The 40,752-nt window shown below is 44.6% G+C and carries 29 protein-coding genes, 1 tRNA gene and 2 pseudogenes; 20 read left to right on the forward strand and 12 right to left on the reverse strand.

Annotation, left to right across the window (positions count from 1 at the left end):
* The coding region (locus PN462_RS21885; protein WP_272126642.1) for a transposase at positions 1–93 on the forward strand (93 nt) is incomplete at its 5' end.
* Between the two features lie 110 nt (positions 94–203).
* Here the strand turns inward: PN462_RS21885 and PN462_RS21890 are convergent.
* Positions 204–1,484 carry a hypothetical protein gene (locus tag PN462_RS21890; protein WP_272130979.1) on the reverse strand — a complete coding sequence of 427 codons (1,281 nt, stop codon included), beginning with the start codon at positions 1,482–1,484 and terminating at the stop codon, positions 204–206.
* A 162-nt stretch (positions 1,485–1,646) separates the two neighbouring features.
* Here PN462_RS21890 and PN462_RS21895 point away from each other — a divergent pair, with 162 nt between their 5' ends.
* Complete coding sequence (locus tag PN462_RS21895) at positions 1,647–2,390, forward strand: 4'-phosphopantetheinyl transferase family protein (protein ID WP_272130980.1); 744 nt, start codon at positions 1,647–1,649, stop codon at positions 2,388–2,390.
* 224 nt (positions 2,391–2,614) lie between these two features.
* On the forward strand, positions 2,615–4,285 hold the full coding sequence (gene ribBA, locus PN462_RS21900; protein WP_272130981.1) for a bifunctional 3,4-dihydroxy-2-butanone-4-phosphate synthase/GTP cyclohydrolase II: 1,671 nt from the start codon (positions 2,615–2,617) through the stop codon (positions 4,283–4,285).
* A gap of 25 nt (positions 4,286–4,310) precedes the next feature.
* Here ribBA and PN462_RS21905 read toward each other — a convergent pair whose 3' ends face one another.
* Positions 4,311–4,808: an REP-associated tyrosine transposase gene (locus tag PN462_RS21905; protein WP_272130982.1), complete on the reverse strand. Its 498-nt coding sequence runs from the start codon at positions 4,806–4,808 to the stop codon at positions 4,311–4,313.
* Positions 4,809–4,931: 123 nt separating this feature from the next.
* Between PN462_RS21905 and PN462_RS21910 the strand changes: the two genes are divergently transcribed.
* Complete coding sequence (locus PN462_RS21910; RefSeq protein WP_272130983.1) at positions 4,932–7,364, forward strand: CHAT domain-containing tetratricopeptide repeat protein; 2,433 nt, start codon at positions 4,932–4,934, stop codon at positions 7,362–7,364.
* Between the two features lies 1 nt (position 7,365).
* Here the strand turns inward: PN462_RS21910 and PN462_RS21915 are convergent, their stop codons facing one another.
* Both PN462_RS21915 and PN462_RS21920 read right to left on the reverse strand, forming a co-directional pair.
* Positions 7,366–7,626, reverse strand: a complete 261-nt coding sequence (locus PN462_RS21915; RefSeq protein WP_272130984.1) for a J domain-containing protein — start codon at positions 7,624–7,626, stop codon at positions 7,366–7,368.
* Between the two features lies 1 nt (position 7,627).
* On the reverse strand, positions 7,628–8,134 hold the full coding sequence (locus tag PN462_RS21920) for a hypothetical protein (protein ID WP_272130985.1): 507 nt from the start codon (positions 8,132–8,134) through the stop codon (positions 7,628–7,630).
* A gap of 173 nt (positions 8,135–8,307) precedes the next feature.
* Here PN462_RS21920 and PN462_RS21925 point away from each other — a divergent pair, with 173 nt between their 5' ends.
* Together PN462_RS21925 and PN462_RS21930 are read left to right on the forward strand one after the other, a co-directional pair.
* Positions 8,308–10,140, forward strand: coding sequence for an ABC transporter ATP-binding protein (locus PN462_RS21925; protein ID WP_272130986.1), 1,833 nt, complete (start codon positions 8,308–8,310; stop codon positions 10,138–10,140).
* A gap of 215 nt (positions 10,141–10,355) precedes the next feature.
* Positions 10,356–10,913 (forward strand): Uma2 family endonuclease, encoded by a 558-nt coding sequence (locus PN462_RS21930; RefSeq protein WP_272130987.1) that lies wholly within the window; start codon positions 10,356–10,358, stop codon positions 10,911–10,913.
* A 316-nt stretch (positions 10,914–11,229) separates the two neighbouring features.
* Here the strand turns inward: PN462_RS21930 and PN462_RS21935 are convergent, their stop codons facing one another.
* From PN462_RS21935 to PN462_RS21945, 3 genes are all read right to left on the reverse strand, one after another.
* Positions 11,230–13,902 (reverse strand): hybrid sensor histidine kinase/response regulator, encoded by a 2,673-nt coding sequence (locus PN462_RS21935; RefSeq protein WP_272130988.1) that lies wholly within the window; start codon positions 13,900–13,902, stop codon positions 11,230–11,232.
* 199 nt (positions 13,903–14,101) lie between these two features.
* Positions 14,102–17,158, reverse strand: coding sequence for a non-ribosomal peptide synthetase family protein (locus tag PN462_RS21940; protein WP_272130989.1), 3,057 nt, complete (start codon positions 17,156–17,158; stop codon positions 14,102–14,104).
* Between the two features lie 124 nt (positions 17,159–17,282).
* Positions 17,283–18,614, reverse strand: a complete 1,332-nt coding sequence (locus PN462_RS21945; protein ID WP_272130990.1) for a sensor histidine kinase — start codon at positions 18,612–18,614, stop codon at positions 17,283–17,285.
* Between the two features lie 1,022 nt (positions 18,615–19,636).
* On the opposite strand from PN462_RS21945, the gene arsS reads away from it, so the two are divergent.
* The 4 genes from arsS to PN462_RS21965 all read left to right on the forward strand — a co-directional run bounded on the left by arsS (position 19,637) and on the right by PN462_RS21965 (position 24,072).
* Entirely contained in the window at positions 19,637–20,629 is a 993-nt protein-coding gene (gene arsS, locus PN462_RS21950; RefSeq protein WP_272130992.1) for an arsenosugar biosynthesis radical SAM (seleno)protein ArsS, read from the forward strand.
* Between the two features lie 57 nt (positions 20,630–20,686).
* Positions 20,687–21,466 carry a TVP38/TMEM64 family protein gene (locus PN462_RS21955; RefSeq protein WP_272130993.1) on the forward strand — a complete coding sequence of 260 codons (780 nt, stop codon included), beginning with the start codon at positions 20,687–20,689 and terminating at the stop codon, positions 21,464–21,466.
* Between the two features lie 57 nt (positions 21,467–21,523).
* On the forward strand, positions 21,524–22,210 hold the full coding sequence (locus PN462_RS21960; protein ID WP_272130994.1) for a TVP38/TMEM64 family protein: 687 nt from the start codon (positions 21,524–21,526) through the stop codon (positions 22,208–22,210).
* A 230-nt stretch (positions 22,211–22,440) separates the two neighbouring features.
* A complete protein-coding gene (locus PN462_RS21965; protein ID WP_272130995.1) occupies positions 22,441–24,072 on the forward strand; it encodes a hypothetical protein in 1,632 nt (543 codons plus the stop codon).
* Positions 24,073–24,221: 149 nt separating this feature from the next.
* Here the strand turns inward: PN462_RS21965 and PN462_RS21970 are convergent, their stop codons facing one another.
* The gene (locus PN462_RS21970; RefSeq protein WP_272130996.1) at positions 24,222–25,160 is read right to left on the reverse strand and encodes a metallophosphoesterase family protein; all 939 of its coding nucleotides are present in this window, start codon (positions 25,158–25,160) and stop codon (positions 24,222–24,224) included.
* Positions 25,161–25,277: 117 nt separating this feature from the next.
* Between PN462_RS21970 and sds the strand changes: the two genes are divergently transcribed.
* From sds to PN462_RS21985, 3 genes are all read left to right on the forward strand, one after another.
* A complete protein-coding gene (gene sds / locus PN462_RS21975; protein ID WP_272130997.1) occupies positions 25,278–26,249 on the forward strand; it encodes a solanesyl diphosphate synthase in 972 nt (323 codons plus the stop codon).
* Between the two features lie 284 nt (positions 26,250–26,533).
* On the forward strand, positions 26,534–27,643 hold the full coding sequence (locus tag PN462_RS21980) for an AAA family ATPase (RefSeq protein ID WP_272130998.1): 1,110 nt from the start codon (positions 26,534–26,536) through the stop codon (positions 27,641–27,643).
* Positions 27,644–27,649: 6 nt separating this feature from the next.
* Positions 27,650–28,432 carry a DUF3226 domain-containing protein gene (locus PN462_RS21985; RefSeq protein WP_272130999.1) on the forward strand — a complete coding sequence of 261 codons (783 nt, stop codon included), beginning with the start codon at positions 27,650–27,652 and terminating at the stop codon, positions 28,430–28,432.
* Between the two features lie 345 nt (positions 28,433–28,777).
* Here the strand turns inward: PN462_RS21985 and PN462_RS21990 are convergent, their stop codons facing one another.
* On the reverse strand, positions 28,778–29,041 hold the full coding sequence (locus PN462_RS21990; protein ID WP_272131000.1) for a hypothetical protein: 264 nt from the start codon (positions 29,039–29,041) through the stop codon (positions 28,778–28,780).
* 136 nt (positions 29,042–29,177) lie between these two features.
* Here PN462_RS21990 and acnB point away from each other — a divergent pair, with 136 nt between their 5' ends.
* Both acnB and PN462_RS22000 read left to right on the forward strand, forming a co-directional pair.
* Positions 29,178–31,784, forward strand: coding sequence for a bifunctional aconitate hydratase 2/2-methylisocitrate dehydratase (gene acnB / locus PN462_RS21995; protein ID WP_272131001.1), 2,607 nt, complete (start codon positions 29,178–29,180; stop codon positions 31,782–31,784).
* A gap of 417 nt (positions 31,785–32,201) precedes the next feature.
* A pseudogene (locus tag PN462_RS22000) lies at positions 32,202–32,300 on the forward strand (element excision factor XisI family protein); the annotation flags it as partial.
* Positions 32,301–32,340: 40 nt separating this feature from the next.
* Here the strand turns inward: PN462_RS22000 and PN462_RS22005 are convergent.
* Positions 32,341–32,547: a type II toxin-antitoxin system HicA family toxin gene (locus tag PN462_RS22005; protein WP_272131002.1), complete on the reverse strand. Its 207-nt coding sequence runs from the start codon at positions 32,545–32,547 to the stop codon at positions 32,341–32,343.
* A complete protein-coding gene (locus PN462_RS22010; RefSeq protein WP_272131003.1) occupies positions 32,544–32,744 on the reverse strand; it encodes a type II toxin-antitoxin system HicB family antitoxin in 201 nt (66 codons plus the stop codon). The genes PN462_RS22005 and PN462_RS22010 overlap by 4 nt, the downstream gene beginning before the upstream one ends.
* A 228-nt stretch (positions 32,745–32,972) precedes the next feature.
* Here PN462_RS22010 and PN462_RS22015 point away from each other — a divergent pair, with 228 nt between their 5' ends.
* The 5 genes from PN462_RS22015 (at position 32,973) to PN462_RS22035 (ending at position 38,895) form a co-directional block, all read left to right on the forward strand.
* Positions 32,973–33,275: a hypothetical protein gene (locus PN462_RS22015; RefSeq protein ID WP_272131004.1), complete on the forward strand. Its 303-nt coding sequence runs from the start codon at positions 32,973–32,975 to the stop codon at positions 33,273–33,275.
* Between the two features lie 446 nt (positions 33,276–33,721).
* Positions 33,722–36,610 carry a calcium-translocating P-type ATPase, PMCA-type gene (locus PN462_RS22020; protein ID WP_443029256.1) on the forward strand — a complete coding sequence of 963 codons (2,889 nt, stop codon included), beginning with the start codon at positions 33,722–33,724 and terminating at the stop codon, positions 36,608–36,610.
* A gap of 59 nt (positions 36,611–36,669) precedes the next feature.
* Positions 36,670–38,034, forward strand: a complete 1,365-nt coding sequence (locus PN462_RS22025; RefSeq protein WP_272131006.1) for an AAA family ATPase — start codon at positions 36,670–36,672, stop codon at positions 38,032–38,034.
* Positions 38,035–38,043: 9 nt separating this feature from the next.
* Entirely contained in the window at positions 38,044–38,568 is a 525-nt protein-coding gene (locus tag PN462_RS22030; RefSeq protein ID WP_272131007.1) for an RloB domain-containing protein, read from the forward strand.
* 242 nt (positions 38,569–38,810) lie between these two features.
* Positions 38,811–38,895 (forward strand) — tRNA-Leu (locus tag PN462_RS22035).
* A gap of 23 nt (positions 38,896–38,918) precedes the next feature.
* On the opposite strand, the pseudogene hsdR reads toward PN462_RS22035, so the two are convergent.
* Positions 38,919–40,676, reverse strand: a pseudogene (gene hsdR, locus PN462_RS22040) (EcoAI/FtnUII family type I restriction enzme subunit R); the annotation flags it as partial.
* Between the last annotated feature and the right edge of the window lie 76 nt (positions 40,677–40,752).

The raw sequence follows: 40,752 nt of genomic DNA on the forward strand, positions 1-40,752 counted from the left end.
GTTTTTTGGACAGGCTCGTACTTTGTGGCTAGTTGCGGAGGGGTGACAATTGAGACATTAAAACAGTATGTCGAGAATCAAACTGCCCCCTGATTCATCCCATCGCCGGAGGCGAGGGTCTTCTCAGGGTTAAAGATAAAACCTGCACTGTCCTACCAATAAGGTGGGACAGTGCTTTCTTTTTGCTCAATGGTGCAACCAGTCTAGGCGCGATACCGGGGAAAGGTCGGTAAGTCTAACCCGGCCAGGGATTGACGCTTTTTGAGGGTTTTTTTCGGGGGTGGGGTGGTTTTCTCTACGGGGGGGTTAGCCGTCGGTTTTACCGCCGGAGGGGAGGGGTTTAATTGTTTGCGGGGATGGGAAAAGGAGGGTAAGGAGACGTTTTTGTATTTCCCTGGGGGGGCGGATTGACCCATGACGGGTTCAGGAGAGGGGGATGGCTCATCCTGTGGGGGGTCTGGGGTGTAGTCTGGAGCAGTATCGGGACTGTCTTGGGGATACTGCTCTGGCGGGGTCTCCAGACTGGAGGGTTGAGCATAGTCTGGGATGTTGTTTTGGGGGTTTTCCAGACTGGAGGGTTGAGAATAGTCTGGGGTGTCGTCGGGGGTGGGTTGGGGAGACGGTGGGGGGGTTGTGGGCTGTTGTTCCATTAAGCGAGAGACCCAACTGGGGGGTTCTCCTAGTCCTGACTGTTGATTCCGAAATTGTAAGGACCAGGGTTGAATGGGTTGTCGTTTGTCCCCTGGGTTGGGTTGTACGGGTTTGGCTTTGGGGGGTTCAGCTTTGGGAGGGGTTTGGGGTTGCGGTTGTGGGGTGGGGGTTGCGTGAAGGCTGGAGGGGTCGCTTTTTAAGACTTCATCGGCGGGGGTTAAATAGCGATCCAGTACGGCTTTAAACTGTTGGGTGTGGTGTTGTTGTCGGGTTAAGCGATCGCGCAATTCCTGAGAATTATCCGCCGCTTGAGACAACAGTTGCACCTGGTCTTGATACCGTTGATGGGCGAGGGCGCATTCTCGTTCCAGTTGCACAATCTGGGTTTGGGCGGTTTCTAACTGTTTGGTGAGGGTTTCGATCAACTGATGTTGACGTTGCGCCACCTGGTGAGAGGCTTCTAATTCTTGAAACAGTAAACCAATCTGGGCCTGTGCGTCTTGGAGTTCTTGGGACTCTCCGGACGCGACTCCCCCTTGGGTTTGAGTCCGTCTGCGTTGGGCGGCTTCTTCTTGTAACTTATTGAGAGCTTGTTCTAGGGTTGCCACTTTACGCAACAATTCCCGATTCCGTTGGCGGAGAGTCCGCGCCAACCCAAACCAGTCCGCCTCTTGAATAGAGGAAGTCCCAAAGAGTTCCTCCATCTGTTCCGGGGTTTCGGGGATGGGTTTCGCCCCTTCGGGATTGGGCGATGAAGAATAGTCCTCACTCGCAGAGGAAAACCAAGGATGTTCGGGCGGTTGGGGTTGGTTGGGGTTGTCTGCTTCGCTCATAGGTTAGGTTTACGCTTGGCGATAATGGATAAGGACACACGGGTGGGGTTCAAGGTTAGGCGAGGAAGTTGGAAGACTTTGACCGCCAACTATTGGGGTTTATTTTAACGTTAGATTAGATTGGAGGAAACTCGATGAAGACGGGACATTATTTTAGCAGGTATGGAATGGTTGCGGGTCAGTGAGTTAGAGGATTGGCGGTTGCCTCCGGATACGTTACATTTATGGCTGGTGGATCGTCGGGAATGGGAGACCGAGGAGGCTCGGTTTTGGGGGATTTTATCGGATTTGGAGAGGAGACGGGCGAATCGGTTTTTACAAAAGCGCGATCGCAGGGCCTTTATCCTCGGACGGGGATTACTCCGCCTTTTCCTCAGCCATTACCTCCACCACCCCCCCCAAACCCTCACCTTTACCTACAGTGACCAAGGGAAACCCGCCCTAGTCTCCTCTCCCCTCCAGTTTAACCTGTCCCACTCCGGAGAGTTTGCCCTCTACGGATTCACCCGCCAAACCCCCCTAGGCGTTGATCTCGAAAAAATCCGCCCCCTCCCCCATCTCAAACTCGCCCAACGGTTTTTTCAACCCCAAGAATATCAAGCCTTATCCCGCTTACCCCCCAGAGACCAAGAATTGGCATTTTTCCGCATCTGGACCCGCAAAGAAGCCTATCTCAAAGCCACGGGAGAAGGCATAGCCGCCTTAAACACCGTCCAAGTCTCCGTCACTCCGGAACATCCCCCCTCCCTCCTGCGCCTGGATGCCCAATCAACAGATACCTCGGCTTGGGTGTTGGGGGATTTACCCCCCCTATCCGGTTATGTCGGGGCTTTCGCGCTCATGGAGTCTCTGGCTTACTGGACCTTTACTCTTTCTCCAACAAAAAAAATTTGGGGTGGGGGGTGACACCCCTCCCCCAATTTGTTATATTAAATCTAGTAGATGCACCCTGATGATTGGGGGGGTCACTTTTTAATAAAGGTGGCTCTCTTTTTTTTTGTCTATTTTTGAGATATAGCGTTTTTCAGTTTAGGGTGCAGGACGGCTTGCACCATCCCCTTCCCCGAACAACCGCCCAAACAAGTTACAATCAATAAAGAATTGTAATGTAAGAAAACGTAACAAAATCCGTGTTGGACTCGCCCCATTATCCCTGTCACTTTGATTCCATTGATGCCGCCCTAGCCGACTATAAAGCAGGCCGGCCCATCGTTGTCGTGGACGACGAACACCGGGAAAACGAAGGCGACTTAATTTGTGCTGCCCAGTTTGCCACCCCGGATATGATTAATTTTATGGCAGTGGAAGCAAGGGGGTTAATCTGTCTGGCCATGACAGGGGAACGTTTGGATCAACTGGATCTGCCCCTGATGGTGACAAAAAACACCGATCCCAACCAAACGGCCTTCACCGTCAGCATTGATGCGGCCCCTCGTTGGGGAGTCACCACAGGCATTTCCGCCGATGATCGGGCCAAAACCATTCAAGTGGCCATCAACCCCACCGCGACACCGGAAGATTTACGACGACCTGGGCATATTTTCCCCCTGCGGGCAAAAACAGGGGGAGTCCTCAAACGGGCAGGCCATACGGAAGCGGCCGTGGATTTATCCCGCTTATCGGGATTGTATCCTGCTGGGGTCATTTGCGAAATTCAAAACCCCGATGGGTCGATGGCCCGCTTGCCAGAATTGGATAAGTATGCCCAGAAACACGATCTGAAACTGATTACCATTGCCGATTTAATCAGTTATCGCCTCGAACACGATCGCTTTGTCTATCGAGAAGCCGTGAGTCGCTTCCCCAGCCAGTTTGGGGAGTTTACCCTCTATGCCTATCGCAATGTCTTGGATAATTCCGAACATATTGCCATTGTCAAGGGGGATTTAAAGGAATTTCCAGATAATCCCGTCATGGTGCGGATGCACTCGGAATGTTTAACTGGGGATGCGTTGGGATCATTACGCTGTGACTGTCGGATGCAGTTACAGACAGCCTTAAAAATGATTGATAATCATGGGTTAGGGGTTGTGGTGTATTTGCGTCAGGAAGGCCGGGGAATTGGTTTAGTCAATAAATTAAAAGCCTATTCCCTACAAGATATGGGGTTAGATACCGTAGAAGCCAATGAACGGTTAGGGTTTCCGGCCGATTTACGGGAATATGGCATGGGGGCGCAAATGTTGAATGATTTAGGGGTGAATAAAATTCGCCTGATCACCAATAATCCCCGCAAAATTGCAGGATTGAAGGGGTATGGGTTAGAAATTGCCGACCGTGTTCCCCTGTTAATTGAAGCTACCGATTATAATTCGGAATATTTAGCCACCAAAGCGGAAAAATTGGGTCATCTCCTGTTGCAAACTTATTTAATTACCGTTGGGGTGCAATGGGATGAGACGGTGCAAACGGTGAAACAACGGTATGAGTTATTAGAACAGTTGCGGGAGTTGTCAGAGTCGGAGAATTTAGTGTTACAGGAAGAAGCGAGGCCAGTTGCGATCGCGCTTTTCAGCAAACCCAGTTTAGTCATTCATTTAGGTTTTGATCAAGCCAATTTAGCCAGTCCTGACTGGTACAAAGATCAAAATCATCCGTATAGTGAGGCCATTACGCGCATTCTGGACACCCTCACCACTTGGCCTCAAGTAAACCGTTTAGAGTTTCTCCTGTCCCAAGGTCATGATCCCATGACGACATTACGAGTGCATTTATCTCGAACCCATTATCCCTTAGATAAAAAACCATCTTCCGTTGCCTCTCATTGGGAAACCCAAACCATTTATAGTTTTGTCCGATAACAACCCCAATCCCCCGTAGGGTGCGTTAACGAAGTGTAACGCACCAATCAATAAGATAAATCCTAGAATATGGCCAATCTTGAGGATGTTTACATAATCCATGGCGAACTGGATTATCATGAATATAATCACAATGCAAGGCATAATCTCGCTCATTCCGGATTAAATGTTCCCAAAAACGACGTTGCCAGAGATTCTTTTCGTTTCGCTTTTTTCGGGATTGAGATATTTCTCGATTAATGCCTAATTCTTGTCCATAATGTTTGGTGACATAGGTTTTAATTAATCGCAATCTCACGGAGAAGTCAAAATCATTTGGGGGTAAAGTCCACAAACAATGGAAATGATCGGGTAATAAAATAAACGCATCTATCGAAAATGGATATTTTTCTCTGACTTTTTCAATTGCCTCTCGGAGTGCTTTTCTGCCCATGGGCCAACAAAGCCAAGAGATTCTTTGATACGTGACTTGGGTGATAAAGTAGGTTGCTCCCGCAAGATAAGGTCTTCTATAATTCGGCATTGAGCTTTTATGCGGTTGGAAATGCTGTAATATAGCATTGTTTGGGTGGGTTGGGGTGCGTTACGCTGTCGCGCTTCACGGCCTACGACCTACGACCAATCATTCCTACTGTATGCCAAAACTATGAAAACTAACGCCTTTTCTCTTTTGTTGTCTTTGGTGGTTTTGGGAAGTTCGGCTTTGCCGGGAGTTACCCAAGGTGCAGAGATTCGCCGCAGTTATGAGCAGGTGCTTGAGGGTTTTCCTACAATGCTTGAACAAGCGGAGGAAAGTGGGAATCGTAAGGCGGTGTCTCAAGCTCTTTATTCGGCAGCGATCGCATATCAGTATTTTGGAGAATTTGAAAAGGCTCTCCCTCTCTATGAGGAGGCGTTGCAGATAGCGAGGGAGGTGAATGATCTGGCTTGGGAACGCAGTATTTTACATAGTTTCAGCAGTTTAAAATCGAAGTTAGGCGATCTGCATGGGATTAATTTTCTGGAGGAACAATTAGCCCAAGCTCGTACTCCAGAACGGCGTAAAATGTTGCTTCATGTGCTGGGGTATTCTTACACGACGGACTTAAATTCTGTGCGAGCGTTGGAGGTTTGGCAAGAGTATTTAACGCTGGTTGATCCCCGTGAAGCTCCCCAAGACTATCTGGCGGCGGTTTATTCTCTGGCTTCGGTGTATCAAATTAATCGACAGTTTGGCAAGGGGATTGCGGTGATAGAGGAGGCGATTCCGGTTATTCAAAATAGTGAGATTCGTGAGCAAGTTTCTGGTCTCCATCTGATGTTAGGGATTATCCGCTATCAACGCCGCCAACCGGAGGCGGCTTTGGTTGATCTGCAAAATGCGGTTGCTCTGGCTTCGGATAATTACCAAAAAGTGGCTTATTTGGAGGCGGTGGCGGAATTCTATAATGCTGAACAGGAGTATGAAAAAGCTCTTGCGGTGCAGCAGCAACGGTGGGAATTGGTTCAGGAGTTTGAGGCGTTGAATCAAGGGATGGTTTTGGATGACTTGAGTGCGTCCTATTTTGGGTTGGGGGATTTGGCGCAAGCCTTGGAGTGGCAAAAACAAGCCTTGGCGAAGTATAAGGCGGAGAATCATTCTCTTGCGGTGGCTTCGGAGAGGGTGGGGTATCTGTTGTGGCGTATGGGCCGGGCAAAGCAGGCTGAACCTTATCTGAGAGAAGCGATTGAGGCGTATGAGCAAGACCGACAAGCGAGTTTACAGAATACTAATATTTTACCGATGAGCCGCGATCGCCTCAATCAAATTCAATTTGAAAGTTCGGTTGATGCCTATCGACTCTTGCAACGAGTTTTGATTGAGCAAAATCGGTTTCAGGATGCGCTAGAAGTCTCTGAACAAGGACGAACGAAGGCTTTAACGGAGTTGATGGTGTCTCGCTTTGCGTTAAACCCAGAGGAGGTTCAAGCAACGGCGTTAAGTTGGTCGGAAATGCAGCAAATTGCTCAACGGGAGAAAACGACGTTGGTGCAATATACGATTGTGTATGAGTATGGTCGTCTCTACCGTTATAACTTTTTTCCTAAGCCGCCTCCGCCTTCCCAAGAGCTTTTAATTTGGGTGGTTCACCCGGATGGGACGATGGATTTTCGCCAAGTGACGGTGGAGCAACCGATTGAGGAGTTGGTGAAAGAGGCCCGTCAGGGGATTTATTTGGCGAGTCGTCGTCCTAATGCAGAGGTTGCTCCGCTTCAAGCGTTACACGGGGTTCTCATTGAACCGATCGCAGATTTATTACCTACTGATCCCAATGCAACGGTGACTTTTATTCCCCAAGATATGCTGTTTCTTGTTCCTTTTCCGGCTTTACTGGATGCTCAGGGAACGGCTTTTATTGAACAGCATACGCCGATTACTGTTCCGTCGATACAAGTTCTCGGTTTAGCACGACAGGTGCGCGAGATGCTGACTCCCCAGGAGGAGATGTTGATTGTGGGGAATCCAACGATGCCGACGGTTTCGTTGATTCCTGGACAACCTCCGGAGCAGTTGGAAACGCTATCGGGGGCGGAAAAAGAGGCAAATGCGATCGCGCAACTCCTCAACACCCAACCCCTTTTAGGTTCAGATGCGACGAAACCCCAAGTGAAGCAACGGATGGAGGAGGCCAAGTATATTCATTTTGCCACCCACGGGTTACTGGATGAGTTTTCGGGGTATTTAAGTGCTTTGGCTTTTGCTCCGACTGCAAATGATAATGGTTTGTTGTCCACTAGAGAGGTGTTTCAGTTGGACTTAAATGCTGAGTTAGCGGTATTGAGTGCCTGTGATACGGGACGGGGATCAAAGACGTTATTTGGGGATGGGGTTGTGGGGTTTTCTCGCTCTTTTATTGGGGCCGGTGTTCCTAGTTTGGTGGTTTCGTTATGGGCGATTCCCGATCAACCAACGGCAACGTTAATGGTGGAATTTTATCAGAATTTAGAGCAAGGCCAGAATAAGGCGCAGGCTTTACGAGAAGCGATGTTAACCACGCGCCAACAATATCCTAGTCCGAGGGATTGGGCTGCATTTACATTAATGGGAGTGGCGGAGTAAGTCATTTCGTTGAATTTTTTAAAGCAATTTCATAGGCTTGTTTCAAAATAGAAAAACTTCTAGAATTTCCTCCTGTATCTGGATAAAACTGTTTGGCTTCTTTGCGATAAGCCTGTTTTACTGTATCAAGGTAAAATTCAACAAAATAAACTTTCTGCCACGCTGTTATGCGTTGTACACATCTTCGCTGACTTTGAGTATAAGCATTTTGGAAGTCAAGATAAATGAGAGCAGAAGCACTGTCGAATTGTGCTTTAGTCACTCTAAATAACTTTATAAACGATCGCACCGTCCGAATCACGATTATAAGACCGAATTAAATCTTCTCGTTCCATTTCTAATAATAGGGGTTTAACTCGTTCTGGAGATAATTCCGTCATCACTACAATATCCGAAACTGTAAACTCTGACTGTTGTTTCCCAGCTTTCAAAATTTGTACTTTAGCATTGGGTAAAGAGGCTTGGGGAGTAGAGTCCAATTGTAACCCTTTTTCTTGTGCCTTATCTCTTGCTTTTTTGACCGCTAGAGAATTTTCGATCGCTACTCCAAAGATGAAAAAACCATACAAGGTATCCGACGGATCTTCCCCGATGACATCTTCAGCAGAAATGAGTAGCATCATGGCTATAAAAGCCAGCAGAGATGCGGTATAACGTAAGGTGTAGAGATATCCCCCAAACGGGACAAAGAACGTGAGAATCGCGGTTATCCAGATTTTTTTCTTGGCCTGCTTCTGGATTTTTTGTAAGGTTTGTTCAGTGTCAGACATGATCAGTTCAATCCAAGTATGCGGAACAGTAGGGTTATTTCCTAGGATACTCGGAAAAATTAAGGACGGTGTTCAATTTAGTCTTTTTTCACACTTTCTCCCCTAGATCGGTTTGCTATCCTGATGGAGTTGGTACAATCATGTTTAACTGATAAGACCTGACGGATAGACGCATGAGTGATACGGTTCTCGATGTTCGCAATTTACAAGTTCAGTTTTCCTTGGAAGACCAAACGCAACCTTTAGTTGCAGTGGATGAGATTAGTTTTCAGTTACAACGAGGGGAAACCCTGGGAATCGTGGGAGAATCCGGTTCGGGGAAGTCAGTGACTGCGTTAGCATTGATGGGGTTGGTCCCGCAACCGGGGAAGGTTGCAGGGGGGGAGATTTGGTTTACTCCGGAGAGGGGGGAAGATGCGGTGGACTTGCGATCGCTCCATGAAGAAAAACGACGCAAGTTCCGAGGGGGACGGGTGGCAATGATTTTCCAAGAACCTATGTCCTCTCTCAACCCAGTGTATAATATCGGGTTTCAGCTAACTGAGGCGATTCGCTTACATCAAAATGTCTCTCCTCCCGAAGCAAGACGAAAAGCGATTTTATCCTTACAAGAAGTCCGTCTTTTATCCAGTGATGAGGAGTTACGAGAAAAGGCAGTCCAGGAATTAGAGGGAAACCCCACAGAACGGGAAATTATTCGCCACATTAACGAACAAAAACGGGCCATGTTGAAACGCTATCCCCACGAGTTATCTGGGGGACAGTTGCAACGGGTGATGATTGCCATGGCGATTTCTTGTAATCCGACGCTGTTAATTGCTGATGAACCGACTACAGCGTTAGATGTGACGGTACAGGCCACCATTTTACAGTTACTCAATGACCTCTGTAAGGCGCGAGAAATGTCCTTAATTTTCATTACCCATGATTTAGGGGTCATTGCGGAAATTGCTGATCAAGTGGCGGTGATGTACAAGGGAGAAATTGTTGAGACAGGGAGTTTAGAGAAACTTTTTGCTCATCCTGAACATCCCTACACAAAAGGTTTATTAGCTTGTCGGCCTCGCTTAGACCAAAAATTAGCTATTCTCCCCACGATTGAAGACTTTATGGAATTTAAAACCACGGAAAGCGGGGAGGAAGTGGTGCAAGAAAAAGTAGCTGTTCAAACTACAGCGAAGGAGTCTTTAGATCGCAATGTAGAAAAGAATAAAGTATTACTTTCGGTGGAAAAATTAAGTGTGGGGTTTCCCATTAAGGGAGTTTTAGGTTTTACCCAACGGTATTTTATGGCCGTGAATGACATTTCTTTCGAGGTTTACGAAGGGGAAACGTTGGGATTGGTGGGTGAGTCGGGGTGTGGAAAGTCCACGTTAGCAAGGACGTTGTTACGCTTAACTCCAGAGTTACATGGCAAAATTAAGTTTGATGGGAAACAAATTACTCAACTGTCGAAGACTCGTTTGCAACGCTTGAGACGGGAGATGCAAATTGTCTTTCAAAACCCTTATAATTCTCTCAATCCTCGTTTGAGTGTCGGCAAAACCATTACTGAACCGTTACGGGTGCATAATATGGGAATAAGTGAGAAAAAGCGGAAGGAACGCGCTGCTTATTTGTTAGAAAAAGTTGGCTTAAATGCCGATGCGATGAAACGCTATCCCCACGAGTTTTCCGGAGGTCAACGACAACGGGTTTGTATTGCTCGCGCTTTAGCGTTAAATCCTCGCTTTATTATTTGTGATGAATCGGTATCGGCATTAGATGTTTCGGTACAAGCGCAGGTGTTAAATTTATTGAAGGAATTGCAAGGGGAATTTGGCCTCACTTATATTTTTATTTCCCATGATTTAAGTGTGGTTCAATTTATGAGCGATCGCATCATGGTTATGAACCAAGGAAAAATCGAAGAAATCGACAGTGCCGCCGAAATTTATCACAACCCCAAAACCGATTATACTCGTCAACTCATTGAATCGATCCCCACGGGAGAATTAGTGCAGTAAATCGTCAAGATGTTACAATAGTTAAAGACGGAGGTTTCAACCAATTGTAAATTGTCAGAAGAATTGATTTAGGAAAGAAGAAAAGAGACTGTTAGTGAGTGAAGTAGTGATGGATGCTTCTGATTGGGTGAAGCAAAGCATAACCCAACAAAACGTTAAATCGACCCAAAAATAAATTGACCCAAAAATAAATTGACCCAAAAACCACCGATAAAATGACTCAAACCATAAATCCCTCTCTCACCTTAGACGACTTCCTGAAGCGGCCAGAAACCAAACCGGCCTCAGAATATCTTAACGGAAAAATTATTCAAAAACCCATGCCACAAGGAGAACATAGTTTACTACAAGGGGAATTATGCGAAACAATTAATAAAGTGACTAGAACGCAAAAAATTGCGAGAGCATTCCCCGAATTACGCTGTACCTTTGGAGGACGTTCCCTTGTCCCCGATATTACTGTATTTTACTGGGACAGAATCCCCGTCACTCCTCAAGGCAAAATTGCCAATCGCTTTGAAATTTATCCCGATTGGTCAATTGAAATTTTATCTCCCGATCAAGGGATGATGCAAGTGTTAGATAAATTATTACATTGTTCTCAACAAGGAACAAAACTAGGTTGGTTAATTAATCCTGAAGAAGAAAGTATTGCGGTAATTGGTGAAAACCAACGGATTGATTTATTTCGAGGAGAAAATACACTCCCTGTATTAGAGGGAATTGAGTTAGAGTTAAGCGTTGCAGAAATTGTCAGTTGGTTAAACCTTTGATTGTGGATTTTATTGTATATTTTGTCAGTATTCAGGTTGACTAGACGATCCCCCTCTTATCCGTCTTAAAAAAGGGGGAAGCCAAATGATTATTGCATTAACCCGTTTTTAACGGGTTTCAGCTATTAGCCTTGGGTTTTAACCCAAGGATTACTAATGATTATTATATTATCTGAAATCCGCTTGATTTCTATTAAATCAATTTATTGTAAGCCCTTTAGGGCTTACTACGAACTGATAAGGATTAACCGGATGTCATATCAACCCGTTTTTAACGGGTTTCAGCTATTAGCCTTGGGTTTTAACCCAAAAATTACTAATGTTCATTCAAGAATTGACGGATTTTTTGGATATTAAACGTTTGCAATAACTGCTCTAATTCATCCACAAAGGTTTTATACTGATCATCTAAAATGGCAAGACGTTTTAATTCAGATTTCAGACCACTCATTTGTCCCTTTTCTGCATATTCTCTCAAGGTTTCTAACTCGGAGGGAGGAGGGATAGTTAGGGTATCGTTTGCAACAACTAAAGTATCCTTTACTACCAAGTTTTCATTTTCATAAATCCAATCAAAATTGAGATATTTTTGTAGCATTTGATAGAGATTATCAGCTTCTACGGGTTTCGCTAAGAAATCATCTCCTCCTGCATCGAGACTTTTTTGTTGATCTGCTTCAAATACACTGGCCGAAGACACAATAATTAAAGTATTTTTTAAATCGGGATGTTGTCGGATTAATTCTAAAAATCTCCAACCATCCATAACAGGCATTTTTAAATCTGTAATAATTAAATCGGGGTAATATTGGCTGGCTTTTTCTAGTCCTTCTTGACCATTTTCAGCCTCTATAAGGTCAAACCCAACGGGTTTTAATAAGTTCACTAAAACCGAACGATTTTCCCAGCGATCATCGACAATTAAAATAAGACGACTTTCTCCACTATATCCTTGAATAACTCCTTTTTTGGTGAGACTATTTTTAATAATCCAATCATTGGATAAGGGACATTCAATAGAGAAAGAAAAAACACTCCCGACTCCTAATTGACTCTCTACCTGAATTGTTCCCCCCATCATTTCAATGATTTTTTGACTAATGGATAATCCTAGTCCTGTTCCTTCTGCTTTTTTATCACTGTCTCCTACCTGTTCAAAGGGGTTAAAAATCTTTTGTTGTTGTTCGGAAGTCATCCCAACCCCTGTATCTTCTACAGTGAAAGATAAACGGACTTGTTGGGGGGTTAAATTCTCAATTTGCACATCAAAGATAATGTGACCTGTATCGGTAAATTTAGTAGCATTACTAATTAAATTAATTAAAACTTGTCTGAGGCGTTTTTCATCGGTTTTGATGCCTTCCGGTAGCTGTTCGGGGGGATGATAAATAAAGTTAACTCCTTTCTTTTCTGCGCGAATTTGGCACATTTCCACGACACTCTGGAGGAAAGAGGGTAAATGAAAATCTTGGGGATTTAACTCCAGTTTGCGGGCTTCAATTTTAGAAATATCGAGGACATCATTAATGAGGGTCAGCAGGTGAGACCCACATTGTTGAATGACGGTTAAGCCATGTTTTTCCTGTTCATTGAAATTGGCAGAACGCTGTAAGACTTGGGTATAACCTAAAACCCCATTGAGAGGGGTTCTTAATTCATGACTCATGTTGGCCAAAAACTCACTTTTGGCCCGGTTGGCATTATCGGCGATTTTTTTGGCTTTTTCTAATTCTGCGGTGCGTTCTTTTACCCGGTCTTCGAGGTCATCAAAGGAGGTTTTTAACTGTTCTGTCATGCGGGTAAAGGCATTTTTGAGAATGTCTAATTCATCTCCTTGTTCGAGGTTGAAGGGAGAGAGAGAAGTCCCATTGTTTGAGGCATTTTTGGCGTTATTTAAACGACGAGACCGTTCTACGTCAGCTTGGGCTATTTTAAAACATTCTTCTAAAATGGGCTTTAAGCGTTGATTGAGTCGCCGCACAAACAACGCCACTACCCCTGCTAAAATGATACCAGCCCCGATCGCACCTCCTGCGGCAATCAGAATCACAGGTTGCAACACCACTCCCTGGGGAACAGATGCAAGCATCACCCAGTTAGTCCCCTCAATACGTTGATAGGCCCAAAAACGGCCATTTCGTTCCAACCATCCCACTGTCTCTTGAGACTCCCGATTAATTTGTTGCCACAGAAACTGCAAGTCGGGAATATCTGCATAGGTTTCTAAGTTCACCGCTTTTTGGGGGTTCGGTGGATAAGCCAGTAAATTGCCCTCCTGACTTAAAATAGCAAAATACCCATCTTGCCAATTCTCAGGAACTTGAACCTGTTTATTCAGTTCCGTGACATTAATATCTAAGCCAGAAATGCCTATAATTTCCCCATTTTCATCAAAAATTGGCCTCGTTACCGTGGTCATTGTCACCCCTGTCCAGCGATAGGGTTCTAACCAAAGGGTTTCTCCTGCATTATACGGTCGTAAATAATATTCCTGTTCCAAACAATCCTGATCAACGGAACAAGCATCAACATAGCGAATATGTTCATAAGGTGGGGCTAATGTTTCCCCTTCTTGACCTGGAACATCTTGATCTAAAAAATAAAATAACCAATAGGCTTCTCGGTCTGGAAAAATTTTTTGAGGAAATTGCCCAAACCCCAACGCCATAGTTAAAGAAGACCGTTCTTGAAACAGATCAAAGACGGTTTGTTGATAAGTTTCTAAATCTTCGATCCCATAACGGTGCATGGATTTGACTACGGCGGTCAGATTTTCCATAGTGTTTCTCGCTACCGCTAATTCCCCTTCAATGATCTCTACTTGGGTACTGAGTTGCCCTTGAATATCTTCCTTAGCCCGATGCTCTAACACTTCATAAAACAAATAAGCGATACTACTAAAGCCAACTAACGCGCCGCCTAAAACATAGATAAATAATCTCGCTCCAATCGACTGACGCAGGGATTTTTTTTTCTGCTTTACAAGCATGAGTTTTCCGGAAGGTGAAGGACAATATTAGCGATTTCCTGTAACTCTGTATGATAAATTAATCTGCCATCAAAAACAGCAATTGCAATAAAAATTTAAACTATTTGAAGCTGATGGCTGAATGCTGACGATTAATGACAAAAATTTTCAAGATTTCTGCTCTCAGTCTTGGGTTTCCACCCAAGACTGAACAAGGGAGTTAAGACGGAGAATTAGACATTAAACGACGAGTCAGAAAACCTGGGTCGATAAAGGCTTGTAAATACCGCTTGAGTAATGCCTCATTACAGGGAGGACAAACTAAACCTTGACGAGCGAGATATTGAAAAAGAGGATCACAAGCAAAGTCAAATTGACCGAGTAAATACTGAACTGTTCCATAATTTTTCAGATGGGCCACCAAGGAGATCAATGGGTTATCGGGGGTGGGGAGGGTGTCGTCGAGATGAGAGCGAGCAATGTCGAGTAATTGACTGTACCAACGGTCATAGGACACCATTGGCAGGGGATACCCTAAATTATGGAGAGATTGTACAAAATCCTGCCACGGTAAAGACTGAGGATTGACAATATAATAGGCAGCCCCGCAGGGTTGTTGGCTGTGGGATAACTGGACAATGGTTTGGGCTGCATAATCCACGGGAATGAGGTTTAACAGGGCGTTCATATCTGGGGCCATGCCCATTTGAATGCACCCTTTGATCAGAGTGGCCATAAAACTTCCGGTATCCGATCGCCCGCTTTGACTAGCCCCCATAATATTACTAGGGCGATAAATCGACACGGGAATGCCGCGAGCATAGGCGATTTGTAGGAATTGTTCGGCCACGTATTTGGTTTGTCCGTACCCACTCTCTAGAGCGTCTAGGGGTCCAATAGACTGGGTTTCGGTGATAGTTTGCAGAGTCTGATCAGCAGAGGGGGCTAAGACATCAATGGTAGAAATAAAATGAACCGGTTTAATTTTAGTTTGACTCGCTAACCGGAGGATTTCTTGAGTCCCGTAAACATTAACCGCTTCCAGGGCAGAATAGGGATAGACCACATTCACCCAGGCCCCACAATGGTAGATGAGGTCAATTTTTTCTGCGAGACGGTGGAATTGGTAGTCGGGGAGGGCGAGTTGGGGTTGGCTCAAGTCACCGACAATGGGGATTACGCGATCGCGCTGTTCATCATGCCCCTCCTGATTCCATAACTGATACTGCTGCATCTGCCGTTGCAGTTTCGCCCAGGCTTCCCTAGAGTTAGTGGCCCGCACCAAACAATAAATATCCGCCCGGGTATTCTCCAATAATTCTTGCAAAAGAAACGCCCCTAAAAACCCCGTCGCCCCCGTTAATAACACCGTCGGCAAAGGGCCATTCAGTTCACTGTGGGGATAGATCGAGTCATCCAATTCAATGGGGAAATCCCGATGATGATGGGCTGCCTTTAAAGCCGCCCCTTCCTGTAACGCTGTAATCACCAGAGAAGAGGCCGCAATAGTAGGATTGGCCAAAAATTCCTCTAGGGGAAACTCAACGTCAAAGACATGATTAATTTGAGACAAAAGTTGCACGGCCAACAGAGAATTCCCCCCTAAATCGGCAAAGCGATCGTTAATGCCAATCTCCTCCACTTTCAGCACTTTCGTCCAAATCTTCGCCAGTTGCTGTTCCAAGGGCGTGCGGGGGGCCACATACACTTCCGTATCCATGCGATGCCATTGGGGGGCCGGAAACGCCCGACGGTCCACTTTGCCACTAGGCGTAAGGGGAAATTCATCAAGGATAATAAACGCACTCGGAATCATATAGGCGGGCAATTCACTCCCTAAAGCGCGATAGAGTTCCTTGGCCGAGAGAGTCACTTTCCTCCCCGTAGCAGCCCGTTGGGGGACGACATAGGCAGCCAAACGTTGGTCTTGGGGAGAGACTTCCCGCACCATCACCATGGCCTCCCGGACTTTGGGATGGTTTTCTAACAGGGCTTCCACTTCTCCAGGTTCAATGCGAAACCCGTGGAGTTTCACCTGGGAGTCCATTCGCCCTAAAAATTCTATATTGCCATCGGGGCGAATGCGGGCTAAATCCCCGGTTTTATAGAGTTTTTGTCCCCCTTGGGGGGTAAAGGGATTCACGATAAATCGCTCGGCGGTTAAGTCGGGGCGGTTGAGATAGCCTTGGGCTAAACTGACTCCACCGAGGTACAGTTCACCGGGGATGCCTTGGCTGACCGGTTGTTTGCGGGTGTTGAGGATGTAAATTTGGGCATTGGCGATGGGGCGGCCAATGGGGGGGAGAACCGCCCAGTCTTGGGGATCATCGGGGAGACGGTAGGCGGTGACAACGTGGGTTTCTGAGGGCCCGTAATGGTTGAATAGGCGACAATGGGGGAGTTGGCTGAACCAGTCGCGCATGGGGTGGGTAATGCGTAACTGTTCTCCGGCGGTGATCACTTCTTGGAGGTGGGGGGGGAAGATTTGCTGATCTTGCCCCACTTCTGCCAGTTGTCGGAGGGCTACAAAGGGGAGAAAGAGTCGCGCAATTTGATTTTCTTCTAGAAAATGTAACAGGTGGTTGGGATCATGTCGGGTGGGTTCAGAAATTAGCACTAAAGTTCCTTGGGTGGTTAGGGTGCTAAAGATTTCTTGAAAGGAGACATCAAAGCTAATGGGAGTGAATTGTAATGTCCTAGCTTGGGGGGGTAGATTGGACTGTTGCTCTTGCCATTGAATTAAATTGACGAGAGGCCGATGGGGCATGGCTACCCCTTTGGGTTTGCCTGTTGAACCGGATGTGTAAATGACATAGGCTAAATGAGCGGGGGTTACGTCACTAACGGGGTTTTCTCGGCTTTCTTGGGCAAAACGGTCTCCGTCGGTGTCCATACAGAGGACATGGGCCTGGGAGTCGGGTAATTGGGGGAGGAGGTGTTTTTGGGTGAGGAGGAGAGAGGGTTGGGCATCCTCGATCATTAAACTGAGGCGATGGGCCGGATAGGTGGGATCAAGGGGAACATAGGCCCCGCCCGCTTTGAGGATGGCCAGGAGGGCGATGATCAAATCTGGGGTGCGATCGATACACACTCCCACCAAAACATCCGGTTTCACCCCCAAAGATTGCAAATAATGGGCCAGTTGGTTGGCCTGTTCATTGAGTTGTTGATAGGTCAGGGGGTGATGTTGATAGAGAATGGCAGGAGAATCGGGGGTTTGCGCCACTTGGGCTTCAATGAGTTGCGGAATACAGAGATTTGCGGGATCAACTGACATGGGTGTATAAAATCAAAGTGGGATGAGAAGGTTTGATTGAATCAATTGGATTTAATTCAAGAGTGATTGAGGAGGGGACAAGACTCCTCGTTTCGTTCTACGGCTTCGATGGGGGGATGTCCGGTTAGGTTGGTGTTTTCAAGTCTGACGGTGGCGACAAGGGAGTGAGTTGTGCATCCGTAGCAGGGGGACGTTTGATAGGTAGGGTGATGGTAAATTCTGTCCCTAGATCGGATTCTGACACATAGGACAACCGCCCCTGATGCCCTTGTTTCACAATATTGTAGCTAATAGACAAGCCTAACCCGGTTCCCCGTCCAATGGGTTTAGTGGTGAAAAAGGGATCGAAAATTTGGTTTTGACTCTCTGGGGGAATACCACAGCCATTATCTTTAATTTTAATAGTAATTTGCTCCTCATCGAGTTGTTCGGTGCTGATGGTGATTTGCCCGTGATACGTTGGATCAATGCCTTGACTTTCGATGGCATCAATGGCATTCATTAAAAGATTGACAAAGACTTGGTTTAGTTGTTTCGCATTACATTCTACTTCCGGTAGTGAACCATAGGCTTTACTGACCTCGATTTGGGCGGCTTGTAGGCGATAATTGAGCAAGACAAGGCTATTTTCTAACCCTTGGTGAATATTGACGGGTTTGACTTCAGACTCATCTAACCGGGCAAAATTGCGCAGATCGAAAACCATTTGCCGAATGCGCTCAACTCCTGTCTTCATCGAGGTTAACAGTTGGGGCATATCCTCCCGGAGAAAGGAGATTTCTAATTCTTCCTGTAGCTGTTGTACCGTGTCTTGGATGTTCGCGGCGGTGGAAAGTTTGCCTTCTTGAATCTGGTCTAGAAAGGCTATTAATTTTTGGACACAAGTCTCTAAATAAGATAGATTCCCATAAATGTAATTTACCGGATTATTAATTTCGTGGGCAATCCCTGCGACTAACCGCCCTAACCCCATCATTTTCTCATTTTGGACTAATTGGATTTGGGTTTCTTTTAAATCCCGCAGAGCTTGGGCTAGTTGTCCATTTTTTCGCTCTAACTCTAGGCTCATTTGCCGCAAGTGAACATGGGTTTTGACACGGGCTAAAACTTCTTCTTTTTGAAAGGGTTTTGTGATATAATCAACGGCATCGAGTTGTAAGCCTTTCACCTTATTATCTAAATCAGATAACGCCGTTAAAAAGATAATGGGGATATCTTGGGTTTTGGGGTCATTTTTTAAACGGCGGCAAGCCTCAAACCCTCCAATGCCGGGCATCATGACATCAAGAATGATTAAGTCAGGGAGGTTTTCTTGGGCTTGTTTAATTCCTCTTTCTCCATTCATCTCTAAAAGAATTTCATAGCCATGACCGTCTAAAGTAACGTATAATACCTCTAAGTTCGTCGGATTATCATCAACAACTAGAATTGTTCCTCGTTTAGGTGCTTGATTCATGTTTTTCTCCAAAGACTAACTTACAAAAGCTAGAGATATCAAACCTTACCATAAAAAGAGAAAATGAGCCGTTGAGGACAGATTATCTTAATTGTCTAACCGGGAATTTTTAAAGGTTCTCTATTCAGACCCAATATCTAGACAAAAAACTGTAGATTAAAAGAAGATAGTGCTAGACAAGATTCATCTTTTAGACCCAGAATTTAATAATCTTTGGAAGACTGTCCAATTCCTAGTAAGTTCTTTTGGGCTGTCGATACAGTAATTCTCGGAAATTATCGGAGTAAGGCAAATTGACACCTCCCTAACCTTAACTCATTCTCCCACAATTCATTTCTAAATATGAATAGATATTAACTGGAGTTAATCTCCCAGTGACAAAATGTCATAACATCCCAAATTCTCTCCCATCCTAACGTAACGTAAATTCAAAGCATTAGTTGCCCTCTCCGTATTCTTACTTAATTTCATCAGTACACCCCCAAAACACAATCCTAAAAATCACCCGATTGTAGGAAGAATAGTTGGACAAAAAAATGATTTACTGTTCCCGATTCCTCCAAGCCCAAAAATGGAGTTAACGCCGCTATCTACAAGACAAAATCCTCCAAACCCTTGCGGTCTCATCATCAGAGTAGGTCAGCAAAGACTCCCCATCTGGACTAAATTCTCCCCTCCACACCCAGTCCTCATGGCCGCATCAGGTCGGGTCCCCTCCCTCTCCCACAGTCGGACGGTTTCATCCCAAGAGGCCATTGCGTAGGGTGGGCATTGCCACCCTACAGCTACTCGCTTAGACGCTAGGAGGGGGAGGGATACAGGGATGTTTTACCCTTCTCCTCCTCTCAACTCTCATCCTCTATCTAGACGACTCTCAGGAAAATTTCAGTTATATCCCGTTCAATACAGAAGTAAGCAAGGTTAACTCATCCCAGTGGGGGGCTATCTTTCCCCTGAGACTCTCCTATAATGTCGTAAACTTTCTTGGATTCATTTAATTTATTGTCATGGTAACGTCTTCAATGCAAACACAAACGGCAATTACTCCGTTTACTCAAAAACTCAATGGTGCTTTAAGCAAACAAGAGATTACGGTTTTACAAATTAATTTGGGGCGACGGTGTAACCTTGCTTGTACCCATTGTCATGTGGAAGCGGGACCGAAACGGACGGAGGAATTATCCCCAGAAGTTTGCGAGCAGTTAGTGGATTTGATTCACCGTTTCCCGCAAATTCAAACGGTGGATTTAACGGGGGGTGCGCCGGAAATGAATTATGGGTTTAAGCCTATTGTGGAAGCGGCACGGGCAACCGGAAAAGAGGTGATTGTTCGGTCAAATTTAACGATTTTTTTTGAGCCGGGGTTTGAAGATTTGCCGGAGTATTTAGCCCAACATCAAGCCCGGGTTGTGGCTTCGCTTCCTTGTTATTTGGAGGCGAATGTGGATCGACAACGAGGGGCGGGGGTTTATAATCATTCAATCCATGCTTTACAACGGTTAAATGGGTTGGGGTATGGTCATAATCCTAATTTAATTTTGGATTTAGTTTATAATCCTCCGTTGCCGACGCAAGAAAGGTTTAATTTGCCGCCCAATCAGCAAAAGTTAGAGAAGGATTATAAAGCCTATCTCGATGAACATTTTGATATTCAGTTTAATCATCTGTTTACGATTACGAATTTACCGATTGGGCGAACTAAGCAATATCTAGAAAGACGGGAGTTGGTTGAGCCTTATACCCAATTTCTAGAGGAGAATTACAACCCGGCTACAGTTGACCATTTGATGTGTCGCAATGAGCTTTCTATTGATTATTTAGGAAATGTGTATGATTGCGATTTCAATCAAATGGAGGGGATTCCGGCAAAACTCTCTAATGGTGAGGTTTTAACGGTTGGTTATTTGTTGGAAAAGAACAATCTGGATGTCATCCAAGAGGTACAAACAGCAAAATATTGTTATGGCTGTACCGCAGGTTGTGGGTCTAGCTGTGGTGGGTCATTACTAGAGTGAAAATAAGAGCAGGGGGCGTGTTGTCCCCTGCTAAGTACATCTATTCAGGAGAGACTGATGACTCAGCAAACAAATAGTAAAAAGAAGAATTTACTCAAATATGGAGGGATTGTAATTACGGTGGCTGTTTTACTTATTGTTGCCAATCAATTAGGGGTTACAGATTATATTAATCAAGGGATGCAAGCGACTTTAAGATGGATTGATAGTTTAGGGATTTGGGGGCCAATTGCGTTTATTGCAATTTATGCGACAGCAGCCGTGTTTTTGGTTTCTGGAGGACTGTTAACTTTAGGGGCTGGGGTTCTTTTTCAACCTGTTTGGTATGGGTTTATTATTGTTTCTCTTGCTTCTACGGTTGCGGCTGCGATCGCATTTTTGATTGGTCGCTATATTGCACGGGATTGGGTATCGAAAAAAATTGAACAACAGCCTAAGTTTAAGGCTATTGATAAGGCAGTAGCTAGGGAAGGTTGGAAAATTGTTGGCTTAACTCGTCTTTCTCCTATTTTTCCTTTTGTGTTTTTAAATTATGCTTTTGGAGTCACGAAAGTCTCTTTACGAGATTATGTGATTGCGTCTTGGATTGGGATGATGCCAGGGACGGTGATGTATGTGTATTTAGGCTCATTGGCGGGTAATATTGCCACTCTGGGGGCAGGGGAAACCCCAGAAAATGCGATGGTGCAATGGGTTTTACGAATTGTTGGTTTTATTGCTACGGTTGCGGTTACGGTTTATGTGACGAAAATTGCCCGCAAAGCTCTCAATGAGGAAATTGAGGAGGATATTGAGGAAGTCGATCCAGCCAAGGCAGAAGATCAAGTGCAAGCATGAGGAAATGCACACCAGTCGGGACTGTTTCCGACTGGGGATGATGACGGGGGAAGTCCAATGATCGGTAAATATTGGCAAAAGTATCAAGGGAAGTTACTGCGGGGGATAGGATTCTTTTTACTGGGAGGGTTGCTGTTTGCGGTTTTTTTAACTCCTCTCAAACGATTGGTGTTTGATCACGGGTTTTGGATTGAGACGCTACAAGGTCATCCAGAATGGTCTGTGCCTTTGTTTCTCGGTGCTTATGTGTTATTAACCCTATTGGGGATTCCAGGGACAATTCTCACGGTGACAGGAGGGGTGGTTTTTGGGGTATGGTGGGGAACATTGTGGTCTGTGTTTGGGGCAACATTAGGGGCAATTTCTGCGTTTTTGCTGGCCCGTTATCTCTTTCGCCACTGGATGAAGGATAAATTTGCTCAACACCCTTTTCTGCGACGGTGTGAGGCCGCTGTGCAAAAAATGCCTTTAAATTTTATTCTCGCTCTCCGTTTTACCCCCATTTCTCCTTTTAATGTGGTGAATTTTCTTTTAGGACTTACTCCCATTTCTCTGAGTGTTTATACGTTGGGGACGTTTTTCGGGATTATTCCTGGCACTTTCGTTTATACTTGGTTAGGTGCAAGCGGTAAAATGGCTTTGACTCAAGGAGAATTTGTTCCTTTCTGCCTTGCCTTGGGTCTGCTAATGGTATTATCTTTACTGCCTTGGTGTGCTAAAACAGGTCAACCCTCTGAAAACTAAGTGCAAGAAACTAAGTGCAAGAAACTAAGTGCAAGTCATTGTCAAGAATTTTTTTAGCCTTGAGCTTAACGGCCTTGAGCTTCATAAGGTGTAACAGTTGGTCAAGATTTATCACATTACTTCATAATAAAGGATAAAACCGACTGTCCTTATCTCTTGTATTGGTAAGATAAAGTAACTCTATACCCTTATCGAGCCTTGTGGGAAGTTCCTTACCCCAAATATAAAGCATGAAAGTGCAAGAAAAAACCGTGTGGGAAATAGCTTCTCCACTTCCCCTAACTGAAATTCGTGAGAAAAAGCGTGATATCCTGAATTGTTTGCAGCGTGTTGCCGATGATCGAGATTTGCAAATTATTGATATTAATTCTCGGTCTGAGACGGATAATTGTCTCGTAGTGCAAAGTAGAGCGTCCGGATATCAGCGCATTCGCACGTTGTGGAAGACGATGCAACTGACGAATATTTTGGGCATTCCTCTCACAGAAGTTGGTAAAGCGACTCCGCACCAAACTCAACACTATCATGCATCTCTCGAAGGAGTGTTTCTGAAAACGGATGAGGGGACAGCTAGCGATCGCGCGAAACACGAAGAACAAATTTACAATCATCTGATTGATTGTGTCCATAAAGAAGCTCCAGAAGCGATTTTAGACCGTTTTCGCCATCTCTTTATTGAGGGGAGCGATTACCCGGATGCTTCCATTCAACGAGCGTTAGAGCGTGTGGCCAATGCGAAAGATATTGAAGATCATTTTAATGGCTTTCTCTATCACTGTTGTCATCTGTTAATTGATTATTGGCAACGGGATAAACACTGCTATTTTGCGATTAACAAATTATTAGACTTTTTTAGTCATTTACCCAATCCCGGATTTAAACAAGCGCGAGGGGTGCGACGACTTCGCCAACTGGTGCATGATTTCCCAGAGAGTAAGGATTATCAATGTTTACAGCAGTTGATCCATGTGATTATCCCGCCTAAAATTGAGGGAGATCCAAAGCAATTTACGCTGAAATTATTGCTCCGTCGCTATCCGTTTTTGTATAAAACGGCATTACTCCATGAAGGGAGTAATCTGGTGCAACGACAAACGGTTACTCACCTCTACGAGAAACAGCAACATAAGTTTGAATTCCGCTTACAACGGTTTGTTGCTTACCAAGTTAATTTAGCGCGAATTGCCCAAGCGCGACAACTTTCGTCGGGAGCAGGCCGGATTATTCGTCGAGAAAAAAATCCGACTTTATTGCGCGATCGCAAGTTAGCCATTATTCTCCGCACCTTCTGCACCAAGCCAGAAGACAATTATAGTTATAGAAAACTAGCCCAACGCTTAATGGCACGGACGGAGGATTTAGCTTATGGAGAATTCAAAAACCACCTTTATCTTTATTTAGTGAATTCCCTAGATTCCGATTATGCAAAAAGCAAATTTAAACCCCAATTAGAGGAGTATCTACAAAACACCCTTTCTCGCTACGATACCAAACCCACCAGCGAATCTTTAGTGATGCGTACCGTTAAGAAACTCTTGGATTTCTTGGTGGTAGATAGTCCCACAATGGATCACTATTTCTTTATAGATATGGTGACAGGAATGGGATCATCTTCGGTGTTGGTGGTCTTACTCAAATTAATTTTACTACACCCGGCTATGGTGTCGGAGTTAGAAAAACGGTTTGCTCTCTTATATACCCATTACGAGAATGTCCCCCAAAATGAGGTTAAATGGTTCATTAAGGTATTAGAAGTGTATAAAGTGGTCTATAGTATCCATTTCGGCCATGCAGATTTATCAGCGTTAAAGGCTTTATTTAAAGAGCAAATTGATGAAGATACGTTGAAACAAGAGGGATAAATAATTGACAATTGCTAATTGCTAATGGCTAATTGACAAGGGATAATCAACAATTGGCAATTGCCAGTTATCCTTGTTGACTAACGACAAACAACCAACAACCAACAACCAACAACAACGAACCCTTATTAATTATTAATTATTAATTGCTAATTGCTCACCATTCCCCGATCAAAAACCTGATGATTTGTGCCAATGCCTTGAATTTCAATGCGGTTGGCATAGACTTCATAGGCCGCAAAACTGAGGCGTTGGGCCACAAATTCCGTCCACGGAGACCGTCCCACAGGACGAGTCCCGGCCCCTCCCCCACAGGTCAGGTAGGTAATGCCGTTAATGGGTTCAGTGCGCTCATAATGGTGTTCGTGACCGTTAATATATAACTTCACCCCGTATTGCTTCATTAAGTCCTTCACAGGTTGCACCCAGGCCGCATTATTAGGCCCATATACCCCCGATGCGTAAATCTGATGATGGCCAAAGACAATTTTCCACAGAGCATTACTATTGGCTAAGGCTTGTTTTAACCACGGCAGTTGTTGGGCCCAGTCGGCATTGTGGTTGGTATCGAGGGCAAAAAACTGCACTGGCCCTTGTTGAAAGGTGTAATAACGCCGTCCTTGCATATGAAACCCCGGATAGTGTACTTGGGGAGTGCCGTTGTCTGTGCGGATGTCGTGGTTGCCTAGGCAGGCATGGAATTGTACGCCATGTTGTAAGAGGGGAGCATAGGGTTCTTCAAAGACTTCATCCACTTTTTCAATTTCCCCTTCGTTGTAAATGTTGTCCCCGGCTAAAATAACGAGGGGATAGGGGTTTTGTCGGTAGTGATGGGTCATGGCATTGGCGACTTCATATTGGCCCGATGCTCCGGTCCCTGTGTCGGCCACGGAGACAAAGCGTAAGAGCAGGTTGTCGGAGTCTTGGGGAGGAGAGGGGGAGGAGTCGGGGTTTTTGTTGAGGGGGGAGGCAAGGGTGGGGTTGGAGGATGAGGCAAAATGAGAGAAAATTTTATCCAGTCCGATGAGGCTGAATGTCCCTAAAATCCCTTGGATTAGCAGTTGGCGGCGTTTGATTTTGCGGCTCATGGGTGAGTTTTTCCTAAAATTTCTACAAGAAAGTGGCTCAGGTCTGGGTGGGTTGTCTTAAAATAAATTAAAAGATATGTAAACTTTCTTAACTATTGTGCCAGATTTGGCTTACCAATGACCTCAGCAACATCTATATTTTCACCTGTTGATGCCGACCTTGGCATTCTCGCCAGTAACTTAAAGCAACTGATTGGCGCACGTCACCCTATTCTCAGTGCGGCGGCTGAACATTTGTTCGGTGCAGGGGGTAAACGATTACGGCCTGCGATCGTGCTGCTTGTTTCACGGGGGACTATGTTAAATCAGGAGATTACACCCCGCCATCGTCGTTTAGCCGAGATTACGGAAATGATCCACACGGCGAGTTTAGTCCATGATGATGTGGTAGATGAGTCGGAGATTCGGCGCAATGTGGCGACGGTTAACACGCTGTTTGGGAATCGGGTGGCGGTGTTAGCGGGGGATTTTTTGTTTGCGCAGTCCTCTTGGTATTTGGCAAATTTGGATAACCTTGAGGTGGTGAAGCTGCTGTCGGAAGTGATTCGTGATTTTGCGGAGGGAGAAATCCGTCAGGGGTTAAACCGTTTTGATACGGAGTTAACCATTGAGCAGTATTTGGAGAAAAGTTATTATAAGACGGCTTCGCTGATGGCGAATAGTGCGAAGGCCGCCGGGGTTTTGAGTGGGGTTTCCGAGGAGTTGGCGGAACAGATTTATCAGTTTGGCCGCCATTTTGGTCTAGCGTTTCAGATTGTGGATGATATTCTCGATTATACGGCTTCGAGCGAGGTGTTAGGGAAGCCGGCGGGGTCTGATTTGGTGAGTGGGAATCTAACGGCCCCGGTGTTGTATGCGTTGGAGGAGAAGCCGTATATTAAGACGATTATTGAACGGGAGTTTAGTGAGGAGGGGGATTTGGAGGAGGCGATGTCGTTGGTGGCCGAGAGTGAGGGAATTGCGCGATCGCAAAAATTAGCCACCTACCATTCCCAACAAGCCACAGAATACCTCAAACATTTAAAACCCTCCGACTGTTCTCAAGCATTGCTAGATTTATCAGAGTACGTGCTAACTCGGTTGTATTAGTCTAGAATTGGGAATCTCAACTTAACTAAATCTCTCCTTCTCTTAATAAGCCACACGCTCTAAGCTCTAGTTAGAGGTTAGCCATTCCGTTGAGGTGTTAGGCATTTTGCTACCGCCTCAACTTAGCCTATTTCACATCACCTGACTCAGTTAGTGGTCACTATTCCGACTCCAGTTTACGACCCTTCTCGCCCATGTAAGCTGTTGTGCATTTCAATTGGGATGATTGAGGGACTTATAAGGCTTTGTTATGATAATTGGGACAATAAAACGGAGGGAGAAATATGGACAAACCATTCGATAATTTCACAATTAGTGGTTTTCGTGCTTTTAAAACAATTGAGCTAAATAAGTTAGGTCAAATTAATATTATCGTTGGTGATAATAACTCCGGTAAAACCAGTTTACTAGAAGCGATTTTTCTGTTCTGTAGTCCCCTTGACCCTCGACATTGGTTTGAAGTCTCAAAACGGAGTATTTCTTCGAGTCGCTTTTTAAGTAATTTAAGTTCTTTTCGCCCTGACATCGAATCTATAAGATGGATTTTTCATCATCATAATAATAACTATGAAAATATTTTAATAAAATCCAATGGTAAGACCCCTATTACTCAATTAAATGTAGAACTATCAGATTTATATGTTTTTGACGAGAATGATGGACAACAACTTTCTTTTCCTTTTGGTTCTGAAGAATTGGATGATGAAGTAACTTTAACAAACACCGAAAAAGAAGGTTTAGAAATGGCAATCCAAGTTAAATCATTATCTGACTCCTTAGAGAAAACGCAAGTTTTACAGTTTGTAGAAGGAGAACGCTTTATTTATCGAAAAAAGCATCAACCTTTCATTGAAACTAATATTATTTCTCCAGCCTATTATCACTCTATTTCGACTAAATTATCGCGTTTAATTCTTAGCAATAAACAAAACAAAAAAGAACTCTTAAACTTGCTGCAAATTTTTGACCCTAACATTAATGACATTATGCTTCTTAGTCCTAATAAACGATCTGAAATTTATATTGAACATCAACAATTAGGAATTACACCATTAGATATCTTTGGAGATGGTATGAAAAAAACATTGACCCTTGCATTAGCCATACTATCTACCCAAAAAGGGGTATTACTGATTGATGAAATTGAAACCTCTATACATATTTCAGCATTAAAAGAGGTATTTTCTTGGCTTGTTAAAAGTTGTTTTCAGAACAATATACAAATTTTTTTAACGACTCATAGTTTAGAAGCGGTTGACACCATGATTCAATCCACAGAAAATATTGATGATATCGTGGCTTTTCAGTTTAATGATCAAGACAACACTAACAAACGATTATCCGGTGATCTTCTGAGTAGAATACGTTTAAATCGAGGCTTAGACATTCGTTAAGATATTATGAAATATTGTTATATTGTTGTAGAAGGGCAACATGATATTGAAGTTTTAATTAAACTCATCAAAAAACTAAATCTATCCGTCATAAAGCAACGTTCCTTAGTTGATTCATTTTGGGATGCTTTAATCCCTAATATTTTTCCTATCAACGATGATTTATTAAAGCGTGTTCCCGTCCCCAGATTTTTACAAAATGATGAATATTCTATTGCAATACATAGTGCGAGAGGAATTGAAAATATTGCTCAGACCTTAGAAGAAAGTCTATTTGTCTTAGAAGTTACTCAATTATACAGTATTGGTCTAATTTTAGATGCTGATGACACAGAGCTACCCTCCAAACGCTTTCAGCAATTAAAAGATTTACTCTCCAATAAATTGAGTTTTATGGATGTTGAGTTAGCTCAATTAGGAGCAGTGAAAACTGTTAATCAAAACCAACAAAAATTGGGAGTTTTTATTATTCCCAATAATCAAGACTCAGGAACTTTAGAAGATATTTTAATTGAATGTGCAAAATGCAACTATAATAACTTATTTGAATTAGCAGAAAAATATATAAGAGATATGAATAGAGATGACTTAAAGAAGTCGGATTTAAAAGAACTCAAAAAACCTGCGGGAGAAAAAAAAGCAAAAATTTCAATCATCAGTAGTGTATTAAAACCCGGAAAGACCATACAAGTCTCAATCCAAGATAATCGGTGGATTGATGAAAAGAGTCTTCAACTACCAATGCTGATCAATCTTCGAGATTTTATTGCCGATCTTTTAGGAGTTTAAGCATTCATCTAATTTTATTTTATTTCTTTTTTCTGATACTGTCTTAGTCAAACCGTAGGGTGTGTTCAACGCTAAATAATTTGAATTTACCCCATCAACTGAACATTCGTTGAACGCACCCCACCCTCTTTGCTTTTATACCGATATGGTGTGTTGAGTGAATTGCATTCTTGAGAATTTATCTAACCTATTATCCACTCAACGCACCCTACAAATGAGACTGATGACTCACATCTCTCCCAAAACTTTGTCCAACTTGAATCGAAAAATCTTCCGGAGCATCAATTTCAAACTGCTGGAGTTGAGACAGTAAACTTTTAGATTTTTAAGTTCATCCTTGGTTTCTTAACCCGTTTTTAACGGGTTTAAGCTCTTAGCCTTGGGTTTCAACCCAAGGATTATTAAAGTGACTCTCCCCAAACGCTGCCCAACTTGAATCGAAAAATCTTCCGGAGCATCAATTTCAAACTGCTGGAGTTGAGAGAGGAAACTCGACTTCTGAGGAGGGTACTCTGTCTCACGGAATTGCTCAATTACAGCATATACCTGAGCCAGTTGTTCCTCTGTTAAATCCCCTAACTTCTCTTGAATAAGTTGCTTTTGGTTCATCGTTGCTTCTCGAACATCATCCTACTATTCAGATCATAAACGATAAAGCCACTCTCCCCCATGACGTTCCCCAGTAACTCCTGTAACTTGGCCTTTACAATAAACTAATACAGAAGACGTAACCTACAAGACACCCATGCTAGAAGAATATCGCCAACACAGCGCAGAACGAGCCAAACTCGGCATTCCCCCCTTACCCCTCACCGCCGAGCAAACCTCGGAACTCTGTGAACTGCTGAAAAACCCCCCAGAAGAAGACAAAGAAGACCTCCTCATGCTACTCCGGGACCGCATTCCCCCCGGTGTGGATGAAGCGGCCTACGTGAAAGCCGGCTTCCTCACGGCGGTGGCTAAAGGGGAAATTGACTGTCCTCTCCTCTCCCATCAAGGGGCCGTGGACTTACTAGGGACCATGGTGGGCGGTTATAACGTCCAATCTCTCGTTGACTTTCTCAAGTCCAGAGATAGTAACCTGGCGGCGGAAGCAGCCAACGCCCTCAGTAAAATGACCTTGGTGTTTGATGCCTTTAACGACGTTTTAAACCTCTCCGACGTTAACCCCTACGCCAAACAAGTCATCGACGCTTGGGCCGAAGGCGACTGGTTTCTCGATAAACACCCTGTCCCCGAAACCATCACCGTTACCGTCTTCAAAGTCCCCGGTGAAACGAACACCGATGACCTTTCCCCGGCGACTCACGCTACCACCCGCCCCGATATTCCCCTCCACGCTCTCGCTATGCTAGAGTCGAGAATGCCGGAAGGGATCGAAACCATTGCCAAACTGAAAGAAAAAGGCCATCCGGTGGCTTATGTGGGTGATGTTGTCGGGACAGGTTCATCCCGGAAATCGGCCATTAACTCCCTCATCTGGCACATTGGCCACGATATTCCCTACATCCCCAACAAACGGGCTGGCGGTTACATTCTCGGTGGGAAAATTGCCCCCATTTTCTTTAATACCGCCGAAGACTCTGGGGGTTTCCCTATTGAGTGCGATGTCACTAAAATGCAGACTGGGGATGTGATCACTATTCATCCCTATAAAGGGGAAATTACCAATGAAGCAGGGGAAGTTATTTCTACATTTACCCTGAAACCAGAGACTATTCTCGATGAAGTTCGGGCTGGTGGCCGCATTCCCCTCCTCATTGGTCGCAGTTTAACCGATAAAACCCGTGAAGCCCTAGGGATGGAAACCAGCACTCTCTTTACGCGGCCGTCTCTCCCCGAAGATGATGGCAAAGGGTTCACCTTGGCACAGAAAATGGTGGGGAAAGCCTGTGGCCTGCCGGGGGTGCGTCCGGGGACTTCCTGTGAACCGATGATGACTACGGTGGGGTCCCAGGATACTACTGGCCCGATGACTCAGGATGAGTTGAAGGAATTGGCTTGTCTGGGTTTTAGTGCTGATTTAGTGATGCAAAGTTTCTGCCATACGGCGGCTTATCCGAAACCTGTGGATGTGAAAACCCATCAAACGCTCCCGGACTTCTTCTCCAACCGGGGCGGAGTGGCATTGAAACCTGGTGATGGTATTATTCACTCTTGGCTGAACCGGATGTTATTACCGGATACGGTAGGGACGGGGGGCGACTCCCACACCCGTTTCCCTCTGGGCATTTCCTTCCCGGCGGGGTCTGGTTTAGTGGCGTTTGCGGCAGCGTTAGGGGTGATGCCTCTGGATATGCCGGAGTCGGTGTTAGTCCGTTTTACGGGGGAATTACAGCCCGGTGTGACCTTGCGGGATATTGTTAATGCTATTCCTTGGGTGGCTATGCAGCAAGGAAAACTCACCGTCGGCACGGAGAATAAGCAAAATGTGTTTAGTGGTCGCATTATGGAGATGGAAGGGTTGCCGGACTTGAAGTTGGAGCAAGCCTTTGAGTTGACGGATGCGACGGCGGAACGCTCTTGTGCAGGGTGTACGATTAAGTTGAGTAAGGATACTATTGCTGAATATCTACGGTCTAATGTGGTCTTGTTACGCAATATGGTGGCGCGGGGGTATCAAGATGCTCGCACTATTATGCGTCGGGTGGCCAAGATGGAGGAATGGCTGGAAAATCCGGAGTTAATGGAGGCCGATGAGAATGCGGACTATAAGGATGTCATTGAGGTGAATTTGAATGAGATCAAAGAACCGATTGTGGCTGCACCGAATGACCCGGATAATGTGAAGTTAATGAGCGAATGTGCCGGAGATAAGGTTGATGAGGTGTTTATTGGGTCTTGTATGACCAATATTGGCCATTATCGGGCGGCTGCGAAGGTGTTGGAGGATGCCGGAGTGGTGAAGACTCGTCTGTGGATTTGTCCGCCAACGCGCATGGATGAGAAGCAGTTGCGCGAGGAGGGCGTTTATGGTGTCTTTGCGGCGGCTGGCGCACGGACGGAGATGCCGGGATGTTCTCTTTGTATGGGCAACCAAGCGCGGGTTGAGGATGAGGCGACGGTGTTTTCGACTTCGACGCGGAATTTCAATAACCGTATGGGTAAAGGTGCGCGGGTGTATCTTGGCTCTGCGGAGTTGGCGGCGGTTTGTGCGCTGTTGGGTTATATTCCGACGGTTGAGGAATATAATGCGATCGTGGCTGAGAAGATTAATCCGTTTGCGGCGGAGTTATACCGTTATCTCAATTTCAATGAGATTGAAGGGTTTGAGGATGAAGGCCGGGTTGTTCCCTTAGAGGAGATGCCGAAGATTGAGGATATTTTAGGCATTCCTGCTGGGGCGAAGTAGGTCGTGTTTCGGGTGAGTCTTTGAGTTTTTGAGCCTTGGGTTTAAACCCAAGGCTCATAGCTCAAACCCGTTAAAACGGGTTGAGATGTTATTGGGATAGGCGACAATTTAGTATTTTATTTCAACATTTAAAATAGTTCGTCTAATTATCTAATTATGGGACTGAAATCTACCCTTAAATTATTAGAATAACTAATATAGATTATACATTAGGAAAATTGAAAATTATGGATTTTGATACAGCACTAAAAATAATACAAATAGTAGTACTTGGCACAGTTGGTTCTTGTATTGCTTATCTGCTTAATAAATTAACTTGGGTGGGTCTTTTTAATATTTGAATGTGCAAAATGCTCATTTTATTTATTATCTTTTAGAGGAAAGTGTGAAAAATTATTTAAAGACTGAATCCAGTGTATAAAGGAGAATTTGACGGAGGAGGAAGCACCGAAGGAGGATATTGTTTTGGCGTTTCATGATCCGGAGAGTTGGAAGTTTACGGAGTTTGCGATAGCCTCCGGCTGTGCGAAGCGATCGCGTAACTCAAAAATATTTTTTAAATATCTTCTTCAGTTAATCCTGCATCTTTCAGAATACAATTCAAAGTGCCAATCGGTAAATCTCTATTGCCATGTACAGGAATTACAAGAATTGTCGAAGTATCTTCTTTTGTATAAATATGATGACTTCCTTTGATTCTTGCTAATGTCCAGCCCGTTTTTTCTAGGATTTTACAGAGTTTTTTACCGGAAATGGATTTCATATAGAAATTTCTACCAATTGTTGATTTTTAGCAGGTACTTCTTTTTCATTAGCCACTTCTAACCATCCTTCTACTGCTTCTTTTACCCTGGCCATTAAATCTTCATAACTTTCCCCATAAGTGTGACAACCGGGTAAAGCGGGAACACTAGCACACCAAACATCTTCTTCTTGCCAAACAATTACCTTGAGCTTCATAGAGCGTTTTGAGCTTGGGTTATCACGTTTTTTGCTTACTGTTCAGGATAGATTCTAGCATGATAAGACGCGATCGCACCCTCTCCTATCAACCCGCACATCCCCCAACCCCCCACACCATCCCAACTCTAGGGAAAACGTCAGCATTTCCTGAAAATTCCGTTATTTCACGCAACCGAAAATGTAAAAAGTTTCTTAAAATTAGAGAAGATATGAGAAATCTGTATCATGAAAATCGAAATTGATAGCCGGGATTTTGAAGAAAGATGCTATTGCCACCTCTGTGGTAATTTATTTGTTCCCCGTGATGCGATCGCCAGGGCCTATAATGACAGAGGAGACTGGGTGAGTGACGTTTGTCCCACTTGCCTCGCCACAGGAGTCGAAGGCATTTCTGAGCGAATGCAGCAACGGGCCAACTATCTCCGGTTAGCCGCAGCAGAGTTGGAACGACTGGCCCACAGCGATATCAATGCTCCCAGTCTAGAGGAGTTAACCGTCATGAATCAAGTTATTCAAGCCTTACATTAAGGGTAGAATAGAGAGTAAAAATGCTATAGCTAAATGCTTACATTAAAATTTTAATTTTCTGATTAGTCTATCAACCCGTTGGAACGGGTTTCAGCTATTGGCCTTGGGTTGAAACCCAAGACAGATTTAGGTAGCTATAGCATTTTCAAATGAAACATAAAACCCGCTCAGGGGTTGCACTGAACACAAAAAAGTCCTGTATGCCGGATTTTCTGTTCCCAGTTCCGTAATTCCCTGTTCCCAATGCCTTACAAGTTAGTTTACAACTCTGATGAAAACGCGATACCCCGAAATATATGTGAGACCCAGCCCCCCCCAAACCTAACACCTTCCCTCACACCTGCCTTAACCTGCCTTTTCCCCTCTCGTCTTTTCCCACCCCCTTCGCCAAGATAGAGACAGTGAGTTTCGCAAACACTCACCTCGTCTTGTCACAGGAGGAACAGATGACCCTCACCTATGAAAAAGAAAAACAAAACTTACGCATCCGAGGACTCACCCCAGAACAAGTCCTCAGCCACCGTCAGCAACATGGGGAAAATGTCCTCACTCCCCCCGAACGGGACCCTTGGTGGTCGTTATACTTAGAAAAGTACGAAGACCCCATTATTCGTATTTTAGTTGTAGCTGCGATCGCGTCAATCAGCATCGGAGTCGTCAACGGACAATACATCGAAGGCATTGGCATTATCGTCGCCATCCTCATTGCCACCACCGTAGGGTTTCTCAACGAATACAAAGCCAGTCAAGAATTTGACATCCTCAACCAAGTCAACAACGAAACCCCCGTCAAAGTCGTCCGAGACGGCAAATATACCACCATCCCCAAACAAGAAGTCGTCGTCGGGGATATCGTCCTCATCGAAGCAGGAGATGAAATACCCGCAGACGGACAACTCTTTGGCGCAGTCTCCCTAAAAGTTAACGAGTCCAGCTTAACCGGAGAAAGCACCCCCGTCCCCAAAGTCCACCGCAATGCCATCCTAGCAGACCACAACACCCCCTATACTGCCGATAAAGTCCTACGCGGCACAAGTGTTGTCGATGGACACGGCACAGTAAAAATTACCGCCGTCGGGGATGATACCGAAATCGGCAAAACCGCCCAAGCAGCCATCGCAGACACCGAGGAAGACACCCCCCTCAACCAACAACTGGATCAACTCAGTAAACTGATCGGCGTGCTAGGATTAGCCATTGCCGTCCTCTTAGACCTTGCCCTGATAGTCCGAGGAATAATAACCGGAGAATTCAGCCTCACCGGACAACAATGGTACTTCACCAGCATCCTTGCAATGGGCATTCTCACCGCCCTAGTCCGGGTTTGGCTTCCCATCGTCTATGATGGGTTAGAACTGGCCGGAAGCCCCCTTAAAGCCCCCGCATGGCTCAAAAATAACAGCCTCACCGCCTGGTTAAAAACCCTTGGCCTCGGTATCTCCGTCTTTGGTTATCCCCTCCTCTTTGGCTGGTTAATGGGCTGGCTACCGGAAACCCCCAGTCAATGGCTACCCACCGATGAAGCCACTGCCCTGTTAACCTATTTTATGATCGCCGTTGCCGTCATTGTCGTGGCGGTCCCCGAAGGACTGGCCTTGAGTGTGGTTCTCAGCTTAGGCTACAGTATGCGGAAAATGACCCAACAAAACACCCTAGTGCGACAAATGCACGCTTGCGAAACCATTGGGGCCGCAACGGTGATCTGTTCCGATAAAACGGGGACTATCACCCTCAACGAAATGCGCGTCAATACGGCACAATTCCCCAATACCCTGCCTTTTGTGGCCGAAGCGATGGCTGCAAACAGCACCGCTAACTTACAACGAAATGGCGAAACCCGTCCCATTGGCGACCCCACCGAAGGCGCGTTACTCCTCTGGTTGGAGGAACAAGGGATTAATTATGAAACCGTCCGCGACCAATTTAACGAGATTGATCAATGGGCGTTTTCGTCTCAACGCAAGTATATGGCCACCTTGGGCGTTTCTAACCAAGGTAAATCTATCTTACACCTAAAAGGCGCACCAGAAATTGTGCTGGATCAATGCACCCAAATGCTCACTAATTCAGGCATTGAACCCATCCCCAATAAAGCCTTATTAGAGGAGGAAATGCGGTCCTATGAAGCAGCAGGAATGCGGTTACTGGGGTTTGCTTACTGTGAAGACCCGGACTATACTGAGGGTGCAAAGATTGAAGACTTAGCGCATCATTTGGTTTGGTTAGGTTTTGTCGCCATTGCGGACCCCATTCGCAGTGATGCACCTGCCGCCATTACGGCCTGTAAAAATGCCCAAGTGCAAGTTAAGTTAGTCACGGGGGATAATCCCATCACAGCGCGAGAAATTGCCCGACAAATTGGCTTAGTGACGGATACTGACGGGGAAAATTGTTTCTTAACCGGACAAGAATTTGCCCAGTTGGACGATGAACAAGCAAAAGTAGTCGCCCAACAGTTAAAAGTCCTCTCCCGTGCGCGTCCTAGCGATAAACAGCGTTTGGTGCAACTGTTACAGGATGCGGGAGAAGTGGTGGCAGTCACGGGAGATGGAACGAACGATGCACCCGCTTTAAACCAAGCACAAGTCGGGTTAGCGATGGGGCAAACTAGCTCCTCGGTGGCGAAGGAAGCCAGTGATATGATTATTCTGGATCACTCTTTTAAGAGTATTGAAAATGCAGTGATGTGGGGTCGTTCCCTATACCAAAATATCCAGAAATTCATCCTCTTTCAGCTTACAATCAACGTGGCGGCTTGTGGGATTGCTCTGTTGGGGCCGTTTCTGGGGGTAGATTTGCCCTTGACGGTGACGCAGTTACTCTGGGTTAATCTGATTATGGACACTTTTGCCGCCTTAGCGTTGGCCACTGAACCCCCCAATGAGAAGGTGATGGACAACCCCCCACGGGATGCCGATGCGTTCATTATTTCTCAACCTATGGCGGTTAATATTTTCACGGTTGCACCGCTTTTCTTGGCCTTTTTTATCGGCTTTCTGCTGTATATTCAGCAAGATGGGGTGGTTACTGGCTATGAGTTGTCTCTCTTTTTTACTACCTTTGTGATGTTGCAATTCTGGAATTTATTTAATGCCAAATGTTTCGGGTTGCAGGAGTCGGCCTTGGTTCACCTTTGGAATAATAAAGGGTTTGTGGCTATTGCCTCGGTGATTTTTCTGGGACAGGTTCTCATGGTACAGTTTGGCGGCGACTTTTTCCGCACTGTTCCCCTTTCGTTCCCTGACTGGTTAGTGATTATTGGTGGAACGTCTGTTGTGTTGTGGGTGGGTGAAATCAGCCGTTTTCTGGCGCGGTTAAAAACCAAAGTGGTATAATTGACTTAAAGTGGGCTAAGTCCCACTTTTTTTAATTTTGAGAGGATGTTGAGGATACTTTGATCAAATATTTCACAGTAAAAAATTTTCGTTCTATTAAAGAAGAAGTTATTTTAGAAGGTGACTTAAAAATCAAAAAAGAGTCTCCTTTTACGGTTAATCCTATTATTGGTATTGTGGGGGCGAATGCGTCTGGTAAAACCTGTCTGCTGCAAGCCTTAACCTTTGTTTTATGGTTTATGCAAAACTCTTTCTTTCGCCTAGAAGAACATGACAATATTCCTTGCGATCCTTTTATTACCCAACCTGATTTACCCATAGAGTTTCATTTAATTTTTACTAAGAGAGTTAATTTTGAACGTTTCAAGCAATTAGGGATTAATGGTGAAGCATTCAAAAAAGCTATAGACTTTGAATACAAGTTAATTATCGTTGCTGAAAAAGTAATCAAAGAAGAATTGTATTATTATCCTAAAAATAGACAACGAGAAGTCTATATTCGTCAAGACAATGAAATAAAGTTTGGTAATTCTATTAAACCTTTAGATAAGGAGTCATTACAGAATTTAAGGAAAAATAGTTCTTTGATCTCTTTTGCTTCTTTATATTCTACACAAATCATAGCCCAAGAATGTAAAAATTATTCGTTTCAATCAAATATAAATTATCGGGGATTAACTGAATATAAATTCAATTCTGCTATCAGGGAATATTTAGCAGAAAACATAGATAGAGAAAAGATTAAAAACTTGTTAAATATCGCAGATATTGGAATTGAAGATTTTACGCTAGTTGAGCAAAGTCAAGAACTTATGCAAAATGCACAAGAGTTAGTGAGTGATCTTAGTGATCTTGATGAAGCAGAAAAAACCATTCCTTTACAAGAAGAAGAAAAGGAATTACAAGAAATTAGAGAAATGGCAAATAAACTCACTGAAAAACTTAAAAACTTAACCCCCAGTGAGTTGGTAAAGAAATCTAAAAGTCATACCTCTAAAAAAATATTATTTAATCACAAAATTGAGCAAACAACAAGAGCTTTAGAAGCAGAAAACGAAAGTTCTGGGACTTTACAATTTTTAATTGTCTTAAATCAAGTTTTATCGGCCTTAAAAAATGGTACTGTTTTAATTCTTGATGAGGTAGAAATTAAATTGCATCAAAATTTAATTGCTTACCTTTTGGGATTATTTCAAAATCCCATTGAAAACCCCTATAATGCACAAATTATATGTTCTTTTCATAATACGGCTCTCATCAAGTTATTGCAACCTCAGCAGTTATGGTTTACAGAAAAAAATGAACAGGGATTTACAGAGCTTTTTTCTGCTACCGATTTTACAGATATTAAAAAATTATATGAACGAGATTTAGAGGAACTTTATCGTATCGGAAGATTTGGTGCAAAACCACGCGGAATTTAATTTTAGCTGATGGCAAAACGTAAATCTAGACCAAAACGAAAAAGTAAAAAAATATACTATTTTATCGTCGAAGGGTGTACAGAAGAGAATTACATTAACCATTTAAAGAAACTATATAAAACAGATGCGAAAATTAAGAATTGTAATGGAGGAAGTGCTGCTAATGTTTTAAAAAACGCAAAAAAAGAAATACAAAAAGGTAATGATGATTACGTAGGATATATTATTTGGTTTGATCAAGATAGATTTGAACCTAGAAAAGATACTAACCTCAAGCAATCCTTAGAGGCAAAACCAATAGTCCAACTTTATATCAGTTCACCTTGTATTGAAAATTGGATTTTGGCTCATTTTACGACTATTGATTTAGATGAACCAACTTGTAAAACCTGTGAAAATAAATTAAAAAAATATATTCCCGAATATGATAAAAATGATTGTTATATTTTGGATAAATATATTACTTTAGAAGGGATTGAGCAAGCTATAAATAATTACTACGCTCTCAGTGGTATTCCTAAGTTATTTCATTAATTATTGTCTGACCTCAATTCAATCCCCACAATAACTGACGGAAAATTTCAGCATCTTCTGGAGGGGGGACATTTGAGGAGGGAGGAATGATTCACAGAGTCCCGAATTGGGTCTTTATAGCGGGTTTTGGTAATTTCTCCTACTGCGATCGCGCGATCGCCAAACCCGTTCACCAATAATTTTCAAAAAAAACTTGCACAGTCTATGTGAGTTTGCTATAGTAAGAAATTGTCACCCAATTTGGGGGTGTGGCGGAATGGTAGACGCTACGGACTTAAAATCCGTTGAGGTTCACCCCTCGTGTGGGTTCAAGTCCCACCACCCCCACTCAAATTAATGGCACTTAATGGTTAACTGGCTTGGTTCTGCTCAAGATAGAGCCATTCTTGAAAGTTAATGAAGACATCCCGAATTTGCTGTACATCTCCGAGGGTGGCGATCGCGTCATTAATACTACGATACTTGAGTTCGAGGAGTTGGGGTAATTTCTCTTGGTTGAGTTCCCCTACTCCCTCACGAATATATTGATCTAACACAAAATCGAGAAACTCTTGCTGTTTCCCGGTATAACGGGAGAAAATTAGACTCTTGTGGGCCATGACTCGCTCTCGACGGCTGATGGGTGGCTTATCATAGGCGAGGAAGGTGAGAACGTCAAAGACATCACTATTCTCAGCATCGGCGATTTTCTGGACGGCTGCAAGTTGGTCTTCGCCATAGCCTTTCTCGGCTAGTCCTTCGAGGAGGGTGGCGCGGGTATCAGGGCGACTCCACAGTTGACGCAGTTGGGCTTCATCTTGGAAAAGATTGGGCAATTCTCCGTAAAGGCGTTGGACAAATTCGGTAGCGGAAATGGGTTTACCCTCTGGACTCCAGTAGGTGGTCCGGGTTAGGTGCTGAATGCTGCGCTTTTTGCCATCGGGAAGGTCGATGATGATTTTTTCAGGACGTTGGCGGGGTTCATCGGAGGTGGGGAGTTGGTCTGGTTCGGATGGAGTCCGGTGCTGTTGTGGGGTAATGCCTGTGGGCGGTTCTTGGGGAGGGCCATCCCATTCCGGGTCGTTAAATTTTTCGTGGGCGCGAACGAAGTCGTAGATGGTGAAGTAGTCTTTGTCTTGGAAGATGCGCGTACCCCGACCGATAATTTGTTTAAATTCAATCATGGAGTTGATGGGACGCAAGAGGACGATGTTCCGCACGTTTCTGGCGTTGACTCCGGTGGAGAGCTTCTGGGAGGTGGTGAGGATGGTGGGGATGGTTTTCTCGTTGTCTTGGAAGGTACGGAGGTTTTGTTCCCCTAATGTGCCATCATCGGCGGTGACGCGGACACAATAGTTAGGGTCGGGGCTGGCTTTCATTTGGTTGATCAGGTCGCGTACCATCAGGGCGTGTTGTTGGGTGGCGCAGAAAACTAGGGTTTTCTCGTTGGGGTTGATGGCTTCCATGAAGGTTTTGACCCGATAGGCTTCACGGGGGCGCATTTCGATGATACGGTTGAAGTCGGCTTCGGTGTAGAGGCGATCGCGCTCAATGGTTCCAGCTTCGATAATGTCTTCATCGCTATAGACATATTCATCGAGGTTGGTTTGGATTTGGTGAACTTTGAAGGGGGTGAGGTAGCCGTCTTCGATGCCTTGGGCGAGGGAGTATTCGTAAACGGGTTCGCCAAAGTAGTTGTAGGTATCGACATTATCATCACGGCGGGGGGTGGCGGTTAGTCCCAGTTGGACAGCGGGGGAGAAATATTCGAGGATACCCCGCCAGGTGCTTTCGTTTCTCGCACCGCCTCGGTGACACTCATCCACGATTACGAGGTCAAAGAAGTCGGGGGGGTATTCACTAAATTGGAAGTTGGGTTCGTTGTCTTCCTCTGTATCGTCGGAAGTCGAGGTGCTTGCACTGAGCGAAGTCGAAGTGCTTTCGGTCATGAAGGTTTGAAAAATGGTGAAAAAGATGCTCCCATTTTTGGGGACTTTACCTTTTTTGCGAATCGTGTCGGGGTCAATGCGGACTAACGCCCCAGCAGGAAAGGCGGTGAATTCGATGAAGGCTTGGTCTGCGAGGTTATTGCGGTCAGCTAGGAAGAGGATGCGGGGAGTCCGGGCTGTCTCTTATACCACATCTGACGCTGCCGACGATATCGGACCGGTGTAGATCTCGGTGGTCGCCGTATCATTAAAAAAA

This window comes from Spirulina sp. CS-785/01 (assembly GCF_028330525.1).
GTDB lineage: Bacteria > Cyanobacteriota > Cyanobacteriia > Cyanobacteriales > Spirulinaceae > JAQMSD01.

What these genes read in the sequence shown, in the direction of transcription:
- PN462_RS21890 (WP_272130979.1), bottom strand. Translation starts at nt 1,484, where the DNA reads ATGAGCGAAGCAGACAACCCCAACCAACCCCAACCGCCCGAACATCCT.
- PN462_RS21895 (WP_272130980.1), top strand. Translation starts at nt 1,647, where the DNA reads ATGGAATGGTTGCGGGTCAGTGAGTTAGAGGATTGGCGGTTGCCTCCG.
- PN462_RS21905 (WP_272130982.1), bottom strand. Translation starts at nt 4,808, where the DNA reads ATGCCGAATTATAGAAGACCTTATCTTGCGGGAGCAACCTACTTTATC.
- PN462_RS21910 (WP_272130983.1), top strand. Translation starts at nt 4,932, where the DNA reads ATGAAAACTAACGCCTTTTCTCTTTTGTTGTCTTTGGTGGTTTTGGGA.
- PN462_RS21920 (WP_272130985.1), bottom strand. Translation starts at nt 8,134, where the DNA reads ATGTCTGACACTGAACAAACCTTACAAAAAATCCAGAAGCAGGCCAAG.
- PN462_RS21925 (WP_272130986.1), top strand. Translation starts at nt 8,308, where the DNA reads ATGAGTGATACGGTTCTCGATGTTCGCAATTTACAAGTTCAGTTTTCC.
- PN462_RS21930 (WP_272130987.1), top strand. Translation starts at nt 10,356, where the DNA reads ATGACTCAAACCATAAATCCCTCTCTCACCTTAGACGACTTCCTGAAG.
- PN462_RS21935 (WP_272130988.1), bottom strand. Translation starts at nt 13,902, where the DNA reads ATGCTTGTAAAGCAGAAAAAAAAATCCCTGCGTCAGTCGATTGGAGCG.
- PN462_RS21940 (WP_272130989.1), bottom strand. Translation starts at nt 17,158, where the DNA reads ATGTCAGTTGATCCCGCAAATCTCTGTATTCCGCAACTCATTGAAGCC.
- PN462_RS21945 (WP_272130990.1), bottom strand. Translation starts at nt 18,614, where the DNA reads ATGAATCAAGCACCTAAACGAGGAACAATTCTAGTTGTTGATGATAAT.
- arsS (WP_272130992.1), top strand. Translation starts at nt 19,637, where the DNA reads ATGCAAACACAAACGGCAATTACTCCGTTTACTCAAAAACTCAATGGT.
- PN462_RS21955 (WP_272130993.1), top strand. Translation starts at nt 20,687, where the DNA reads ATGACTCAGCAAACAAATAGTAAAAAGAAGAATTTACTCAAATATGGA.
- PN462_RS21960 (WP_272130994.1), top strand. Translation starts at nt 21,524, where the DNA reads ATGATCGGTAAATATTGGCAAAAGTATCAAGGGAAGTTACTGCGGGGG.
- PN462_RS21965 (WP_272130995.1), top strand. Translation starts at nt 22,441, where the DNA reads ATGAAAGTGCAAGAAAAAACCGTGTGGGAAATAGCTTCTCCACTTCCC.
- PN462_RS21970 (WP_272130996.1), bottom strand. Translation starts at nt 25,160, where the DNA reads ATGAGCCGCAAAATCAAACGCCGCCAACTGCTAATCCAAGGGATTTTA.
- sds (WP_272130997.1), top strand. Translation starts at nt 25,278, where the DNA reads ATGACCTCAGCAACATCTATATTTTCACCTGTTGATGCCGACCTTGGC.
- PN462_RS21980 (WP_272130998.1), top strand. Translation starts at nt 26,534, where the DNA reads ATGGACAAACCATTCGATAATTTCACAATTAGTGGTTTTCGTGCTTTT.
- PN462_RS21985 (WP_272130999.1), top strand. Translation starts at nt 27,650, where the DNA reads ATGAAATATTGTTATATTGTTGTAGAAGGGCAACATGATATTGAAGTT.
- PN462_RS21990 (WP_272131000.1), bottom strand. Translation starts at nt 29,041, where the DNA reads ATGAACCAAAAGCAACTTATTCAAGAGAAGTTAGGGGATTTAACAGAG.
- acnB (WP_272131001.1), top strand. Translation starts at nt 29,178, where the DNA reads ATGCTAGAAGAATATCGCCAACACAGCGCAGAACGAGCCAAACTCGGC.
- PN462_RS22005 (WP_272131002.1), bottom strand. Translation starts at nt 32,547, where the DNA reads ATGAAATCCATTTCCGGTAAAAAACTCTGTAAAATCCTAGAAAAAACG.
- PN462_RS22010 (WP_272131003.1), bottom strand. Translation starts at nt 32,744, where the DNA reads ATGAAGCTCAAGGTAATTGTTTGGCAAGAAGAAGATGTTTGGTGTGCT.
- PN462_RS22015 (WP_272131004.1), top strand. Translation starts at nt 32,973, where the DNA reads ATGAAAATCGAAATTGATAGCCGGGATTTTGAAGAAAGATGCTATTGC.
- PN462_RS22020 (WP_443029256.1), top strand. Translation starts at nt 33,722, where the DNA reads ATGACCCTCACCTATGAAAAAGAAAAACAAAACTTACGCATCCGAGGA.
- PN462_RS22030 (WP_272131007.1), top strand. Translation starts at nt 38,044, where the DNA reads ATGGCAAAACGTAAATCTAGACCAAAACGAAAAAGTAAAAAAATATAC.